Annotated in this window: 46 protein-coding genes and 6 pseudogenes; 28 read left to right on the forward strand and 24 right to left on the reverse strand. The window is 60.0% G+C overall.

What is annotated here, in order from left to right:
- Positions 1-202: pseudogene (locus PGX04_RS06580) on the forward strand (helix-turn-helix domain-containing protein); the annotation flags it as partial.
- A 105-nt stretch (positions 203-307) separates the two neighbouring features.
- On the opposite strand, the gene PGX04_RS06585 reads toward PGX04_RS06580, so the two are convergent.
- On the reverse strand, positions 308-2,158 hold the full coding sequence (locus PGX04_RS06585; RefSeq protein ID WP_273737780.1) for a multicopper oxidase family protein: 1,851 nt from the start codon (positions 2,156-2,158) through the stop codon (positions 308-310).
- 271 nt (positions 2,159-2,429) lie between these two features.
- Between PGX04_RS06585 and PGX04_RS06590 the strand changes: the two genes are divergently transcribed.
- Complete coding sequence (locus PGX04_RS06590; RefSeq protein ID WP_273737865.1) at positions 2,430-4,214, forward strand: carbamoyltransferase family protein; 1,785 nt, start codon at positions 2,430-2,432, stop codon at positions 4,212-4,214.
- Positions 4,215-4,267: 53 nt separating this feature from the next.
- Here the strand turns inward: PGX04_RS06590 and PGX04_RS06595 are convergent.
- The 4 genes and pseudogenes from PGX04_RS06595 to PGX04_RS06610 form a co-directional block, all read right to left on the reverse strand.
- Positions 4,268-4,623 (reverse strand): annotated as a pseudogene (locus PGX04_RS06595) (thioredoxin family protein); the annotation flags it as partial.
- Between the two features lie 612 nt (positions 4,624-5,235).
- Positions 5,236-5,685 (reverse strand): universal stress protein, encoded by a 450-nt coding sequence (locus PGX04_RS06600; protein WP_273737781.1) that lies wholly within the window; start codon positions 5,683-5,685, stop codon positions 5,236-5,238.
- A 45-nt stretch (positions 5,686-5,730) separates the two neighbouring features.
- Complete coding sequence (locus tag PGX04_RS06605) at positions 5,731-7,020, reverse strand: inorganic phosphate transporter (RefSeq protein ID WP_273737782.1); 1,290 nt, start codon at positions 7,018-7,020, stop codon at positions 5,731-5,733.
- A gap of 229 nt (positions 7,021-7,249) precedes the next feature.
- Positions 7,250-7,522, reverse strand: a pseudogene (locus tag PGX04_RS06610) (cytochrome C biogenesis protein); the annotation flags it as partial.
- A gap of 209 nt (positions 7,523-7,731) precedes the next feature.
- Here PGX04_RS06610 and PGX04_RS06615 point away from each other — a divergent pair.
- Both PGX04_RS06615 and PGX04_RS06620 read left to right on the forward strand, forming a co-directional pair.
- Complete coding sequence (locus PGX04_RS06615; protein ID WP_273737783.1) at positions 7,732-8,076, forward strand: four-helix bundle copper-binding protein; 345 nt, start codon at positions 7,732-7,734, stop codon at positions 8,074-8,076.
- Between the two features lie 111 nt (positions 8,077-8,187).
- The gene (locus PGX04_RS06620) at positions 8,188-8,730 is read left to right on the forward strand and encodes a DUF2243 domain-containing protein (RefSeq protein WP_273737784.1); all 543 of its coding nucleotides are present in this window, start codon (positions 8,188-8,190) and stop codon (positions 8,728-8,730) included.
- 41 nt (positions 8,731-8,771) lie between these two features.
- Here PGX04_RS06620 and PGX04_RS06625 read toward each other — a convergent pair.
- Positions 8,772-9,047, reverse strand: a pseudogene (locus tag PGX04_RS06625) (multicopper oxidase domain-containing protein); the annotation flags it as partial.
- Between PGX04_RS06625 and PGX04_RS06630 the strand changes: the two are divergent.
- Positions 8,997-10,151, forward strand: a complete 1,155-nt coding sequence (locus tag PGX04_RS06630) for a bacterio-opsin activator domain-containing protein (RefSeq protein WP_377042292.1) — start codon at positions 8,997-8,999, stop codon at positions 10,149-10,151. The pseudogene PGX04_RS06625 and the gene PGX04_RS06630 sit on opposite strands and share 51 nt — an antisense overlap.
- 49 nt (positions 10,152-10,200) lie before the next feature.
- Here PGX04_RS06630 and PGX04_RS06635 read toward each other — a convergent pair whose 3' ends face one another.
- Complete coding sequence (locus PGX04_RS06635; RefSeq protein WP_465263797.1) at positions 10,201-10,578, reverse strand: DUF8147 domain-containing protein; 378 nt, start codon at positions 10,576-10,578, stop codon at positions 10,201-10,203.
- A gap of 183 nt (positions 10,579-10,761) precedes the next feature.
- Here PGX04_RS06635 and PGX04_RS06640 point away from each other — a divergent pair, with 183 nt between their 5' ends.
- Complete coding sequence (locus tag PGX04_RS06640; protein WP_273737866.1) at positions 10,762-11,907, forward strand: MBL fold metallo-hydrolase; 1,146 nt, start codon at positions 10,762-10,764, stop codon at positions 11,905-11,907.
- Between the two features lie 85 nt (positions 11,908-11,992).
- On the forward strand, positions 11,993-12,697 hold the full coding sequence (locus tag PGX04_RS06645; RefSeq protein WP_273737788.1) for a DUF2270 domain-containing protein: 705 nt from the start codon (positions 11,993-11,995) through the stop codon (positions 12,695-12,697).
- A 353-nt stretch (positions 12,698-13,050) separates the two neighbouring features.
- On the opposite strand, the gene PGX04_RS06650 is transcribed toward PGX04_RS06645, so the two are convergent.
- The 3 genes from PGX04_RS06650 to PGX04_RS06660 form a co-directional block, all read right to left on the reverse strand.
- Entirely contained in the window at positions 13,051-14,031 is a 981-nt protein-coding gene (locus PGX04_RS06650; RefSeq protein ID WP_273737789.1) for a hypothetical protein, read from the reverse strand.
- 355 nt (positions 14,032-14,386) lie between these two features.
- Positions 14,387-14,647 carry a pyridoxamine 5'-phosphate oxidase family protein gene (locus tag PGX04_RS06655; RefSeq protein WP_273737790.1) on the reverse strand — a complete coding sequence of 87 codons (261 nt, stop codon included), beginning with the start codon at positions 14,645-14,647 and terminating at the stop codon, positions 14,387-14,389.
- Between the two features lie 81 nt (positions 14,648-14,728).
- Positions 14,729-15,463: a helix-turn-helix domain-containing protein gene (locus PGX04_RS06660; protein ID WP_273737791.1), complete on the reverse strand. Its 735-nt coding sequence runs from the start codon at positions 15,461-15,463 to the stop codon at positions 14,729-14,731.
- A gap of 88 nt (positions 15,464-15,551) precedes the next feature.
- On the opposite strand from PGX04_RS06660, the gene PGX04_RS06665 reads away from it, so the two are divergent.
- Together PGX04_RS06665 and PGX04_RS06670 are read left to right on the forward strand one after the other, a co-directional pair.
- Positions 15,552-16,673 carry an MBL fold metallo-hydrolase gene (locus PGX04_RS06665; RefSeq protein WP_273737792.1) on the forward strand — a complete coding sequence of 374 codons (1,122 nt, stop codon included), beginning with the start codon at positions 15,552-15,554 and terminating at the stop codon, positions 16,671-16,673.
- A 3-nt stretch (positions 16,674-16,676) separates the two neighbouring features.
- Positions 16,677-17,966: an MFS transporter gene (locus tag PGX04_RS06670; protein ID WP_273737793.1), complete on the forward strand. Its 1,290-nt coding sequence runs from the start codon at positions 16,677-16,679 to the stop codon at positions 17,964-17,966.
- Between the two features lie 110 nt (positions 17,967-18,076).
- On the opposite strand, the gene PGX04_RS06675 is transcribed toward PGX04_RS06670, so the two are convergent.
- From PGX04_RS06675 to PGX04_RS06685, 3 genes are all read right to left on the reverse strand, one after another.
- Complete coding sequence (locus PGX04_RS06675; protein ID WP_273737794.1) at positions 18,077-18,670, reverse strand: flavodoxin domain-containing protein; 594 nt, start codon at positions 18,668-18,670, stop codon at positions 18,077-18,079.
- 80 nt (positions 18,671-18,750) lie between these two features.
- Positions 18,751-19,200, reverse strand: coding sequence for a universal stress protein (locus tag PGX04_RS06680; protein WP_273737795.1), 450 nt, complete (start codon positions 19,198-19,200; stop codon positions 18,751-18,753).
- A gap of 223 nt (positions 19,201-19,423) precedes the next feature.
- A complete protein-coding gene (locus tag PGX04_RS06685; RefSeq protein WP_273737796.1) occupies positions 19,424-19,849 on the reverse strand; it encodes a universal stress protein in 426 nt (141 codons plus the stop codon).
- 790 nt (positions 19,850-20,639) lie between these two features.
- Between PGX04_RS06685 and PGX04_RS06690 the strand changes: the two are divergent.
- The 3 genes and pseudogenes from PGX04_RS06690 (at position 20,640) to PGX04_RS06700 (ending at position 22,667) form a co-directional block, all read left to right on the forward strand.
- A pseudogene (locus PGX04_RS06690) lies at positions 20,640-21,018 on the forward strand (universal stress protein).
- A gap of 195 nt (positions 21,019-21,213) precedes the next feature.
- Positions 21,214-22,128, forward strand: a complete 915-nt coding sequence (locus PGX04_RS06695) for a universal stress protein (protein WP_273737797.1) — start codon at positions 21,214-21,216, stop codon at positions 22,126-22,128.
- A gap of 323 nt (positions 22,129-22,451) precedes the next feature.
- Positions 22,452-22,667, forward strand: coding sequence for a hypothetical protein (locus PGX04_RS06700; protein ID WP_273737798.1), 216 nt, complete (start codon positions 22,452-22,454; stop codon positions 22,665-22,667).
- 64 nt (positions 22,668-22,731) lie between these two features.
- Here PGX04_RS06700 and PGX04_RS06705 read toward each other — a convergent pair whose 3' ends face one another.
- Positions 22,732-23,616 (reverse strand): universal stress protein, encoded by an 885-nt coding sequence (locus PGX04_RS06705; RefSeq protein WP_273737799.1) that lies wholly within the window; start codon positions 23,614-23,616, stop codon positions 22,732-22,734.
- Between the two features lie 112 nt (positions 23,617-23,728).
- On the reverse strand, positions 23,729-24,190 hold the full coding sequence (locus PGX04_RS06710; protein ID WP_273737800.1) for a DUF2267 domain-containing protein: 462 nt from the start codon (positions 24,188-24,190) through the stop codon (positions 23,729-23,731).
- 187 nt (positions 24,191-24,377) lie between these two features.
- On the opposite strand from PGX04_RS06710, the gene PGX04_RS06715 reads away from it, so the two are divergent.
- From PGX04_RS06715 to PGX04_RS06750, 8 genes are all read left to right on the forward strand, one after another.
- A complete protein-coding gene (locus PGX04_RS06715) occupies positions 24,378-24,845 on the forward strand; it encodes a hypothetical protein (protein ID WP_273737801.1) in 468 nt (155 codons plus the stop codon).
- Positions 24,846-25,304: 459 nt separating this feature from the next.
- The gene (locus PGX04_RS06720; RefSeq protein ID WP_273737802.1) at positions 25,305-25,715 is read left to right on the forward strand and encodes a universal stress protein; all 411 of its coding nucleotides are present in this window, start codon (positions 25,305-25,307) and stop codon (positions 25,713-25,715) included.
- 82 nt (positions 25,716-25,797) lie between these two features.
- Positions 25,798-26,217, forward strand: coding sequence for a universal stress protein (locus PGX04_RS06725; RefSeq protein WP_273737803.1), 420 nt, complete (start codon positions 25,798-25,800; stop codon positions 26,215-26,217).
- 110 nt (positions 26,218-26,327) lie between these two features.
- Positions 26,328-26,531, forward strand: a complete 204-nt coding sequence (locus PGX04_RS06730; protein WP_273737804.1) for a dodecin family protein — start codon at positions 26,328-26,330, stop codon at positions 26,529-26,531.
- Positions 26,532-26,623: 92 nt separating this feature from the next.
- Positions 26,624-27,466, forward strand: coding sequence for a universal stress protein (locus PGX04_RS06735; protein ID WP_273737805.1), 843 nt, complete (start codon positions 26,624-26,626; stop codon positions 27,464-27,466).
- Positions 27,467-27,519: 53 nt separating this feature from the next.
- The gene (locus tag PGX04_RS06740) at positions 27,520-27,960 is read left to right on the forward strand and encodes a universal stress protein (protein WP_273737806.1); all 441 of its coding nucleotides are present in this window, start codon (positions 27,520-27,522) and stop codon (positions 27,958-27,960) included.
- Between the two features lie 279 nt (positions 27,961-28,239).
- Positions 28,240-28,980 (forward strand): ZIP family metal transporter, encoded by a 741-nt coding sequence (locus PGX04_RS06745; protein ID WP_273737807.1) that lies wholly within the window; start codon positions 28,240-28,242, stop codon positions 28,978-28,980.
- Positions 28,981-29,016: 36 nt separating this feature from the next.
- Positions 29,017-29,469, forward strand: coding sequence for a universal stress protein (locus tag PGX04_RS06750; protein ID WP_273737808.1), 453 nt, complete (start codon positions 29,017-29,019; stop codon positions 29,467-29,469).
- A gap of 234 nt (positions 29,470-29,703) precedes the next feature.
- Here PGX04_RS06750 and PGX04_RS06755 read toward each other — a convergent pair whose 3' ends face one another.
- On the reverse strand, positions 29,704-30,366 hold the full coding sequence (locus PGX04_RS06755; RefSeq protein ID WP_273737867.1) for an SOUL family heme-binding protein: 663 nt from the start codon (positions 30,364-30,366) through the stop codon (positions 29,704-29,706).
- A 150-nt stretch (positions 30,367-30,516) separates the two neighbouring features.
- On the opposite strand from PGX04_RS06755, the gene PGX04_RS06760 reads away from it, so the two are divergent.
- On the forward strand, positions 30,517-31,461 hold the full coding sequence (locus PGX04_RS06760) for an ABC transporter ATP-binding protein (RefSeq protein ID WP_273737810.1): 945 nt from the start codon (positions 30,517-30,519) through the stop codon (positions 31,459-31,461).
- Positions 31,462-31,497: 36 nt separating this feature from the next.
- Here the strand turns inward: PGX04_RS06760 and PGX04_RS06765 are convergent, their stop codons facing one another.
- On the reverse strand, positions 31,498-32,688 hold the full coding sequence (locus tag PGX04_RS06765; RefSeq protein ID WP_273737811.1) for a COG1361 S-layer family protein: 1,191 nt from the start codon (positions 32,686-32,688) through the stop codon (positions 31,498-31,500).
- 165 nt (positions 32,689-32,853) lie between these two features.
- Here PGX04_RS06765 and PGX04_RS06770 point away from each other — a divergent pair, with 165 nt between their 5' ends.
- Complete coding sequence (locus PGX04_RS06770; RefSeq protein WP_273737812.1) at positions 32,854-33,654, forward strand: ABC transporter permease; 801 nt, start codon at positions 32,854-32,856, stop codon at positions 33,652-33,654.
- Positions 33,655-33,729: 75 nt separating this feature from the next.
- On the opposite strand, the gene PGX04_RS06775 is transcribed toward PGX04_RS06770, so the two are convergent.
- Together PGX04_RS06775 and PGX04_RS06780 are read right to left on the reverse strand one after the other, a co-directional pair.
- Positions 33,730-34,158 (reverse strand): universal stress protein, encoded by a 429-nt coding sequence (locus PGX04_RS06775; protein WP_273737813.1) that lies wholly within the window; start codon positions 34,156-34,158, stop codon positions 33,730-33,732.
- A gap of 87 nt (positions 34,159-34,245) precedes the next feature.
- Complete coding sequence (locus tag PGX04_RS06780; RefSeq protein WP_273737814.1) at positions 34,246-35,013, reverse strand: proteasome assembly chaperone family protein; 768 nt, start codon at positions 35,011-35,013, stop codon at positions 34,246-34,248.
- Between the two features lie 196 nt (positions 35,014-35,209).
- On the opposite strand from PGX04_RS06780, the gene PGX04_RS06785 reads away from it, so the two are divergent.
- The gene (locus tag PGX04_RS06785; RefSeq protein WP_273737815.1) at positions 35,210-35,680 is read left to right on the forward strand and encodes an NAD(P)-binding protein; all 471 of its coding nucleotides are present in this window, start codon (positions 35,210-35,212) and stop codon (positions 35,678-35,680) included.
- A gap of 32 nt (positions 35,681-35,712) precedes the next feature.
- Here the strand turns inward: PGX04_RS06785 and PGX04_RS06790 are convergent, their stop codons facing one another.
- Together PGX04_RS06790 and PGX04_RS06795 are read right to left on the reverse strand one after the other, a co-directional pair.
- Positions 35,713-36,210, reverse strand: coding sequence for a universal stress protein (locus tag PGX04_RS06790; protein ID WP_273737816.1), 498 nt, complete (start codon positions 36,208-36,210; stop codon positions 35,713-35,715).
- Positions 36,211-36,301: 91 nt separating this feature from the next.
- Positions 36,302-37,159, reverse strand: coding sequence for a universal stress protein (locus PGX04_RS06795; RefSeq protein ID WP_273737817.1), 858 nt, complete (start codon positions 37,157-37,159; stop codon positions 36,302-36,304).
- Positions 37,160-37,382: 223 nt separating this feature from the next.
- Between PGX04_RS06795 and PGX04_RS06800 the strand changes: the two genes are divergently transcribed.
- Both PGX04_RS06800 and PGX04_RS06805 read left to right on the forward strand, forming a co-directional pair.
- On the forward strand, positions 37,383-37,571 hold the full coding sequence (locus tag PGX04_RS06800; protein WP_273737818.1) for a hypothetical protein: 189 nt from the start codon (positions 37,383-37,385) through the stop codon (positions 37,569-37,571).
- Positions 37,572-37,760: 189 nt separating this feature from the next.
- Positions 37,761-38,528, forward strand: coding sequence for an SDR family oxidoreductase (locus tag PGX04_RS06805; RefSeq protein ID WP_273737819.1), 768 nt, complete (start codon positions 37,761-37,763; stop codon positions 38,526-38,528).
- 160 nt (positions 38,529-38,688) lie between these two features.
- Here the strand turns inward: PGX04_RS06805 and PGX04_RS06810 are convergent, their stop codons facing one another.
- Positions 38,689-39,138: a pyridoxamine 5'-phosphate oxidase family protein gene (locus PGX04_RS06810; protein WP_273737820.1), complete on the reverse strand. Its 450-nt coding sequence runs from the start codon at positions 39,136-39,138 to the stop codon at positions 38,689-38,691.
- A gap of 635 nt (positions 39,139-39,773) precedes the next feature.
- Between PGX04_RS06810 and PGX04_RS06815 the strand changes: the two genes are divergently transcribed.
- Positions 39,774-40,199, forward strand: a complete 426-nt coding sequence (locus PGX04_RS06815) for a universal stress protein (RefSeq protein WP_273737821.1) — start codon at positions 39,774-39,776, stop codon at positions 40,197-40,199.
- A 100-nt stretch (positions 40,200-40,299) separates the two neighbouring features.
- On the opposite strand, the gene PGX04_RS06820 is transcribed toward PGX04_RS06815, so the two are convergent.
- On the reverse strand, positions 40,300-40,683 hold the full coding sequence (locus tag PGX04_RS06820; protein WP_273737822.1) for a DUF302 domain-containing protein: 384 nt from the start codon (positions 40,681-40,683) through the stop codon (positions 40,300-40,302).
- A gap of 109 nt (positions 40,684-40,792) precedes the next feature.
- Here PGX04_RS06820 and PGX04_RS34090 point away from each other — a divergent pair.
- A pseudogene (locus PGX04_RS34090) lies at positions 40,793-40,924 on the forward strand (class I SAM-dependent methyltransferase); the annotation flags it as partial.
- On the opposite strand, the gene PGX04_RS06825 reads toward PGX04_RS34090, so the two are convergent.
- Positions 40,920-41,594, reverse strand: a complete 675-nt coding sequence (locus PGX04_RS06825; protein WP_273737823.1) for a CBS domain-containing protein — start codon at positions 41,592-41,594, stop codon at positions 40,920-40,922. The pseudogene PGX04_RS34090 and the gene PGX04_RS06825 sit on opposite strands and share 5 nt — an antisense overlap.
- A gap of 82 nt (positions 41,595-41,676) precedes the next feature.
- Here PGX04_RS06825 and PGX04_RS06830 point away from each other — a divergent pair.
- Positions 41,677-42,701: AI-2E family transporter (locus PGX04_RS06830; RefSeq protein WP_273737824.1), on the forward strand; the 1,025-nt coding region annotated here is incomplete at its 3' end.

Here is a 42,701-nt window from a genome sequence, read left to right on the forward strand (position 1 = left end):
CGGATTCATCCAGAAGGAGCAGATCAACTACGAGCAGGGCGGCTACTACCACGTCTACTACCCGACGGACCCGACCCAGATCGCGAACGACATGCAGCGAAAGCTCAATGACTGGTACGCGAAGATGGGGCAGCTCATCCAAGAGTTCGAGAACAAGTACGAACACGCAGAGGCCGACATTGAGATGCCCGCACAGAGCTAATCGTCTTCCGGCCGCTACTCTCTTCGCTCTCGTCCGTACTCTCACTCTCCTCGAACCGCTTTTGGATCGTTTCGCTGACGGGAGTCTCCCGACGAGCCCACCGCTTCAGCGCTGGGTAGTAGAATCGTCGACGTCATCGCTATCGGTGCCCCTACCATCGTTCGGCAAGACGGTGAACGGCCGCATCATGTCATGGTCCTCGTGTTCGAGCATGTGACAGTGCCACATGTACGTGCCCGTCTGATCGTTGAATAGTCCGTCGTGCCCCCCGAAGTGGACGATTACGTGGACTATTTCACCGGGATCGACGGTGATCACGTCATTCCACCCTCGTTCGTACGGCTTGGGTGCTTCGAGCGCCTCGAGGTCGAGCTCGTCCTCGTCTGGATCGTAGTCTCCGATCGACTGTCGTCCTACCATCTGGAAGTGCACGAGGTGGAGGTGCATCGGATGGGACATCCCACTTCGGTTGGCGAAACTCCAAATCTCGGTGTCACCGAGCGCAGGTTCCTCGGTCACGGGGGCGTCGATCTTGAGACCGTCCGGCTCTTCAGCAGTTCCGAGCAAGTAGAGCTGTCGGCTGTAGTCGTCGGTCGCGCCGCCGTTGAGCGTGAGGTATCGCTCGTTGTCGACCGAATCGATGGGAATGTCCGGAACACGAGTGAGTTCGTCGGGGAGCTCAGTAGCATCCTGTGAATCTCCGGCCTCGTTCACGTCCACGAGCATGATCTCGGGGAGCGGAACGATGTCGTCGTCCCCCAAACCCGTCTTGCCACGATACTGAGCGGGCGCGTCGTTGTGGAGCAGCAGCGTCTCGCCGGCGGATTCGGAGAAGTCGACGACGACGTCGGCGCGCTGGCCTGCGCCGACCTCGAGGCGATCGCCGATCTCGACCGGCGTCGAGAGGAGGCCGCCGTCGTTTCCGATCTGGACGAACGACGGTCCGTCTCCACCAGTCTCGCCCGACGATTCGTCGTACCGGCGGAATTTGAGGGAATAATATCGACTGTTCGACCCGTTGAGGAGCCGGAACCGATACGATCTGGGTTCGACGGAGAGCCGAGGCCAGGCCTTCCCATTGACGACCGCCGTGTCGCCGTAGAACTGAGGAACGATACTCGGATCGGGGTGTGACTCGTCGCTGCCGCCTTTCTCGTCCGAGATGGCCGTCGGATAGAACAACGATCCATCCTCCTCGAAACTCCGATCCTGGAGGACGAGCGGGATTTCGTACTCGCCCTCGGGCAGACCGAGGCTCCGTTCGTGATCGTTCCGCAGGAGATAGAACCCCGCGAGCCCGGCGTAGACGTTTAATCGCGTAATGCCGAGCGAGTGGTCGTGATACCACAGCGTCGCCGGCGGCTGGTCGTTTACGTAGTAGTAGTCTTTCTTCTCGAACTCGGGGCCTGTCTCCTGAAAGTCTCGAGTGAACCACGCCTGTGCGTGACCGTCGCTCTCGGACTCGACATTTCCACCGTGAAGATGCGTTACGGTCCGTACGCCCGGCGTATCGTACGGAATGAGGTCGCTGTGAATCGTCGTGTCTTCGGGCAGGAGATGCTCGTCCGGGAGGTCGTTCGTCCAGCGGACGTAGATCGGTTCGCCCTGCTCGGCTTCGATCGTCGGGCCCGGGAACTGCCCGTCGTAGCCCCAGACGGTCGTCGCCGGGAGATCGCGGTGTAGCTTCTGTTCGACCTCGCCCATTGTTATCTCGTAGCGAGGGCGTCCATCCTTCGTTCCGGACGGTTCTGCGACGCCCGGTCGGGGGACCTCGTCGACCCACTTCTCGAGGTCCGGCGACGAGTGGTCCGTTATCGTCGTCGCGTTCCCCGCTCGGGATGGATTCGTATTCCCCGTCGAACAGCCTGCGAGAACCGAGATACCCGTGGCCCCGGCTGCGATGCAGAGTTCGCGGCGCGAGACACTCGGTCTGGACGGCCCAGTGTGATTTCCCATAGCTGTGCCTATGAATGCTCCGTATATGCAGGGCCAGTCGATTCCGATGCAGTAGGAATCGGAAGAAGAGACATCGTTGAGAGCCTCGCAGGCATCGCGCTGGGCGGAGTATCGAGCAGAATGCTCGATCGCGTCGAGATCCGTGAGAGTGGACCAGTACCAGGGCGACGACGAATACGACTACGTCGTCGACGATTTGCTGGGTCAGCAAATCGTCAGCGTCGTTTTGCCGTCTCCAGGGTTGGATTACAGTACGCAACTTTCACGAGCCATGACTGACTACCAACTCGCGTTCAAACCGGCGACCGGGCTTTACGGCCAGCACGACCCGAGCGCCGTTCTCTTCGATGACGGGACGCCCGTCTTCGGCGTCGAGGAAGAGCGATACACGCGGGACAAACACGCGACGGATACGTTTCCCAAACACGCGATTCGGGCGTGTCTCGACCATCGAAACCTGTCCCTTCCGGACCTGAATCGGATCCTCCTCCCGTACGAGCCGCAGCTCCGGGGCGAGATCGCTTCACACTACGTTTCCGACGCGATCCGAGCTCCCGGAATCGGACGAAAACTCTCCGCACTCGAACAGACGCTCGTCACGCAGGTTCGGGGCCGGTTCGTTCCGACCCGACAGATCGAGAACCGCCTCGAGTCGATCGGTTCGCCGGTGCCGCCGATCGAGACGATTTCGCATCACTGCTGTCACGCCGCGAGCGCGTTCCACCCGTCGGGGTTCGACGAGGGGGTCGTCCTCACGATCGACGCGAAAGGCGAGTACGACTCGACGGTCGTCTGGCGTGGCGACGAGGACGGCCTGACGCGCGCGTATACCTACGAACACCCGAACAGTCTCGGGCTCTTCTTCGCGGTCATCACGGAGTACCTCGGCTACCGGATGTTCAACGGCGAGGGGAAAGTGATGGGGCTGGCACCCTATGGCGAGGACAATCCAGAGATCGAAGGCGTCCTACGCGGGCTGATCGACACGGGCGCCGATTACGACGTCACCGAACTGACGAAGCGCTGGGGAACCGGCCACGGCATCGAAACCCTCGAGGACGCGTTTGGCCGTCCTCGAAACGAAACGCCCGGCGAGTTCGACCAGTGGGAGAAAGACCTCGCGTACACTGCTCAGAAACTGCTCGAGGAGACAGTCGTTGACATCGCGGAGACAGCCGTCGATCAGTTGGGCACGGCGAACGTCGCACTCGCCGGCGGTGTCGCGCTGAACTGCAAGCTGAACAAGCGCGTTCGTGAGTCACCACACGTCGACGACGTCTTCGTCCAGCCGGTCGCCAACGATGCGGGGCTCGCGCTCGGTGCGGGATGGACGGGACAGCCGCCGTCGGCCGTCGACCGCCAGACCGATGTCTACCTCGGTCCCCAATACGAAACCGAGGAGATCCGTTCGACCCTCGAGACGAACAAACTCGAGTACGGGGAACCGGACGACCTCGAGCGGTACGTCGCCGAACGGCTTGCCGACGGCGACCTCGTCGGCTGGTTCCAAGGCCGGATGGAGATGGGGCCGCGGGCGCTCGGTGCCAGGAGCATCCTCGCCGATCCGCGCACCGCCGAGTCCCGCGATCGAGTGAATCGGTTCGTCAAACATCGCGAGGAGTGGCGCCCGTTCGCTCCCTCGATGCTCGAGTCGGCCGCCGAGGAGTACCTCATCGACGGCAGTTCAGCACCATTCATGATCGATGCCTACGACATCCGGCCCGAGAGAACCGACGAGCTCGAGGCTGTCTTGCATCCGGCCGACGACTCGACGCGTCCCCAGACCATTCGCGAAGACCAGCACCCGCGCTATCACCGGCTCATCTCCGAGTTCGCCGACATCACCGGCGTGTCGGTCGTCCTCAACACCTCGTTCAACGATCACGCTGAACCAATCGTCCGGACGCCGACGCAGGCGATCAAGGACTTCTACGGAATGGGACTCGACGTGCTCGTCCTCGAGGACCTCGTGCTCGAAAAGGGAGCGACGAAGACCAATTGCGATTCGAAATTGGCGTTCGAAGAGCGCGACGTAGCGGCTGCGGGTCCGCAATAACACCGGAATCCACTACGTTCGGATCGCGAGACGACGAACTTACCGCGACACGTGGTCTCGAGCGCATCTACGAGCGTTTCGGCGGGCTGAAACCCGTCGTCGAAGCGGGCGACTTCCATGCCGTCTTTCAGGACGACGAGCGTCGGGACGCTCTGGACGCCGAACTCGGCGGCGAGATCCGGGACGAGACCGGCGTTCACCGTCGCCACGACGCCGGTACGCTGCGCGCGACTCCAGTGAGCACCGGCTCCATCGACGCGCAGATTCCACAGCCGGACGTGACGAACTCGAGCAAGACGAGGTCGTATGCCGCGAGCAGGTCGTCGTAGTCGGCACTGTCGTGTGACTGAACGGGTTTGTGGGTCGCGCGGCCGTCGACGGTCAGCTTCGTGGGTGTGGGTTCGGTTATCAACATTGCTATGGTCCGAATGCACATCCGTGTTCTGCATAACTCTCACAATACTAGTGTGCAATCGGTCGATCGATCCACGGATGAAGATGATGACGATAGTAGAGGAAGAGAGGGAGTCATAGAACGATTCTCACGAGCTACTGACGACTTTCAAGTGCTCGAGATGTTTGAGAGGAGCACTGCTCAATTTGAGTTTTCAGCCAAACTAAAGCTACTTCCACCACATTTGCAGAAACCTCGCCCCATCGCCTGTATTCCCCCATCCAACAGATTGATCCCTGGTTGTATTAAGCCGCACCTATCACACACCAATATTACCCTTTCTGCTCTCTCTGACATCGTATGAGAGAGCATCACCACTGCCTACGGTAATAGTCTTACCCAACAGTCATATTCAGTTAGACAGTTACAATTCTAACATTACTGCGATTATATTCGTTCAAGTGATCTACGAATAGAGGGTAGTAGCCACGATAATTATCTCTCCCCCAACTGAATGGCAACCTTAACTGAACGGCAACTACGTATGCGAACGTGACACCGATACTTCTACAAGAGATGTTGATGGTGCTGTGTGAATAAAACAGTATGTTCTGCCGAAACAGGTTTTCATCGTACGACGGTCACTGTTATGTTGGCTCGTTTTGTCACAGTTTCGGCAATTGAGCCCAGCAGTACGTGTGAAAACCGATCATCACTCGCTGCACCGAGTACGATTTGATCAATGGCATGCTCGGCGGCGTAGTGGAGGATCTGCTTCGCCGGGTTGCCTAGTTTGACGACACTCTCATACTCACCATCGAAATTGTCGGCGCGATCGCGAAGTACCTCGTGGAGTTCTTTGGCGTTGTTCCATTCCTTCTCGTACCACTCTTGAGAGTACGCGGGAAGGCCAGCTTTCCCAAGCGGCGATTGTAACCCTGGTGTGAGCGGATCAACATCAAACGGATCAACGACTGTAATGACAGTGATATCGACATCAGTGAGGTCGAACGCATGCTCAAGGGCATGCAGCGACTCCTCTGAACCGTCGACTGCGACGAGAACGTGTTCTCCCATGTCTTCGACTACAATCGCCCACGTAATAGCTGTGGTCGGGACCAACTACACTGATTCGAGTATAATCGAGAACAGGAGGTATGCGCCGATCGTCGATAGAGTGGGAGTCAATACCCAGAGGAACACGATTCGGCTGGTCGCCGCCGGGTCAAACAGGCTCTCGGCTGCGAGTTCGTCGATCTCCTCCTCGCCAATTGGGGGTACATTTATCTCTTCCGTGTCTCTAGCAGCTTCGACCTGCTGTTCGCTCTCGTCGCTAGCAAGTGTGCCCACGGTCGGCCCAGCCGGGATGCCGGTCTCCGAGGGATCGGTCATGAGTGCACCTGTCGTGAGGTCCGGGCCCGCCTCGTCGTTGATTTGGGCAACTTCCGGGTCTAATGCAGCGCTCGCAGCCTCAGCGACGGTTACCGCGCGACTGGCACGGCCCCATCCGAGGCCGATAATACAGCAGGTCGTACTGACTGCCAAACTTGCAGGGATACCGAGTTGCGAGAGGACCGTGATGGTCGTTGCGCCAATTGTGGAGACGATCAGCGCCGCCAAGATCGGCAAGTCAGTGATACCGTCGCCGACCGTCGCTAGCGTTCGCCGAGCGATTGTGAATCCTCCAAGACCAATTGCACCAATCGCGAGCAAAATTCCTTGTTCAACCGAAATTGAGCGGGTTCCAACGAGTGGCGCAACTGCATTGGCAGCATTTGAAGCACCCGCGCTGAAGCCCATATAACATGCGATCACCAGCACGAGTGCCGACCCGACAATATCCCGCCGCGAAGCACGCTCGTTGAACGACGGACGTGGAACTGCACCTGAACGATCGATCTGCAACAGTGGGTTCTGTAACCGGGTGAACGCGAATCTGGCATCGAGATGGGGATAGAGGTATCGACCGATCACCATCCCAACCAAAAAAGCGGTGAGCGGTGCGATGATCCACGCTGAGACGATCCGGAACATCACCGGTTCTCTGAGCGTCCCCGTTGCAAGGCCGAGCCCCGCAATGGCACCAACAGCAGTCATCGACGTTGACGCCGGCACTCCATAGAGGTTCGAGATCAACAGTGCTGCTCCCGCAAAAAAGAGTACACCGACGCTTGCTGCTGGGGTGAACTGGCTCGACGGAACGATCTCACTGCTCATAGTAGTGATGACATTCCGACCGATGGTCCATCCGCCACCCAATGCGAATACAGTGAATAGCGCCGCTGCTGTGGCTTTCCCGAGAATTCGACTTCCGACGGCAGGTCCGAATGCGACACCCGTGGATGAGCCGCCGATATTGTATCCGACGAAAGCGGCGACCAGTAGCCCAATGAGAAGTAACGCGGATACCATATCCTACCCGTACCATAATCTACTTCTTTGTAATTAGGGTTGCAGAGTTCTGTTCCAATCTACTGACCAACATGTTATGACCAGAACTGAGGAGGTGAATTCTACTTCGTATTAGCACAAGGCTGGGCAGGCAGTGGAATGATCTATCGCGGTTCCGAAAATTGTAGTCCTGTACTTACCGCGATTTTCACAGACAATTCTGAGAGATGAAATCGTGCTACTATTACGGCTAATAGACGACCAGCGCTAGGTAGAGTTGTCCGATCCCTGCAATGGTCATCACGCTCCCAGCGACCCGCTTCAGGAACCCCGAGTAGGCCGCGAACCGACCTGCACTCGCGACCAGTCCCATTCCGGTCGCGACCGTCACCGCGATCATTAAGGCGACTACGCTACCGACGTAGGTCATCAGGACGAGCGCCGCCGCTTCGGTCGGCAGCGATAGCGAGCGGGCGACAACCGCGAGGAAGATGGGCGTGACGCAACCGGCCCCATCGAGCGCTTCGATGAGGCGATCGAACGAATCAAGGACACGTGAGATCAGTCGCAATCAAGACCGGACCGAGGGATTCGCCACGCTCTCCTTCAAAGCGCCCTTGTTCAGCGACGGCACGCCACGAGCTCGCCGCGGTTCGGATCGCGATCCAGGTCCGGTGACTTGCAGCGACATGCACGATGTTGACTACTACGGGTAGCACAGTTTAAATTGCAATGTCATTACAAGACCTCCCACATGCGGACGAGGAAATGCACGAGTGTATCGACAACTGTCTCGAGGCCGCACAAGCCTGTGAGTGGTGCGCGGATGCCTGCGCTGACCACGGAGAGGAGATGGCCGAGTGTATTCGGCTCTGTCGCGACGTAGCGGATCTGACGACGCTGCACGCGCGACTGATGGCTCGCAACTCGGACTACCACGGCGAGCTGGCGTCGGTCTGTGCGGACGCCTGCGAGGCGTGCGCCGAGGAGTGTAAGCAGTTCGATCACGAGCACTGCCAGGTGTGTGCGGATGTCTTGCCGGAGTGCGCAGAGTCGTGCCGCAACATGGCCAGCTAGGGCGAACCGACCCAGCGGTTCCGGTTTCAGGATGGTCGCATTTCGTGTGGTCCGGATTATGCTTGCAGCAGACAGCAGTGTACGCTTTCCTCTCAGCCGCAAACATCCACTATGGCCAGTAACGGTGACACGTGGTTCGGGTTACACGAACGAGTACAACCGCTCGTTCGAGCGGGTATCGTCCTCGGGATCGGTCTGGGCGGCTTCTTCGACGGAATTGTCCTCCATCAGCTCCTGCAGTGGCACCACATGCTGTCAGCCCGGACGGATCCGACTGTGCTAGCGGATCTACGACTGAACATCGTCGCCGACGGCCTCTTCCACGTCGGCACCTACCTCTTTACGATCGCCGGGATCGTCCTCTTGGTTCGCGCGTGGCGACGGGCGGACGTTCCGCCGTCGAGACGAGCGCTCCTCGGATCGACGATCCTCGGCTGGGGCGTCTTCAACCTCCTCGAGGGGCTCGTGAACCACCAGCTCCTCGGGATCCACCACGTCTGGCCGGAGGGGCCGGGAAGCGTCCTCCTCTGGGACGTTAGCTTCCTCCTGTTGGGCGTGCTTTTCATCGTCGGCGGCTACGCCGTGATCCGACTCGACGGACGGTCAGTCTCCGACGTTCGGGATGAGCACGCAACGGACGACCGCCCGACGTGATCGTGATTCAGTGACTGTACTCCCGATCGCGGCGGTGCCGCTCAGTCGTATTCGAACACGCGGGCCATCCCTCGCTCGAGGTGGTAGACGTTGTGACAGTGGAACAACCAGTCGCCGGGATTGTCCGCGCGGAAATCGAACGTCACTTGGTCGCCGTGGAGCGCGACGAGGACGGTGTCCTTGACCGCGTCGCCGACCTGAAAGAAGTGGCCGTGGAGGTGCATCGGGTGGATCGCCGGACTGCGGTTCACCATCCGCACGCGGACGTGGTCGCCCTCGCTGATCTCGAGCGGGTCGACGTCCGGGTACACCTCGCCGCGACGGAGTCGTACCTGTTCGCATGGATCGGCGACGTTGACGTCGCTGATCAGACGGTGAACGTTCGCACCGAGGCCGGCGATGAAGAGGGGTACCTCGACGGGATCGCGGTCTCCGTCGATCCAGACGACGAGCGAAGCGACGGACCCACGGGCCGGGCCATCCAGAAACGCGAGATCCAGACAACACGGGATATCCGTGACGATTCCAGATACGATCCCTGGCGGGGCCACCTCGAGGAGTGCGGGGTCCGGTTGTCGGCCGCGATCCCAATCGTCCACGAGGAGACCATCTATGGGGTGTTGAATGTCTACGCTGATCGTGCCAAGGCGTTCGAGGGGCGAGAGCGCGCCGTGCTCAGCCAACTGGGGGAGGTGATTGGTCACGCCATCGCCGCGACCGAGCGCAAGCGAGCCCTGATGAGCGACGACGTCGTCGAACTCGAGTTTCGCATTAGAAACCTGTTCGACGAACTCGACATCGACGTTCCGACGACCGGACGGATCACGCTCGATCACACGATCCCGATCGAGGACGACGAGTTCCTCGTCTACGAGAACATGACCCTGGACGCGATCGACGGCTTGGAGGCAGTTGTCGAAACGCTCCCCCACTGGAGGGACGTCACGTACCGAGGCGGCGGTACAGAGACGCGCTTCGAACTCCGGCTCTCCGAGCCACCGGTCCTGTCGACGGTCGCTTCGCTCGGCGGGTCCGTCGAAGACGCCGTGATCGAAGACGGCAACTATCAGATGACGATTCACATGGCACCGGGTGCGGAGGTCCGACAAGTCGTCGATACCGTACAGGACGCCTATCCCGCAGCGGAGCTACTGAAACACCGCCAGCTCGGTCGACGGAACGATACAGTTGAACACGCTCGTCACGCGCTGACGTCAGATCTCACCGCTCGCCAGCGATCGGCCCTTGAGGCGGCGTATCACGCGGGCTACTATGAGTGGCCGCGCGACGCGTCCGGCGAGGAGGTCGCCGAATCGCTGGAAATCGCCCCGCCGACGTTCAATCAGCACCTCCGGAAGGCGCAGCGAAAGGTGTTCGACTCGCTATTGTCGAGCCCTGGGCGGTACCGATCGACGGAATAGCCGTCGGCCCCGTCGGAATCTGTGCCGCCTCCGTCGCTGACGCGCGGCGTCATGTCTGGCGGGCGCGAGCGCGGTCGCAGTCGCGGCTGTAGACTCCGATGGCGGTTAGCAAGCCAACGACGGTGCTGACGGCGATGGTCAGTACGGCTCCGACTGGAAGTAGCAGTCCGGCGATAATCGCTATGAGAACGGCGATCGCAAAGGCGCCGAACGCAGACGCGATCCGCCGGCGCCGTTCTGGCGCACCGTCGGCGAAACTCCAGACGACGACGCCACCAGCGACCACGCCGGCAACCAGTCCCGCCGGGATGCCGACCAGCAGCGAGAATTCAATGCGCGACTGGAGGAGTTCCGTCACTGCAACGGTGACGACCAGAAAGGTCGCAAGACTGGCGGCGATGAGACGACCAATCGATCGCAAATTCATGAGTGTCACCGGTATAGACGTCTCGCTGCGGGATATATCCGCGTACTAATTTCTCTTTTCCGAGGCCCGTCGGCGCGAGTGTGCTACGTCTCGGATTCGAAAGCAGCGTCAGCTCTGACGCCGCTTTTGCAAGGGACGTAGATAAGTCCGTTCGCCCCAAATCTATATTGTGTAAAGATCACAATTATGGACCAGATAGAACCAGAGCAGCTCGCGGACAAGATCGACGGCGACGAATCGTTCACACTCATCGATACGCGGCCGGAAGACAGCTACGAGGCGTGGCGCGCGCCCGGGGCCGAAAACGTCCCGTTCGGCCCCGGTGACGAACTCGACAACGAGAAGCTGGATCGCATTGACGAACTGACCGACGGAGCGCCAGTCGTCGCTATCTGCGGCAAGGGGCTCACGTCGACGCCGTTCAGCTTCGAACTCGAGCAACACGGATACGACGTCTCTGTCGTCAAGGGCGGCATGGAAGACTGGAGTTCCGTCTACGAGGTTGTCCCCATCGAAACCGGAAACGACGATTTCGTCATCCGCCAGTTGCAGCGGCGGGCGAAGGGCTGTCTCGGCTACGTCATCGGCTCGAAACGCACCGGAGAGGGCGTCGTCGTCGATGCGACACGACAGACCGATCAGTTCAAGATCGCCGCCGAGGAGGCCGGGATCACTATCAAACGAGTTCTCGACACGCACGTCCACGCCGACCACATCTCTGGCGGGCCGACCCTTGCGAACACGCTCGACGTCCCCTACCATCTCGGGGAGAAGGCGAGCGAACGGGGCGTCGAGTACGAGTACGAACCGCTCGCCGACGGCGAGACGATCACGGTCGGTGATATTGAGATCGAAGCCCTGCACACGCCCGGCCACACCACCGAGATGGTGAACTACCTCGTCGACGGTGAGGAGCTGCTGACCGGCGATACGTTGTTCGTCGAGAGCGTCGGGCGGACGGAACTCCAGTTCGGCGACGAGGAGGCAGCCAGCGGCGCCGAGCTGCTCTACGAGTCGCTCCACAACACAATCCTCGAGTTGCCGGACGAGACGCGGATCCTCCCGGGGCATGTGTCCGTCTCGGAAGGAGGCCGCTACGAGGTCGGCTCGCCGGGCGACCCGATCGAAGCCCGGTTAGGGACGCTTCGCGACGAACTCGCTCTCCTTGGCCTGAACGAGGACGAGTTCGTGAGCCGACTAGTCGAGAACGCCCCCGAGAAGCCGCCGAACTACGAACGGGTGATCAAGGTGAACACCGGTTCCGATCCTCTCGAGGACGAATCCGAAGCGACGGAGCTCGAACTCGGCCCGAACAACTGCGCGGCATGACAGTGCAATAGTCGGTCGACCGAACAGGAGCCGCGCGGCGGAATTCGGCCCGTTTTTCCTCATCGCTCGAATACCACCGACAACGATGGACAGAGAGTCGACGAAAGACATCGATCCGAATGACGCCGAGTACCGCGAGATCGGAGCGGGCCTCTTAGACGAAGAGATGGGGCCGAGTTCGGCCATGGCTCACCTCTACCGTGGCGAGATCCACCGGATGAAGTTCTGGCGCGAACGGCTTGACCAGACGACCTACTGGGCGATCGTCATCATGAGCGCGATCCTGACGTGGACCTTTTCAAGTCGGAACAACCCCCATTACGTCCTCCTCTTGGGTGTGGCGGCGTTGACCGCGTTCCTTGTCATCGAGGCGCGTCGCTACCGCGGCTACGACATCTGGCGCGGACGCGTCCGAACGCTGCAGAAAAACGTCTTCGCGTACGGGCTCGATCCGTCGGCCGGCCTCGAGGATCCGGCGTGGCGCGAGAAGCTGAGTCAGGACTATCGCCAGCCCGTGATCAAAATTTCCACCGAGGAAGCAGTCGCCCATCGCCTCCGGCGGATTTATCTATTGCTGTTTACGATCGTGCTGACCGCGTGGCTCATCCGCATTGCGGCGTTCGCCGGACGGCCGTGGCCGGAAAGCGCCGCGGTTGGTGACATTCCGGGCCTCGCCGTCACCGTCGTGGTCGGCGCGTTCTATCTCACCGTCGTGATCGTCGCTTTGCGGCCGCGAACGTGGCAGGCCGAGGACGAACTCCACGAATCGGACGTCGGGCAGCATCGCTAACCCGCGATCGACGCCGGCGTCCGTCGCGCGGTATAGATCCGCGTTCGACACGCCGGACGTGAGGTCGATGTCGCGATCATTCGTCTGCCCCGTTCAGTCGCGGGACGATTGCGGTACTACCACGGACTCGCGCTCTCCGGACTCGCGCGAGCGAACGAGCGGCAACACCACAAGCGTGCTCGGGCGGAACGGTTCGTTCTTCGCGCCGTTTCGATCCGGCTACGGTTCGATATCGTTCGGTGATCAGGATATCGCTCTCGTCGTGACGGTACGCGAATCAGCGGCGGAAACGCGGTCGCGTTCGCGTCAACCGGGAACGACCACTAACGCGAACGGAACGACGACGAGCATCGCTACGAACGCCGCGAACGCACGGTTACTCTCGAGAAGGGCGTCCTGAACCGTCTCGAGAAATGCGTAGTAGGAATCGTAGACCGAGAGCGCCGCGACCGTGCTGACGACCGCCGCGCCGAAGAGTAGCAGGACGATCGCGACCCCCAACCGGACTCGAGGACGAGCGCGACCAGCAGGGTGTCCGTGAGCGTTCCGAGACTGGCACCCATGATGTACGGGACGATCTCGGTTCGCCGGATGTAGCCCCGGTTGTAGAGGGGAACGATCACGCCCATCGAGAACGCCACGCTCGTCGTTACGGCGGTGACGGCGAACCCGAACCCGAGCGACAGCCAGCGGTGCTGGAGGACCACGAATACGCGCTCCCTGAGCCAGTCGGTCGAGATTCCGTTCAGCAGGGTATCTAACAGGTGAAAGCTCCCGACAAGAGCGATCATGGCCAGCAGGGCGCTGGGAGCCGCACCCAACTGGTCGATCATCGCGGCTGTGACCGGTTCGAAGAGACCGGCGCTGCCGACGTGAACGTCGACGGTCAGGTCGCGTTTCCACGCGCTTTGCTCGGTTACGTGGACTGCAGTCACGCCGATCACCGTCGCCGGGAGGTAAATCGTGTGACTGACGAGGAACGTCAACGTCCCGAGACGCATCGCTTCGGGGAGTGAGTACTCGGACGCGCGGAGATACTCCAGTGCGCCGATCAATAGGACGATCCCCGCGGCGACGAGGCGGGATCCCGCGACGAGCAGAAACAGCTCGAGGACGGTCATCAGGTCGGCCGAAAACAGTAAGAGCGCGATCGCTGCGACGAGAGATCCGTTCAACATCACGTACGCGGAGAGCCAGCTGATCCCGACGAACTCGAGCAGGCCCGTTTGCCGGGCCAGGAGCGGCCGGACGGCCGGCGAGAGCGTCCGCATCGACGCGCTCAACAGCTGGACGGCGAAGAAAAACGAGAATACCGCGAGGCAAAGCAGAAGCACGAAACGAACTGATCGAAACGGTGCCCGACCCACGTTCCGTCCGGCCGATCTGCGCCCCATTGGTGCACAGTATAGGAGGGATGGACAAAACGATGGGCGTCCGTAACGGGTCGCGGTCCGACGTGGTGAGTCGGACGTCACCTCGTCTCGACGATGCCGAGTCGGAGCGGCACAATCCGCTCCGTGCCTCGTCAGGTATTACGGTTCGTCTCTCGATTGTTAGCTCGAGGTCCACCGCCTCGACGTCCTCGTCGAAGATCCGGAGCTCGAGAAACGACTCGTTGACCGCTGTCTCGTCGAACGCCGCCCGCTCCGAATCGGTGAGTTTCCGGAGCGGTCCGGTGACGATGACGCTTCAGGAGCGGCCGGCCGAATCGACATCGTAGAGGGTGAAGCAGGCGCTATCGGTATCGTCATGGTATGACATCTTCGTACTCGATCCGTCAGTCGACAGGCGGACGTACAGCGTCTCGTCCTCGTAGTGGTGGGCGACGGGAAACGCGTACGCGGCGCCGTCGGCCGCGAGTGCAAGAACGCCGGTGTCGGCACGCGCGAGGTGGTCCTCGAGTTCCTGATCGTTCATTCCGATCGTGTAGACGAACTCGATCCGGTCCATCGTGAACTGTATGTTCGCAAACAATATGATGCTATATGCCGCACGCGGTGAACGTAATACGGTCGAGTGTTCGACGCTGGATCAGTCAGCGCGCTGTTCAGACGGTTCTGACCGGCCCGCTTGCAGCGGATTCGCTGCCGACCCAGACGTCACCAACCGCAGATACGTGCCGACGTTCGTCATGAGCTTGTTCTCTGCCTTCCGGAGGTGTTCCTCGTAGGTAGAGCGGGCCACCGACGTCTGCGAGGCCAGTTCCCGAAGCGACGTCTGTCGCGGCTGTTCGTAGTAGCCGTTCTCCAGCGCCAACTGTAGCGCCGCCAGCTGGCGATCGGTCAGGTCCTCGAACAGCTGATCGACCGGCGCCAACATGCTGTGGGGGATCTGCTGTTCCCTGATGGCAGTTTTGGAGAGCAGTTCGATATCCCGGTCCCGCTCGAGGTCCCGTAACAGCGCCTGCACGTCGGCTTCGTCGAACGCGATCACTGTGTAGTGTTCCCAGCCCTGCCGGTGAATCGTTGGCGGCTGGTAGAGGCAATCGTGTTCCTCGAACCGCTCCAGGATCGACCCCTCGAGCGAACAGAGACAGGACTGGGTGACGACGTGGAGGCCCGACTCGTCGATTGACTCGTGGAGGATTGTTCCGATCTTCCGAATCTCCGCTAGCAATTCGTCGGTCGGGTCCCCCGCCGAGCTGATCTCGAGCACCTGACAGTCGCTCAGGTACCACTCGCGAATCGTGAGGTCCGGATATCGCTCCGAAATCTTCCGGTAGGGACACTCGTGTTTCAGTCGAAACGAGGCCTCGTACAGACTCATACGCCGTCGTTTGGCCCCGAGAAGATTAACGGTGCCGGTCATGTCCCGCACCACTCCTATTCGGGTACTGACCGTACGAGTGAGTACGATGGCAGAAATTAGTCCGGCGGAACTCAGTGATCGGTTGCGGGACGGTGACGACGAGAGTGGGGACAGCTTCGTCCTCGATATTCGCCACCGGAGAGAATACGACGAGTGGCACGTTCCGGACAGCGTCAACGTCGACGTCTACGACGAACTGACCGACGACCCGGAGATGGCGAAGGACGACCTCAAGGATCTCCCGGACGATCGCAAGATTGTCACGGTCTGCGCTGCGGGGGTCGTTTCGCAAACCGCGACGGAGGTCTTGCGAAAGATGGGCTACGACGCCAGCACCCTCGTTGACGGGATGAACGGATGGAGTCGCGTTTACTGGACCGCACCCATCCCGACCGACCTTGAGGGAACGCTCGTGCAGGTCGCCCGCCCGGGGAAGGGGTGTCTCTCTCACGTCCTGATTTCGGACGGCGACGCCGCCGTGTTCGATCCCTCTCACTACCTCGAGGAGTACGACGAGATTCTCGACGCCCACGACGCCGAACTCGTCGGCGTCTTCGACACGGACGCCCACGCTGACCACGTCTCCGGCGGCGCGGAGCTCGCCAAACGACACGACGTTCCGTACTCTCTCCACCCGGAGGACGCGCTCGAGATCGACGCGACATCGGTCGAAGACGGCGACGTGATCAAGATCGGATCGGTCGACGTCGAGGTCATCCACACGCCCGGTCACAGCGAGGGCAGCGTCTCGTTCGATCTCGAGGGCGAGGCTCTGCTCACGGGCGATACGCTCTTCCACGAGAGCGTCGGCCGCGTCGAACTCGGCGTCGAGGCCGAGCTCGAGGAGTCCGACATCGAAGGGAACGCTGCGACGCTCTACGAGAGCCTCCAGCGCCTGCTTGACCGCCCCGACGACGCGCTCGTCCTCCCGACACACGATCCTGGGTCTCCCGAACCGCCGGTGACTGCGACACTCGGTGACGTCAGAGAGCAAAACGCGGATCTGAACCGTGACCGCGAGGAGTTCGTCGAGACGCTCGCCTCGGACATCCCGGACCATCCGCCGAACTTCGAGCGCGTCAAACGCACGAACGTCGGGCAAGAGGACGTTCCCGACGAGAAACTGTCCGAGCTCGAACTGGGCCCCAACCGCTGTGCTGCCGAGTAACCAATGAGTGGGCCAACAGAACTGAGACAGGGGATTCGCGAACACCTCGGACAGTTCTCGCTTCACGTCCTGCTGGTGTTCGCGACCGGTCTGACGATCGGTTCCGAGCGGACCGTCGTCCCCGTCCTCGGCGAGGAAGTACTCGGCGTCGAGTCGTTTTTCGTCATCGGCTCGTTCGTCGTCTCCTTCGGCTTCGTCAAGGCGCTGCTCAACCTCTACGCCGGCAAGTGGGGCGAGGAGTACGGCCGCAAACCGGTGCTCGTGCTCGGCTGGCTCACCGCCCTCCCGATCCCGATTATCCTCATCTACGCCCCGAGCTGGAGCTGGATCACCGTCGGGAACATCCTGCTCGGGATCAATCAGGCGCTGACCTGGAGCATGGCGATCAACGCCAAGATCGACCTCGCAAGCCCCGACCAGCGCGGGCTGGCCGTCGGCATCGATGAGGCCTTCGGCTACACCGGCGTCGCGGCGGGCGCGTGGATCACGGGCGTCATCGCCGGCCAGACGAGCCTTCGCCCGGAGCCGTTCTACTTCCTCGCCGTTGTGGTGGTACTGGCGTTCCTCATCTCGATCTTCCTCATCAAGGAGACGGTCCAACTCGCACAGATGGAGGCCGACGACGGCCACCACAATGCAAACCTCCCGTTCAACGAGGTGCTGAAGCGGGCGACCTACGGCGACAAGACGCTGTTCGCGGCGGCCCAGGCCGGCCACATCGAAAACTTCGTGGACACGCTGTTCTGGATCGCCGTGCCGCTCTATCTCACGAGTCAGGGGCTCGCGATCGAAGCCGTCGGCGTCGTCGTCGGCGTCCACAGCGCGATGTACTTCCTCCAGATCGGAACCGGGGGCCTCGCCGACCGCATCGGCCGCCGTCCGCCGGTCGTCGCGGGAATGTTCCTCGCCGGCGCGGGCGTCCTCGGGATGGTGTTCGTCGACAGTTACCTCCCATGGGTGGCCCTGGCCGGGCTCTCCGGGCTCGGAATGGCGCTGCTCTATCCCAACTTGATGACCGTCCCCAGCGACGCGGCCCATCCGACGTGGCGGTCGGCCGGAATGGGCGTCTACCGGATGTGGCGCGACGCCGGCTACGGTGTCGGTGCAATCCTGATCGGCCTCTCGATGGAGTTCGTGAACGCCGAAGCCGCGTTCTACATGACCGCGATCTTGATGTTCCTCTCCGGTACCGTCGTCTACGTGTGGATGGAGGAGACGCATCCCGAATTCGGTACCCACGAGCCACCGGTACCAGCACCGGAATCCTCTCATAGTGTGGCTCCCGAGGACTGAGCCGCCACGGTTTCTCGACCACCGATCCGAAATGTCCCTCCGGGTGGCGTGACCGCGGTCCGATTCCATCGGCACCCGCCGATCGACCTCCCAGGTGAACTCGAGAGCGCTCACTCGAGTTCCGGCTGGCCGGTAGCGCCCGGTGGCGTGACGCCCAACCGTCCTTCGACAAATGCGGCTACGTCGGCGGCAAACGCCTCGACTTCGTCCCAGTCCGTGAACTCGACGTCTCCCGACGCGTCCGCCTCGGGCATGTCCGAGACGGCTCGCTTGGCGATCTGTTTCATCAGTAATCGCTTGAGGAATCCGTACTCCGAATAGCGCAACGCGCCGCCGAAGAATCCGACCCGATCGGGGTGCCACTCCATCTCAGCGGAGAACTCCTCGAAGTAGCCCACCGCCTGCGCCCGGCCCTCCTCCGTCGCGGAGGACAGCGATACCTGAAAGAACGCCGTCGGCATCGCGTTCAGATCCGTTCGATTCGATCGCACGAACTCGAGAACCGACGGCTGGTGTTTGCCGACGTGAATCGAGGCGCCGACGAGGACTGCGTCGAACTCGCCGAGGTCGAATCCCGCCGAGAGTTCATCGACGTCGATCGCCGTCGCATCGTGACCGCGTGTGTCGATCGTCTCGGCGATACGGTCGGCGACGGTCTCTGTCTGTCCCTCACCGGTGCCGTAGAGGATGAGAAACGATAGCATCGAATCGGTTCTCCCTACCTCAAGCACGAATATAAAACGACTTCCCGGACACGCCTCCCGGCGGGCAACGGCCAATCGGTTCAGTCGCGGACGACGGTGACGGAGACCGGTGACCGGTGGACGATCAACTCGGCAACGCTGCCGAGCATCAGTCGCGTCGCCTCCATTCGTCCATGGCTGCCGATGACGATGTGATCGATCTCATTCTCCTCGGCATAATCGACGATCTCGCGCGCGGGCTCACCCGTTGCGGTTTCGGTATCGAGCTCCTCGCCGTATTCGCTCGCCAGTTCGCGGGCGTCGTCGAAGATCTTCTCCTCCTCTTCGTTCGCCCGCTCGTACCACTCGTCGGAACCGTGGGGCGGTTCGTTTCTGACGTCGATGTTGGTCGGTGAACTGTAGCCGGGATCCATGGGATCGAGTACGTGGAGCGCGACGACGGACGCGTTCTCGTACTCCCTGAACGCGTGCTCCAGCGCTCGTTTCGATAGCGGAGACCCGTCGACGGGAACTAGTAGTTGCTGAGACATCGAACTGGCGTACCTCGCGGAGTCTCAAAATACTATCCGGCAAACCCCCATCGACCACGCCGTCGGATCCAAATATCCTTCGAGACCATATCGTCGAGAACTACGTACCGACCTAAACCGACCGGGAGCTCACCCCGGAGCAGCTCACGATAGTCTTCATTACCGTCGGCTATCTTCCGACTCCCGATCCTCGAGTACGATCGGCTCGACGGCCATCGCGACCCTACCGGACGACGACGACGGGGATCGGGGATCGGCGGACGACGTTTTCCGCGACGCTTCCGAGTAGGATGCGCGAAATCCCCTCACGGCCGTGGCTTCCGATGACAATCGTATCGTACGCTTCCTCCTCCACTAGGTCGACGATCTCGTGGTCGGGTTTTCCGGTAGTAAGTTGGGTATCGATATCGCGATCGTGGTCCGCTGCGAGTTTGGACGCTTCGTCGAGGATATTGCGTCCTTGATCGCGGGCTTGGTCAGCGGCGGGAATCCGCTCTTCGGGATTCTGGAACGCTGCCCAGTAGCCTTCCGGAACTGGGACAACGTACAGGGCGACGACATCTGCATCCGGGAACTTCTTGAGCGCATATACGAGTGCATCTCTCGCCGGTTCTGAACCATCGTACGGAATGAGTAGTCGATCACTCATGTTATTCTCCACGCAGTCAGTGAGTATAATACCGTGACTGCGTTCGAACAATCCTGGATCATCGCCACGACGGACTCGACGACCCAGCGGATGTGAACGGTCGCATCGACCATCTCGTCGAGACCGAGGCCACGTTTCGACCCCGCGAGGATACCGTCGCTCGAGCCCGTCAGGAGGAGAACTGAGTTAATGGTCGGCGACATGATCGTCATCGTCACTCGCTCACGGGTTACTTAGGATGATGACGACGGCGACTAGGTCGGTGTCAGCCGCTCTGATAGAGAGTCTCACCACACGACCGTCCCCGATCCATCAGATCGAACCGATGCGTACTTCGGCTCAATCCGGTAAACCGTTCTGCTGTCATTTTCACACCTTGTTACTGACTGTTTCAGTCGGTTTTGTTACCAGCGGACTATATCACCCAAAAATATCGGTTTAGCGCATTGAACATTACAACCATACAATTGTAATCGTTGACTCCTCGAAAAGAAGTTATTTATAGGACATTTAAGGCCTACATGACGTAATCCGAATAGTAGTCGTTGTGGGATACGTTATGGCCGAAACTCGTCAATTTCCGCTACGGGGCCGATTGACGACGCGTAACTAACAAAGTATTTCGAGGGAGCGCCAACAGGATGACTGCTACTGATTCTTTATAATCAAATGTTTTCCGCCGCTGGTGGGAGTACTGACGCGGGTCAGAGGACCGTCAGAGCGCAGCGAGAATCCGAGAACAATAGAATCACACCTCCAATAGATCCTTTATTCCGGAAATACATACTTAATGTATGTCCGGCTCCTGGTCCCGGTCGATATGGAGCACCGGCGTTGGACAGGTGATCGAATACGCTATCGACACCGCCTGACTGTACGACGCCGAACTGCATATGCTGTACATCGTGAACGCCGAGGCATACAGTTTGTACCCCGGGAGACGAGTACGTCTACGAGTTCGAAGGCCTCGAACACGCCGGTCGCAATGCGGTCGACTCGATCACCGATCGGGTGGCCGACGCCAGAATTGAGACGGTGAGCGAGATCCGCCACGGCGTTTCCCACGGAAAGATCCTCGCGTACGGCGACGAAGCGGACATCGATCTCACCGTTATCAGCTGAAGAATCGGCCGGGCGAGTATCGACGATTGCCCGGCAGCGTCGCCTGAATGGCTGAACGGCCCGTAACGATTGTGAAGACACCCGTCGAAGAAGAGTGATCGCGACTTGAGCCGAGTCGCGAGGATGACGGGTGCAATTCCAATAGTCCCCGCCATAGTAAACGCATTCAAAGTGACGATTGGTCGGCACTACACCGTCGTACTTGGCCCAGTACTTTTGCGCTGTCCGTCGAACCGTCAGATATGGACCGTTCAATTCTCGTTCCATATGACAGATCACAGCGCTCGCAGTCAACACTACGATACGCAGCCGATGTCTTCGGCGGAGAAAGGGTTACCGCACTCTATACCCTCAAGCCGTTCGCGACGGTTCCGGATTTAGCGGACCAAGCACGAGAGCGATACGAACAGGCACAAGACGCCCTCAAAACCGTACGCAGTATCGAAGACGATTGCTCGACGACGATTTTGTCCGAATTCGTCTACGGGCACGTGATTCATTCGATCCTGCGATACACCGATCTATATACGTTCGATCGGATCGTGATAGATAGCGCTCATCGAGCAGATGCCACAGCCAGTTCGCCTGGAGCGGATACCAGAGACGAGTTGCTCGGGAACGTCACCGAAGCCGTTGTCCGCCGGACGCGGGCCCCGGTCACTGTCCTTCGATCAACGTTCGACGACAGAGAGATCGGGTTTCCGGATACAGTGCTCGTCCCCTTCGACGGATCATCTCCCTCGTGTAATGCGTTACAACACGCGATAGACACGTTTCCGGACGCGACGGTGCACGTGCTCTACGTGCGGTATCCGTTTATCGACGATCTCGATTACCTCGGCGTCCGCAGCGACGATTACCCTAATTTCGAGGAGTGGTACGATGCAGTCCGAGCCTGGCATGAACGAGCAAATCGGGACGCGGACCGCGTTCTAAGGATTGCGGACTCGATTGTGGGCGATACCGATACGGATCTCCAATCGACAATCGAGGCTGGGGCCCCGCCACGTGTGATCCTCGAGTACGCTGATCGAATTGAGGCCGACCACGTTCTCATCGGTAGTCACAGCCACGACAGCGGAACGCGTATTTTGCTCGGGAGCGTCGCCGAGCAGATCGTTCGACGATCATCCACGCCGGTAACGGTCGTCAGGTGACCCCGATGGAACGCGAATATTCTTGGTAGGGCTCGTCGACGCAATCGTACAACTGGCTCTCATTGCGGCCCTGTTCTATCACTTCCTGAAAGAGCACCAAAGACGAACCGTGTGAGCAGGTCGATCGTTCGTGTGCGGTCGCCTACAGTCGCGCACGCAGCAGTCCTTTGCTCGACAATCAATATAGGGACCAACGCTTCCTCGGAGACGGGCTTCGACATGCACCCACGAACGAGCTGATCCAGTGTTCAATGGCAACCGACGACGATGAGCTCAATATTATGGTCGGCGGCATATTCAAGAATTGCGCAGTGACGGAGGCCATGAGTAATGTTACAGTCGACGCGTTCAACTCCAGCAGCCGTCACGCGATCGTCGAGTACGCCGTTCACACCGTGAAACGCCTCGGATTGAAGCCGGTACTCGTCTCGTACGGAACGAAAGAAACCGTCCTCAATCTCGGGTTTGAACTGATCGGTGCGCTACTCGTCTTCAGGTTCGGTGACCGCATCCTCAACGATCTCGCGGCCGGTGCGTGACCGCGGTCGCCTTCCGTCGTTGGAGATCGACAATGTTGGCGTGTCGGACGGCACACCGATGTTATCACGACGAGCGCGTCACGACTAGGACGGGTACGTCGACCGTCCGTAGGAAGGACGAAGTAACGCTGCCGAGGGTCCTGCGGCCGAGATTCGACCGACCGCGCGCCCCCATGACGACGAGGTCGATGTCGGCGTCCTCGACGTACTCGCGGACGCCGGCAGCGACACCGTCGAAGGACGTCGTTCGCACGACGGCAGTCGTGACGTCTGGAACCTCGTCTCCGATCTCCGTCGCCACGTCCTCAACGATCTCTTTACCGTTGGCCTCGAGTCGATCGACAAACTCGCGCTCAAGGCCCCCGGCGTTGAAGGCGCCGCCCGCGGATTGTAGATCGACGACGTTGAGGACGTGAACTGCAGAATTGTAGCGCTGTGCGACCGCGGCGCCGTGTCGGGCAGCGACGGCGGCGATCTCGCTTCCGTCTGTTGGAACGAGCAGGTCAGAGCAGTCGGCCGTTGCGTCCGAGGCACCTTTCGGAACGACGAAGACGGGGACATCACTTCGGTGGAGGAGTTGTTCTGTGACGCCGCCGAGGAGTCGCTTTCCGAGCCCCGTTAGTCCCTGTCTTCCGACGATGATCAGCCCCGCGTCTCGTTCGGTTGCATACTCAGTGATCCGGATCGAGGGCTTTCCCTCCGTCAGTTCTGTCGTTACGGGCCGGTCTATATCGGATGCGAGGTCCTCGATTTCTTCGAGAACGGTTTCACCGCGTTCTCGAAGTCGCGCCTTTTCGTCGGCGGATCTCGCGAGTCGAAGCGACTTTCGCTCGACAACGTGCAAGACGTCGACGGTCGCGTCGAAGACGCGAGCGAACTCGAATCCGCGTTCCGCTGCCCGCTCGGCCTCGTCGCTCCCGTCGACGGCGATCAAAATACGGTCGTACATACCCCGACCTTCAACTCCCACGCTCTTCGTTCTTCGCCAGGGGTGAGCTGCTGCTACTCATCGGGCGCTCTCAGTGACGGTGTGAGCATCGTCTCGCGGGTCGGTTCCGCGATCACCCGTTCTCGGGTTGCGGTCCGCCACCCGTCTGTGCCTCTTCGGCGTCGCCCCAGCCGCCGGCGTCGACGACTTCGAACAGCTTCTCCCAATTCTCGTCCCGTCGGTCTTCAGGGAGCTGATCGCGGAGTTGCCGGAAATCGGACTGTGGAACCTGCGTCCGAACGAGATCGACGATGACACGGGCGTGGTACGCAGCCTCGGACGGGTTGTTCCCTTCTATTTCGCTCACTCGTGAGACGAATTCTCGCCAGTCGAATCGCTGGCCGTGCTCGTCGACGGCGCCGGTCATGTACCAGCGAATCTCCATCGGCAGCGAGGCCGCGAGATCCTCTGCTGCGCCGTCCGGAATTCGCTGGCCGAGCGTCATGAGCGCGGCTCTAATCGCGCGAACGGTTTCACCCGTTCCTGGTAGCTCGAGTCGATGCTGAACCTCGCCAGTGAATTCATCGAAATTCATAGCACTCGAGGGTCGCACACCGCTCAGAACTATAAACCCCTCTCGTCGGTCACATCAGTTGTCGTTTCGACGAGGACCGGATTCGACGTTCGAGCGAATCAGAAACGAACTGCTCCACACCGACTCCGCCGAGAGACGCGTCAGGGAACGCCAAAGAATCACGCAGTTCCGGAGCGTACGCTGTCGTATGAACATTCAGCGACTCAAGCGGTTCCTCGAGTTCTTCGTCATCGGTATCGTTTTCGGCGTCACCGAGGACGTTCTCGCCGTCGTAATCGCGACAGACGCAGCGGTCACGCCCGACGTGATCGGTATCGTCGTCATAATCGCGATCCCGTTTGCCGTCCTTTCGGAGCTCGTCGTGGATCATCCGCGGTTCCTCCACTTCGATCGACTGGCGCTTCGCATCCGGAGCGGTCTCTCGAGGGGAGGATCGACTGACGATGCGCTTCCCCCTCGAATGTACTCTGACGGGCGACGTGATCGGCTCTTCTCACCCACTCATCACCATCATCGGTGCAACATCTGCGGCGACGACTACGAAACGGGCGCGCTTTTGCGCGAACACGTCGAACGCAGTCATTCGTCGGTAGACGTTACCTGGTGGATCGTCGCAGAATCGCCTGAGTCCGTTCCTCGGTTCCCCCATGACTAAGGTTGCCTCGAACGTACGTCTGCGACTACCGAACCCGCCGCGGACCGGCTGAATTAGCGACGGACCGTCCTACCGATTCGGTTGTTTCATCCGTTTCGTTCACTCCTCGAGGAGCTTCGAGACTTGAGGGAGAGTCGTTTTCACCCGTTATTATAGTAACAACTGCAACGATTTACACACCGATCGCATCGTACGCGGTTCTCGCTCACGGTGCTCGCTCCGAACCGTGCTCCCGTCGTGCGATCGGGTGCGCATTGACTTGCAGTGGCTACTACTGACAGCGAATGAGCGTCGGTACGACTCTCGAGCGACGGCAGCACCGCGCAGTCGAGAGAGCACGCGGCGGATGGCGGACTCGAAGTCGTTCGTCGGACAGAAAACCGAGTCAAATCGGCACTAGTATAAGATACCTTATATCTGTAACATATATGGTCGGTACGGGTGTGAGAAATCACGCCCATGTACGACACGATCCTCGTCGCGACGGATGGAAGCGACGCCGCGAACCGTGCAGTCGATCACGCGACCGATCTCGCCTCGTCGTTCGATGCCGATCTGCACGCGATTTACGTCGTCGACACGACGCGGTACGGACGACCGGTGCTGTCCGAAACGGGCGGCATCCTCGGAGAACTCGAGGGACGCGGAGAGGAAATTCTCGAAGACGTCACCGCGAGATCGGACGTCGACGTCACGGCCGAACTACGAAGCGGACGTCCAGACGAGGAGATCGACTCCTATGCCGCGGCTATCAAGGCCGATCTCGTCGTTCTCGGCAATCGGGGACTCGAATCGGGGCCTAACGAACACCTCGGAAGCGTCGCCGAGCGAGTCGTTCGAACCGCTGGTCGGCCGGTGATCACGGCGTGATCGGGGTACGGCTCGCCCAGAACGTATCAACCGTCGCGATGAAAGGTATATGCCCCGATCCGATGTGCCTCTGAATAGTTTGATGTACGACACGATTCTCGTTCCGACCGACGGAAGCGATCCCGCGAACCGCGCCGTCGAACACGCGCTGGCGCTCGCAGATCAGTACGACGCTCGCGTTCACGCGTTGTACTGCGTGGAGACGTACCGGTACGGAGAACCTGCATTGAGTAGTACTGCGATCGTCCTCAACCAGCTCGAAGAACAGGGGCAAGCGTTGCTCAAAGAGTTAGGCGATCGCGCTGACAACGCCGGTATCGAGTGTACGTGGGATGTCTGTCACGGTCGTCCCTGGGAGGAGGCCCTTGACGCAGCTGACGAGATCGATGCCGATCTCGTCGTGATCGGCTATCAGGGGCAGAGCCACGCTCGAGCCGGGAAGATTGGCAGTGTCGCCGAACGCATCGTCCGTTCGGCGAATCGGCCCGTGCTAACCGCGTGAGTGACGGGGGAGATCCATCGACTGAACCGCGCGCATACTTCTCGTCGGTCGTGACCGTCACGATCGGAGCGAGTGGGGATTATACCGGAGACGATGGTACGACGATTGCCATGACGGCAATCAAAGTAATCCGCGTTATGGGGACGTCAGAAGAGTCCTGGGAAGATGCAGCCCACGAAGCGTTTCGCGAGGCGAGTCAAACGGTCGACGATATCTCCGGTATCAACGTTGAGAACTGGACGGCAAACGTCGAAGACGATGAGATCGTTCAGTACAAAGCGACGACTGAAATCGCGTTCCCGGTCGAGTACTGATCGCTCACTGGCACAACTATGACGAAAGGCTACTGGAGAATAGCTGATGCAATCATCGAGGAAACTACTCGTCCTCGATTCACTATCCGATAATGTACCAAGAGATACTCATCGCGACCGACGGGAGTGAGCTCGCTTCGGTCGCCGCAGAGCAAGGTCTAGCCGTCGCGGAGCAACTCGGTGCAAACGTGCATGTCTTGTCCATTATCGACGATGGATCACATTCGGGAGGTGTCCGAGATCATCGACGAGACGATTTCCGAGAGGCCGTCGAACGTGTCGCCGACTCCGCGGCGGAACGTGACGTGGTCGCCGAAACGGCCGTCCGCAACGGGCGACCACATCGAGAGATACTGGCTTACGCCGACGAGCACACCGTCGATCTTCTCGTTCTAGGAACGCACGGCCGGACGGGAGTCCGACGGTGGATTCTGGGAAGCGTCGCAACGAGTGTACTTCGCGAATCCCGCCGTCCCGTTCTCACCGTATCGACGACTGCAACGGACATCCCCCGTCGATTCGATGACGTTCTCGTCGCGACGGACGAGCGTCACGGCGCGGACGGCGCGATCGACCACGGAATAGCACTGGCCGAAGCATACGGCGCTACGATTCATGCGTTGTACGTGGTCGACGACACCGTCTCGAGGCTTCCCGCCGTTCTCGAAGAGTTCGAACGACAGGGATCGAGGGCGACGGCGACCGTCGAGACTCGAGCGGCCACGCGCGGTCTCGACACTATTCGAGCGATCGAGCGAGGCGTTCCACACAGTGAGATCGTCGAATACGCTGACGCTCGGTCGATCGATCTCCTCGTCGTGGGGACGGAAGGCCGAACCGGACTCGATCGACTCGCGTTCGGGAGCGTCTCTCAGCGAGTCGTCGGCTCAGCATCGGTCCCCGTTCTAACGGTGCGGTCCGTCGAAGAACGCTAATTGTACCGCCCCGTATGGGCGAGTTTCTTGTACTCTCACGACGTTTCCTCGGTATGGGAACGCACGTACTCGTCCCGCTCGACGGCTCACCGCAATCGTGGGCCGCGTTCGACCACGCGGTTTCGAACTACGATGGCGAGACGATCACGACGGTACACGTCGTCGATCCGATGGAAGGGATCTACAGCGATTACGGAGGCGGCGGCTACTACGACACACAGGTTCACGATCGGGCCGTCGAACGCGGCGAAGAACTCGGAGAACAGGCGCGCGACCGTGCCGACGACGCGGGTATTCTCGAGACGACTGTCCTCGAAACCGCGGTCGAGACGGGGCCGCCCGCGAGGACAATTCTCGAGTACGCCGACGAGAACGACGTCGACCACATCGTTATGGGCAGCCACGGCCGGTCCGGCGTCGCACGGATTTTGCTCGGAAGCGTGGCTGAAACCGTCACGCGACGGGCTCCGATACCGGTGACGATCGTGCGATAGCGAAGTAGACAGTCAATAGTACCCGGATAACAGGGTAACTGACCCGCAAAGAGGCGGCCCAGATTGCGGACTTCGAGACGTATTCCGGGAATATCGGGGGAGATGAACGACGACTGCAACGGTATATCAGTCGGAGGCGAAGCCACCTTCCTACGGTCGGAAACGTCCGCAGGGTCAAACGACACGATTCAGTGTCCGGTACCGCCGAGCGAGACTGCGAATAGTGTCAGGCCGTTTCAAACATCACTCCGCGACGACGCTGACCCCATCAATTCAGTTATGGATTCGGAACTTGCGTACACTATCGGAAGCGTCGCAGTCGTCAGTTCGCTCGCACTGCTGGGCCTCCTCTTTTTCGCTGTTCGTCGCGATCGGTTAGAGGACTCGCTGACGTACTTCGTGAGTTTTGCGGCGGGAACGCTATTCGGCGGTACGTTTCTGCATCTCCTCCCCGAATACGCTGACGAGTACGGCTTCGATACGACGGCAGGCACGCTCCTCGTCAGCGGCGTCTTCCTTGCGTTCGCGCTCGAGCGACTCTTCTCTTGGCACCACCATCACGGCACTCACGAATCAGAATCGACCGTGCTGCCGTACATGATCCTCCTCGGCGACGGGATACACAACGCCGTCGACGGGATGATCATCGCGACGAGCTACCTCGTGTCGGTTCGCCTCGGTGTCGCCGCGACTGTTGCGATCGCGGCCCACGAGATTCCGCAGGAACTGAGCGATTTCGCGGTACTTGTCTACGGCGGCTTCTCACGGCCGAAAGCACTCGCGTATAACCTAGTAACAGCGCTGGTGGCGTTTGTCGGTGCGGGCGTTGCGTTCGCGTTCGCGAATGCCGTCGAGTGGCTCCCTCGTGTGGTGATTCCCATCGCCGCGGGCAACTTCGTCTACATCGCCGGGGCAGACCTCATCCCGGAGTTCAAGGACGAACCGGATCCGGCCCTAGCGCTCCGCCAGTCAGTCGCATTTCTGGTTGGTCTCGCGGTACTGTACGTCCACTCTCTATGACTGGAAGATTTATCCGTGGTCGTTAAGGGGAGACATATGGCTGCCACAATCTTGGTCGCGTTCGACGAATCGCCGCAGGCGACTGCTGCGTTGCACCATGCGCTCTCGACGTATGACAACGCGACGATCCGCGTCCTCTACGTAAACGACCCCTGGGAGTGGGCCGGCGCGGACGGGATCGACGGTGTCTTCTACGCAGAGGAGGCTTTCGAACGGTCCCAAGAGGTGGCTGAGGAAGTGATAGCCACGGCTGAGGAGATTGCTCGCGAGTACGATACAGAGGTCACGACGGAATCAGAAGTCGGAGCAGCGTCTGAAACGATCGTCGCCTACGCCGAGGAGCACAACGTCGACCACATCGTCCTTGGGAGTCACGGCCGGCGCGGTCTCGAACGGTTCTTACTGGGAAGTGTCGCCGAACGAGTCGTCAAGCGATCGCCCGGTTCTGTGACGATCATTCGGGACGAGCCGCCGGACGGAGATGAGTAGTATCTCGACGGATATCGGTATCGTCCATCATCACTGACAGGTCAGCGATACTGGCCGACGTCCGTCGAATACGCGACTCGGAACGAATTCGATCAACCCGTCACGGGGAGCCACGGACGATCCCTACCGACAAGGTCGTTCTCGGGAGCGTCGCAGAGACCGTCATACGGTGGTCGAGGGACGACCAAACGTCTTGTTACTCAGTCACAATCTGGGACTTCAGACGGCCTCGTATTACTCCCGTGCAGCCGTCTGGCCGCGATCGCTGCGGAGGTGCTTCGGTACGTCCTCTAAGATCACTTCGATCTCGTTGGTTCGCATAAACGGCGGCGTCCACGGATCGTTGTACTGGAGCAGCGTCGATTCGCTGCGCGTTTCGATTTCCCGCCGAGAGAGTCGCTCGAGTAGCTGCTCCCGTTCCCGGCCGACGCGCTCGTCCGTCGCATACCACGAGAACCGGCGCACCGCGACCGTCCGCGGCGGTTCGACGACGAGTCGTACGCTGGAGTCGGTCGGCGTCGGGGCGCTTTCGGGCGTGTACGTCGACGGGAGGTAGAACGCCATCGTCACGTCACCGTCACCAGACGCCGTCCGTACGGGTGCGGTCATGGGAATCGACGCACCTCGAATCGCCACCGGTACGGTCATTGCTACGTCCTCGCGGCGCGCGTTCGCACCCGAGATATAGCGAAAGAGGCGCCTAAACGCCGTCCTCGCGTCTGGCGCCGTCGTCTCGGCGAGGACCGTTCGCGGATACCGACGGATCTCGACGCCGTCAAAGCGCCCCAGCGTTTCCGACGGGACGCGCTCGGTCGTTCGACCGACGTACGCACCCCAACCGATCCACAGTCCAAGCAGGGCGGCGGTCCCGAGCAACAGATTTCGGATGGGGCGCATGAGAACCGTACATCTCACAGCCCAATAGATCCAGGGGGAGGCTCAAAGACGTCTCGAGCCGTTCGTCGTCGCCGACACGTCCGCGTATCGACCCGCTGGGACGACGACTCGTCTGGAACGTATAAGGCCCGAGACGTCGTCGGTCGGCGCGTGAGCAGCGCCGAGTCACAGCCGATCGAACTCGATTCCCTGACGAAATATTACGGCGACGTTCGGGGCGTCGAAGACCTCACGTTCACCGTCGACCAAGGAGAGATTTTCGGCTTCCTCGGACCGAACGGCGCGGGTAAGTCGACGGCGATCCGCGTCCTCCTCGGGCTGTTGAAACCCACCGACGGAACGGCGTCGCTGCTGGGACGGGACGTGACGAACCGAGCGGAACTGCACGATGCGAAGCGACGTCTCGGCTATCTCCCGAGCGACGTCACCTTCTACGATCGCGTCACGGGCGCGGAAGTACTCGACCACTTCGGTCGGCTGCGCGGCGACGAGCGTCGCGAGGAACTCCTCGAGCGCTTCCCCGTTCCCCTTGATCGGAACGTCAAGGCCTACTCGAGCGGCAACAGACAAAAACTCGCCATCATCGCGGCGTTCATGCACGAACCCAACTTAGCGATCATGGACGAGCCGACGTCCGGGCTGGATCCGCTCGTTCAGAACGAGTTCTACGAACTGCTCGAGGAGCGGCGCGAGGCGGGCCGAACGAGTTTCTTCTCCTCGCACATCCTGAGCGAGGTCCGTCGCGTCTGCGATCGCGTCGGCATCATCAGGAACGGTCGACTGATCGAACTCGATACCGTCGAGAACATCCTCGCGGAGGGCGGCACCATCGCCACCGTTCGACTGGCCGAAGAACCACCTACGGCTGCGCTCGAGTTCCCGGGCGTCGCCCGCGTCGATCGCCGGGACGGCGACGGCGAGTACCGACTCGTCTTCGCGCGGGAGTTCGACGGCCTGATCGCTTGCCTGAGCGAGTACACCGTTCTCAAACTCGAGGTCCGCGAGGCGTCCATCGAGGACGTGTTCATGCACTTTTACGGAGGAACGGACGAGGATTCCGATTCGCCAGCGAGCGGGAACGGCGCGTCACCTTAACTCGAGCGCGCGAGCGCACGATGCCGCGCTCAAGCTCTAACGCCTCCGGAACCACCAGATCGCCGCCAGCACGAACACGACTGCGACGGCGACGAACGGCGCGACTGAGTCGACACCGGTGTCCTCGTCCGTTTCGGCGACCGAAACTGGAACCTGAACGGGATCCGCGCTCGCTCGGTTCCCGGAGCCCGCGTCGTACGAGAGCGCGAGCGCGACGCTGGTCGTCGTCTCAACCGCGTCCGAGGACGACTCGAGAGCGAACCGCACTGTCTCCGACTCTCCCGGCTCGAGCGCGCCGACGTACGCCGTCGGCGACTCGCTCGTCAGCGGCGGTCCGACCTCGATCGCGGCGACGACGCCGGTCACCGGGTCATCCCCATTGTTCGCGATTCGGACCTCGTAGACGCCTGCTCCGTCGACGGGGATCTCGTCGCGGACGGGCGTCACATCGAACGCTCGAGACCCGTCAACCGGGAGCTCGAGCAGCGCCGGACCGTCGGTCCGGACGACGGTCTCTTCGTCGTCATCGTCGTCGTTTCGGGTGTCGTTCGTCTCGTCGGTCTCGTTCAGTCGAAACTCGTCGTCGGCCGGGCCCTCGGTGTCAATTTGGTACTGCACGGATGCAAACAGCGGATACGTCTCCGGATCGACGTCAGAGACCACGACGTCGACAGCTAGGGTCTCGGTGTCGCCAGGCCAGATGTCGTCGACGACGACCGACCGCATCGGTTGCGGTGCGTCGGGCGGCCCGAACATCACGGCGCCGTCGACCGCTCGCAACGTCATGACGACGTCGGTCGCCTGTCGATCGCCGTCGTTTGTCACCTCGAGCGTGACCGGCGTCGTTTCACCCGCACGGACCGACTGATTCTCCGCGACGGCGACGGTGACGTTCCCGTCGGCCGACTGGACGATCTGTGGATCAGTCGCCGGTACAGCAAGCGGCGGTTCGGGTGCGGGAGTGTCGTTCTCGACGGGCGACCGCGGCGTGAACTCGTCTCCAGTCGTATCGGCGGGCGGCGCGCTTTCGTCGGCATTCGGATCGTCGATCGATCCGTTCGCGTCCGTATCGTTGCGCGACTCGTTCTGTAGCGGCGTGACCAGCCCTGTTTCGACCGGGGCCGTCGCCGCGACAGGTCCGAGCATCAGGACGACGACGATCGAGAGGACACCCGCCGTAACGGCTGCTCGACGCCGTCGATTCGATGTCGCCTCTCGGACGCCCATGTCCACCGTGAGACGGTCGATTTACGGATAAATCGACCAGCTCGTTCCCGTCATTGAAGCGACGATTACCGGGCTGTTGTCGTGACAACTTCTTGTTACCTGAAGCAGATGCGCTTCACGTATAAGGTTCCGGCTCCCGTCGGAAGACAGGACCCCTAATATCCGATGCTCGATCTCACCGCGTTCGAAGCCGGTCGTCGACTCCGCGGGTCGCTGCTACTCGCCGGTGCCATGGTCGCGCTGATCGCCCTTACGGTTGCGCTATTCCCGTCGATTCAGGAGACGGGCGCCGATCTCGACGCTTATCTCGAGTCGCTGCCGCCCGAAGCGACGCGCGCGTTCGTCGGGAACGTGACGACGCTGACCACGATCGAGGGGTATCTCGTCTCCCAGCTCTACCAGTTCGGCTGGGTGTTGCTGCTCGCGATCTACTACGCCTACGCCGCGGCCTCGACGGTCGCGGGGGAGGTCGAACGTGGGACGGTAGGACTGACACTGTCGCTGCCGGTGACGCGGTCTCGGGTCGTAGTCGGCAAGTTCCTGTCGCTCGTTCCGGGCGTCGTGTTGCTCAACGCGATCACGTTCCTCGCGGTCTACGTCGGCGTGGTGTTCGTCGGCGAATCGATCGACGTCACGGACCTGTTCACCGTCCACGCGTACTCGATCGCCTATCTGCTCGCCTGCGCCGGGGTCGGACTTACGGCCTCCGTCGCGTTCGATTCTGTCCGCCGCGCGCAGACCGTCGGCGCCGGATCGGTCTTCGGGCTCTTCCTGCTCGATACGTTCACCTTCGACACCGACTACGAGTGGCTCGGCAGCGTCGCGTTCTCTCGGTACTTCGACCCCGGTGCGATTCTCATCGGCGGCGAAATCTCGTGGTCCGATCTTTCGGTTCTCCTGGTCGCCGTCGTCGTCCTCGTCGTCGTCAGCGGTGAATACTTCGAACGGCGCGACCTCTCCGGGTGACTCACAGCGCTCCGTCGATGGGCGTTTCATCCTCTTCCGTCACGTCGACGCGAACCCCGTTTTCTTCGTCCGGAATCACCGGACGGACGTCACCGGAACAGGTGCTCTGCGGAACACTTCCTTCGCGACGTTCCCGACCAGATAGCCGCGCGTGATATCTTCGCTATGTTGACCGTGGCTCCCCATCACTATTGCGTCGTAGTCCTCGGCGTGCTCGAGAATCGCTCGCACCGGGTGACCGATCCCGACTTCCGTTTCGATTTCCACATCGTATTCGGCGGCGATATCACGAGCGGCCTCGAAGACGATGTCGGCGTGTTTTTCGGCTTCGGCTTCGAGATCATCGGCTAATGCGAGACCGACCGCTTCACCCATCATCATCGTCGGTGCCCCGACGACGTGATACACAGTGATCTCGGCGTCGGAATGAGCTTCCAGTGCGTACTCGAGCGCCTTTCCAGCCATCTCCGAACTATCCATGGGGACGAGAACACGCTCGATCATACGCTCGCTACGCGAGCATCGAATAAAGGAATACAGGGAGCCAGCACGTATCCCTTGTGTCCCGATTTCGCTCCCGAGAGCGACGACTCACATATACATTCGATCCTCGGGGAAGTCGCGCCCCTCAATCGGCTGCTCTTCCTGTTTGAGCGTCGCTAGCCGCGACGCGAGTTCCTCGAAATACCGTTTCATCTCCTCCGATCGCTGGCGTAGCTCTCCTTCGTCAACTTCGATCGGATAGCAAGATTCGACGCCCTTGAGGAGCCGGAGAGCGGCATCGATGTCCGGGCCAGGAAAGTGTGTCGGTGTGACGAACGCCCCTACTGACGGTGGTGCCGTCCCGATTCCGTGGCCGAGTAACTCGCCGGTCGTTCCGTCCAACACACCGCCGGGGAGTGGTTCGATATCGGTAGCTTCATTTCCGAAGTGGTCTCCGCGGAAGGAGGGGGTCGCGGCGTAGAAGACGTTGTGTTCGTCTTCGGCGTGAGGGAACGGTGTACTGTGAAGAACACCGATTTCGTCGATATCGCGACCACTCGACCAGTCGAATAGGGCGTCCGCGAATGGCTCTGCCACGGAAACCGGGAGGAACACCTCACTGACGAGTACCGTAATCGGTACGTCGTCGACTCGATACAGTCGGATCGGACGCCGAGGCGTTCCTTCTTCGACCGGAGTGATGCTCGGAAGGTTCCGAGTGGCAACAGAGCCGATTTGCGTCGTCTCGAGGTGGGTGATAAGATAGTCGATCGCCGTGAGACTGGCCGCTCCGACGTCGGCCAGCCCGACTAGGAGGACGTCGCCAGAATCGACGCCGACAGCCGTCTGTACTTCGAATGACGGTTCTCGAGTCATAGCTCCCCATTCGCGACTATTTGATATAGCTGTCTAGCCATCACAGACCGATTAACGGATCTCGAGGAGAGTAGTACGAAAGAGTGATCGTTCTATCCCGGCACAGTGACTGAGCCGGTATTTCATGCCATCCGTATTTATCGGTAGCAGATCGATAGCTATCCATCAAATCAATTGCGTTGAGAAGTGATACACTGTGAATCAATCCACTACTTCAGCGTTTTCAGATCGCGTCCTCATACTGGGAGTCAGTGATCTCACACCGATACTCGTCGAGGTACTGGAACCGGACGTTGAATTCCTGATTATCGCGAAAGACGCTGCAAATCTCAAACCGTCAATTCAGTCGTCACGGATACTGGAAGGCGACCCTAGTCCTCGAGAGATACTTGAAGAAGCAAACATCAAAGATGCTACCGTCGTTATTATTGCTGGGGATACAGATGCTCACGATGCGATGGCGATTCTAACCGTCACGGAGTTGAACTCCTCCGTTCGTATCGTCGCGGCGGCAAGTGACCGCGAAAACGTGGAAAAGCTCGAGCACGTAGGGGCGGATAGAGTGACCAGTCCAGATTTCCTCGGTAGCCGGCTACTGATCGAATCAGCCGTAATGGGGAAAAATATCGACGAACTCGTCGAAGAGTTCGCGGATCACGTGCATTAGCTGTTACCTGAGGACAGGAGTTACCCCGACGATCATTGCGTCGAATCCGTTTCCCGGTAAAATTCCGAATGCGGTTTGAGGGCATCGAGCTTGGGTGGTACCCGATGGCGAACGATGAACACGTCGTACGATTCCTCGGCGGCGACGTGAACGCCGACGCTCGTCAGTGGCGTCACAATACGGCCGACGTTATCACTGCCGAGGAACACGACGCTCGGATCGTGGTTCAGTATCAGTCGCTCGATGTGGTCGGCGAGCCTGGTCTCAGGGGGGAACTCGCGGATTCGTTCGAATTCGAACGCCGCCGACGGTGCGAGCGTCTGTACCTGTTCGCGAAGATCCGCGACGACTGCATCGACATCGTACGGTTCGTTCTCGTCGATCCACCCCTTCTCTCGTGCGTATTGTTTTCGCTCCGGGACGACGACTACGGCCGCGATCTCTTCGTCAAGTGCAGCGCCGTACTCGACGGCCCTGACGAGGGCGGCCTCCGCGAGTTCCGATCCATCGAATGGGACGACGAACGCCATACGTTCCGCCTCTATTCCCCGGTCAATAACTCCGGGGGTGGTTACGGACGGTCCAGGAGAGAACCCACGCCGGTAGCCGTGGACGAACCCGTTACGGTCCGTCCCCCTGTCGGGCGCGGACGGTCAGTACGGGAGCCGGTGCAGTGCGGAGGACGCGCTCCGTAACGCTCCCAAGCAACTCTCGCTCGAGATCGCTTCGGCCGTGAGTTCCCATGAGTAGCAGATCGATATCTTCGGTCTCTGCGTACGCAGCGATCTCCCGGTGAACCGATCCGACGGTAACTGCCGTGCGGACATCGATCCCGTCGACAGACGCTCTCTCGGCCGCCGCGTCGAGGGCGTCCTTCGCGTTTTCCTCGAGGTGATCGACCAGCGCACCCGTTTCGGAGTCGGTTCCGTAACGCGTTACGTTCACCACCGACAGGAGGTGAAGCGTCGCTCCCGTCTCGACGGCGATTTCCACGCCGCGTTCCAACGCGATGCGCGCGTGTTCGCTTCCGTCTGTTGGGACGAGCACACGATCGAACGGGTAGCGGGACTGGATATCGTCGCTCGCACGAACGACGAGTACGGGGACCAAAGCGTTACGAACGACCCCTTCGGTCACGCGTCCCAGAACTACCGGCCCGGCTTCCCGCCTTCCGTGCGCACCCATAACGACGAGCTCTATCTCCGCAGATTCGATGTACTCGAGGATTCGGTCCCGGGGATCGCCTCGTTGCTCTTCGGTAACGACGGTCTCGACGTCGGCGGTCGCCGTCTTTCGAGCGTCGGCGAGTATTTCTTCGGCCGTCCGATCGAGTGCGTCCGACGGGCTGACGTCTCGATCGTCCTCCGAAACGAACAGCACGTGAATGGTCGCCGTCGGCGAAGCGATTCGACTGGCCAGCTCGAGGGCGGCATTGGCGGGGCCGCTTCCGTCGGTCGGAACGAGGAGGCGATCGTACATACGGTACGTTCGATCGGCATGCACTTACAGCTATCCTGGCGGGTGTTGGGCGACTCGAGAGAATGCTTCGATATGATCGGTTTCGATCGCCTCGCTCGAGAGTATCGCGACGAACACGTGAAACGGCAGCAATCTCATTTCGATTCCATAGAACCTCATGGGTCCTACAATATTGTTTGTGTTGGAAGAATATTATTTGTGTTAGCACGTGGCAGAGCAGTATATGGAACCGCAGGCAGAGCGCTGGTGTCATGTTTTGATCGGCGTAGCGTTGATTCTCCTGACAATCGGTATCGGATACGATTTCATTTTCGGAACGAAGTTGGCAGATTTTCTCGTGATAATCGCTGGACTCTTCCTCGGATGGGCGGCGTTTCTCTACTGCTTGGGGAATGCTTCGTTCTGGGGATAGTTTGACCGCCTCTCAGCACCAGTGGTGTCGATCCGTTTCAGTCTTCAGTCCGTCGGTCTTCGGCCGCGTAGACAGCGAAAATTTATGGATTAAAATCGACCAAGAAAGCAATTATGACGGGAAGGCCGTATCAACCACCCAACGAGCGCCCGTGATAAAGGCAAGTAGTTCGACGTGGTACCCGAGGGCATGACGGACCTCCTCGCGGAGCAAACGGCCGTCGTGACCGGTGCATCGAGCGGAATCGGGCGATCGATCGCGCGGACGTTCGCCGAACACGGGGCCGATGTCGTCGTCGCTGACGTGCGAGAAGAACCGCGCGAAGGCGGAACGCCGACTCACGAACTGATCTCCGACGAAACCGAAGCGACGGCGACGTACGTCGATTGCGACGTCTCGAGCGTCAACGATCTCGAGGCGACGCTCGACGAAGCCGAGCAGTTCGGCGGCGTCGACGTGCTCGTCAATAACGCGGGTATCTTTCGTGCGGAGGAATTTCTCGATGTGACCGCCGACCAGTACGAACAACTCATGAGCGTGAACGTGAAAGGAGCGTTCTTCGGGACTCAGCTCGCGGCCCAGCGGATGATCGAAAACGGGGGCGGACGGATCATCAATGTCTCGAGTATCGCCGGCTTCGTCGGAAACGGTAGCTACGTCACCTACTGTGTTTCCAAGGGCGCAGTCCGATTGTTGACGTACGCGGCAGCCCATCGCCTCGGTCCGGACGGAATCCGCGTGAATGCGATCCACCCGGGCGGGATCGAAACCGCAATGATGGAAGACGCACACATGGGATCCGAAGCGCTCGAACAGTTCACGCAAGCGATTCCGTCGCGGAGGATCGGAGACCCCGAGGATATAGCGGGAGTCGCGCTGTTTCTTGCGAGTGATCTCTCGAGTTACGTGAATGGCGAGTCACTCGTCGTCGACGGCGGGTACACTCATACTGGATAACCGGAAACGTTCAAAAAGCACCATTTAGATTGGTAGTTCAGTAGTCACGGTAGTCCGTCTACGCCAGTACTTCCGTGTAACGTCGATCGCTAGATGACTGGTTTCAGCGTTTTAGGCTTCTGCTTCGCCACCGTCTACGTTCTTGCGCTGTGTACCGGCGCTACGAGTCACTCATCACCTCTTTCCGTCCCGTCATCGTCGCAGGATCGAGACTGAAATACCGGAACGTCGTTTCTCTCGGTGGTCGTTCGAAAATGTCGACGAGCGGGATTTGAATAGCCCACATCCCCTGTATTTCGGTTGACTCGTATGGTGCGTCGGAAGTGTCCGATAGTCGCCCTGTGACGACGATACTTCGCCACCCGCTGTCGGTTTTGTCGTGCGTAACGAAGGAGATAAGCCTGTCTACGAGATCCTCTTTCCTGCTATCCCGGGGGAAGGAGAGTCGATAGTAGAAGCGCCTCACGTCTGCACTGTATCCGTACGAAACAGGTATCGAAACCGGCGGCTCATCTGGGTCTGTGGAAAAAGAAATGACACCCGTTCCGCCTCGGCCGAGGAATTCGTTCATCTCCTCCTCGCTCATTTGAACCCAGCGCAAATCCTGCATATCTTCTCACACGATCTAGGGGTAGAAAGTATCCTATTACAGCGGACCGGACTCTCAATGTGGTGAGAACGACGCTGATGAAACGCGCCTGAGTGCCACGCTGAGATCGTACTTCGCTACCCACACCAATCGTTGGAATCGACACACGCTCTCAGCAAGAATCCCTTCTCAATCCCATGCACCGCTGTGGAACGAGAAAACGATTGAACTCATGTGATTTTCATCGAAAAGAGGGTAGTTCGATCTCAGCTTAGTCGCCCAGGCCTGCGGCTCTTACCTTTCTCGACCTCAGAGCGAGACTCGACTTCGCCTCGATACATGTCGATACTGAAGAGATCGTTCATGGGACATTTCTGAGTGACCGCAGTGATAGTTAGCTCCTCGCCAACGACGAGAGCGATAGCTGCGAGAGCGAATCTGACCGGTCCCGCTGCCAAAGAGAGTACTCCGTCGACAGCCGCGACACGTTTGAAGTTATATTAGGGTAGATCGAGACGTTTACTCGCCTCCAGTAACCCAATCGGGACATCCCTTGCAGGTTCGTCACGTGGCGCAGGAGCACGTTTTTCACGCGAAGGTCGGTCCCTCGTCCGATCCGGTGAAACGTTTATGCTGGATAGTCGAATCCGTTCACCATGGCTGAGCGAATTCTCGTTGCGTACGACAGATCGCCACTAGCGATAGAAGCCCTCGAATTAGTCTTCGAAAAATTTCCGGATGCGACCGTCATCGCACTGTATGTCATCGAGGTCCCGGCCGGTCAGTGGGCGCAACTCGTGGGTCCCGAGCTGCAAATTCCCGTCACCGAGCGAGCGCAGGAATACGCGGACGACGTCCTCGAGTCTGCGAGGGAGACCGCATCGAAGTACGGCAGAAGTCTCGAAACGACCGTCGCCACGGGCGAACCGGATCATCGAATCGTCGCGACGGCCGAGGAAGAAGCGGTCGACCTGATTGTCGTCGGAAGCCACGGACAGGAGGGAATCTCACGCGTCCTGCTCGGGACCGTTGCGGAAAATGTCGTTCGCCGATCGCCCGCTCCCGTCCTCGTGATCCGGTAGACGGCGAATCGTCGGAACGCGCTGAAGAGTATGAGTAGAATAAGCGTACACAATGACATCGACCGTATCTTCCTCCGATACATGAAATCAGGCAATCGGGCTACAGCGACTCGAGAATCCGTTCGAAGCGCTCGTAAGCATCGTTGCCGATCGGGTCGAGTTCGTCGTCGTCAGCGACACTGATCAGACGCTGCGGGTCGACCGCACTAACGACGACGCCGCCGTCATCGTCGTAGACGACGATGTTGCACGGGAGCAACGTCCCGAGTTCGAGATCGTTCTCGAGTCCCCGATGGGCCAACTGCGGATTGCACGCACCTAGGATTCTATACTGTCGGAAGTCCTCGTCGAGTTTCTTTTTCAGCGTTTCTTGGACGTCGATATCGCAGAGCACGCCGAACCCCTCGTCCTCGAGGGCGTCGATCGTTTTCTCGACGATATTGTCAAACTCGCCGTCGACTTGTGTACGAAGCGTATAGGACATACTGTACGACCAATTTCGAGAACGGTCGTAGTTGGGGTAGCAACAGCAAGCCTGCGGCACGTGCGTCAGTTCGAGGAAGACTGTAGTCAGTCCACGGTGAAGTGACAGTATGGTTTCTCGTCGTACCATACGAGCGATCGCCACCCTGCTCGGACTCACGCTGCTCGCCGGACTCGGATACGCCCTCCGGTGGCGATCGAACCCGTCACCGTGCCCATACTCCCAGCGCCACGCAATCAACTGTCCGGGGAGTGTGCCAATGCGGCGCTGATAACGCTCGACGCGAGTGCACCGTGAACGATTCGGTGGCCGAACCGCGTTCGCTTCGCGAACTGGTCGTCCAGGTGAAGCGGGTTTTTGTCACCGCTCACCACGGCGAACAGTTCGATGTCGCTCTCCGTGATCGGTTTCGTGAACGTGACGACATCACCGACACTAACGCCCAGTCCACCCTCGTCGTCGTACTCGTAGCTCCACTCGCGTTCTTTCCTCCTGTTCGACTCGAGTGTCGGCGTCGACACGCCATCGTTCATCGTCGCGTTCGTCACGAAATGTGAGAGATCGGTCGCGATAACGAGTCCAGCGAGTCTCTCATCGTCCAAAACCGGAAGCTGACTGATTTGGTGCTCGTAGAGTATCTCTGCTGCTTGGTGAACGGACGTCGACGGTTCGATGGAGAGCAGTGGTTCCGACATGAACTCGTGCGTTGTCTGCGTCATCGGCTCGTTCGACGCGATTAGCGACACGAAATCGGAACGCGTAACCATACCGATCGGTTCCCCGTCGTCGACGATCACGATCAATTCGTGTCCGGACTCGACGAAGCGTCTGACAACCGCGTCGGCAGTATCGTCCGGTGGAGCCGTCTCGACGGCACTCATCACTTCTTCCACAGATACTGGAACGACCATGGGCTACGGACGACGTCGAGATCCATAACCACCGGACGCCACCCAAAACGTCTTTTTCGTCAAGGGTGTTCGTTCCTTGCCCATGATCCCGAACGGGGACATCGACGCAGAGTGGTTGCGGTCGAGAGGCTGGTGGTGGGCGTTCGCGTTCGCGCTTGCAATCGTGTTGATCACGGCCTTGAGCGATTACATTGGCTGGATCGTCTTCGGGATCTTCCTGTACTACGTCGCTCGGCCCGTCTCGAGGCGGCTCTACCAACGAGGTCTCTCTTCGGGAACGAGTGCGATCGTGACGCTCGTGCTCGTCGTTCTTCCGTTCGTTGGTGCCCTATTCGTCGTCGCGTCGCTTGCAATCGTTCAGATCGCGACCCTAGAGGTAACCGATTTCGACGCCGTTCTTGGACGACTCTTTCCCGGCGTAGATACCGACGAACTCCCGACGACCGATGCGGAAGTGTATCCGTTCGCAGAGGACCTAGCAACCGATCCGAGGCTTGCCACCATAGGGCAGTGGTTCAGCGGACTCGTCGGCCGATTTCTCACTGCGTCGTATTTGTTGTTCGTTACGTTTCTGTTCGCATTCTTCCTAGTCCGCGACGAACGCCATCTCAGACGCTGGGTTCGAACCGAAATCGTCAGAGAGAGACCTAACGTAACGACGTATCTACGGGACGTTGATGAGGGACTGCAGTCTATCTTTTTCGGATATACGCTGACGATTCTCGCGATTGTGCTGTTAGCCGGCGTCATTTACGCAGGTCTCAACGCGATCGCCCCGGCGGGACTCAAGATTCCACAGGTCCTTTTGCTGGCGATCGTAACTGGGCTCGCGTCGGTGATTCCGCTCGTCGGCCGGAACATCGTATACGCAAGTATCGTTGGCTACCTCGCGCTGACAGCGATTCGAACGGGCCCCACCGGCCTCTGGTTTCCCGTCGTATTCTACGTCGTCATGGGCATCCTCTTTGACGGCATCATCCGAACCTACGTGCGACCGACGCTTTCGGGGCGAATGTTTCCAACGGGACTGGTCCTATTTGCGTATATCTTGGGCCCGCCGATCTTCGGCTGGTACGGAATTTTTCTCGGACCGGTGATCATGGTTGT

The sequence above is a fragment of the Natrinema soli genome, assembly GCF_028618695.1.

Bases quoted from the DNA above. Each gene is read 5' to 3' on its own strand.
- PGX04_RS06735 (WP_273737805.1), top strand. From the start codon at position 26,624: ATGTACCAAGAGATACTCATCGCGACCGACGGGAGTGAGCTCGCTTCG.
- PGX04_RS06700 (WP_273737798.1), top strand. From the start codon at position 22,452: ATGAGTAATGTTACAGTCGACGCGTTCAACTCCAGCAGCCGTCACGCG.
- PGX04_RS06820 (WP_273737822.1), bottom strand. From the start codon at position 40,683: ATGTCCTATACGCTTCGTACACAAGTCGACGGCGAGTTTGACAATATC.
- PGX04_RS06800 (WP_273737818.1), top strand. From the start codon at position 37,383: ATGGAACCGCAGGCAGAGCGCTGGTGTCATGTTTTGATCGGCGTAGCG.
- PGX04_RS06790 (WP_273737816.1), bottom strand. From the start codon at position 36,210: ATGGCGTTCGTCGTCCCATTCGATGGATCGGAACTCGCGGAGGCCGCC.
- PGX04_RS06695 (WP_273737797.1), top strand. From the start codon at position 21,214: ATGGACCGTTCAATTCTCGTTCCATATGACAGATCACAGCGCTCGCAG.
- PGX04_RS06685 (WP_273737796.1), bottom strand. From the start codon at position 19,849: ATGAGTGATCGACTACTCATTCCGTACGATGGTTCAGAACCGGCGAGA.
- PGX04_RS06780 (WP_273737814.1), bottom strand. From the start codon at position 35,013: ATGACTCGAGAACCGTCATTCGAAGTACAGACGGCTGTCGGCGTCGAT.
- PGX04_RS06740 (WP_273737806.1), top strand. From the start codon at position 27,520: ATGGGAACGCACGTACTCGTCCCGCTCGACGGCTCACCGCAATCGTGG.
- PGX04_RS06825 (WP_273737823.1), bottom strand. From the start codon at position 41,594: ATGGTCGTTCCAGTATCTGTGGAAGAAGTGATGAGTGCCGTCGAGACG.
- PGX04_RS06720 (WP_273737802.1), top strand. From the start codon at position 25,305: ATGTACGACACGATCCTCGTCGCGACGGATGGAAGCGACGCCGCGAAC.
- PGX04_RS06600 (WP_273737781.1), bottom strand. From the start codon at position 5,685: ATGGGAGAACACGTTCTCGTCGCAGTCGACGGTTCAGAGGAGTCGCTG.
- PGX04_RS06765 (WP_273737811.1), bottom strand. From the start codon at position 32,688: ATGGGCGTCCGAGAGGCGACATCGAATCGACGGCGTCGAGCAGCCGTT.
- PGX04_RS06730 (WP_273737804.1), top strand. From the start codon at position 26,328: ATGACGGCAATCAAAGTAATCCGCGTTATGGGGACGTCAGAAGAGTCC.
- PGX04_RS06705 (WP_273737799.1), bottom strand. From the start codon at position 23,616: ATGTACGACCGTATTTTGATCGCCGTCGACGGGAGCGACGAGGCCGAG.
- PGX04_RS06770 (WP_273737812.1), top strand. From the start codon at position 32,854: ATGCTCGATCTCACCGCGTTCGAAGCCGGTCGTCGACTCCGCGGGTCG.
- PGX04_RS06665 (WP_273737792.1), top strand. From the start codon at position 15,552: ATGGCAGAAATTAGTCCGGCGGAACTCAGTGATCGGTTGCGGGACGGT.
- PGX04_RS06710 (WP_273737800.1), bottom strand. From the start codon at position 24,190: ATGAATTTCGATGAATTCACTGGCGAGGTTCAGCATCGACTCGAGCTA.
- PGX04_RS06680 (WP_273737795.1), bottom strand. From the start codon at position 19,200: ATGTCTCAGCAACTACTAGTTCCCGTCGACGGGTCTCCGCTATCGAAA.
- PGX04_RS06655 (WP_273737790.1), bottom strand. From the start codon at position 14,647: ATGGACCGGATCGAGTTCGTCTACACGATCGGAATGAACGATCAGGAA.
- PGX04_RS06745 (WP_273737807.1), top strand. From the start codon at position 28,240: ATGGATTCGGAACTTGCGTACACTATCGGAAGCGTCGCAGTCGTCAGT.
- PGX04_RS06620 (WP_273737784.1), top strand. From the start codon at position 8,188: ATGGCCAGTAACGGTGACACGTGGTTCGGGTTACACGAACGAGTACAA.
- PGX04_RS06660 (WP_273737791.1), bottom strand. From the start codon at position 15,463: ATGAGTCTGTACGAGGCCTCGTTTCGACTGAAACACGAGTGTCCCTAC.
- PGX04_RS06750 (WP_273737808.1), top strand. From the start codon at position 29,017: ATGGCTGCCACAATCTTGGTCGCGTTCGACGAATCGCCGCAGGCGACT.
- PGX04_RS06815 (WP_273737821.1), top strand. From the start codon at position 39,774: ATGGCTGAGCGAATTCTCGTTGCGTACGACAGATCGCCACTAGCGATA.
- PGX04_RS06615 (WP_273737783.1), top strand. From the start codon at position 7,732: ATGTCATTACAAGACCTCCCACATGCGGACGAGGAAATGCACGAGTGT.
- PGX04_RS06675 (WP_273737794.1), bottom strand. From the start codon at position 18,670: ATGCTATCGTTTCTCATCCTCTACGGCACCGGTGAGGGACAGACAGAG.
- PGX04_RS06775 (WP_273737813.1), bottom strand. From the start codon at position 34,158: ATGATCGAGCGTGTTCTCGTCCCCATGGATAGTTCGGAGATGGCTGGA.
- PGX04_RS06795 (WP_273737817.1), bottom strand. From the start codon at position 37,159: ATGTACGATCGCCTCCTCGTTCCGACCGACGGAAGCGGCCCCGCCAAT.
- PGX04_RS06670 (WP_273737793.1), top strand. From the start codon at position 16,677: ATGAGTGGGCCAACAGAACTGAGACAGGGGATTCGCGAACACCTCGGA.
- PGX04_RS06635 (WP_465263797.1), bottom strand. From the start codon at position 10,578: ATGAATTTGCGATCGATTGGTCGTCTCATCGCCGCCAGTCTTGCGACC.
- PGX04_RS06725 (WP_273737803.1), top strand. From the start codon at position 25,798: ATGTACGACACGATTCTCGTTCCGACCGACGGAAGCGATCCCGCGAAC.
- PGX04_RS06805 (WP_273737819.1), top strand. From the start codon at position 37,761: ATGACGGACCTCCTCGCGGAGCAAACGGCCGTCGTGACCGGTGCATCG.
- PGX04_RS06715 (WP_273737801.1), top strand. From the start codon at position 24,378: ATGAACATTCAGCGACTCAAGCGGTTCCTCGAGTTCTTCGTCATCGGT.
- PGX04_RS06810 (WP_273737820.1), bottom strand. From the start codon at position 39,138: ATGCAGGATTTGCGCTGGGTTCAAATGAGCGAGGAGGAGATGAACGAA.
- PGX04_RS06645 (WP_273737788.1), top strand. From the start codon at position 11,993: ATGGACAGAGAGTCGACGAAAGACATCGATCCGAATGACGCCGAGTAC.
- PGX04_RS06585 (WP_273737780.1), bottom strand. From the start codon at position 2,158: ATGGGAAATCACACTGGGCCGTCCAGACCGAGTGTCTCGCGCCGCGAA.
- PGX04_RS06605 (WP_273737782.1), bottom strand. From the start codon at position 7,020: ATGGTATCCGCGTTACTTCTCATTGGGCTACTGGTCGCCGCTTTCGTC.
- PGX04_RS06590 (WP_273737865.1), top strand. From the start codon at position 2,430: ATGACTGACTACCAACTCGCGTTCAAACCGGCGACCGGGCTTTACGGC.
- PGX04_RS06755 (WP_273737867.1), bottom strand. From the start codon at position 30,366: ATGCGCCCCATCCGAAATCTGTTGCTCGGGACCGCCGCCCTGCTTGGA.